Here is a 55734-nt window from a genome sequence, read left to right as displayed (position 1 = left end):
CCGGGTAATTTCCAACCAAAGCTATACTCCGACCAGCATCCGCCCAATGAGCGTCATGAGCGGTACGATTACTGAAAAACAATACGAAACTGTGTGCGGACATAAGCTTTAATCCACACTTATTCACAAAGTTATCCACAGTTTAAATATTTAAAAGGCCGTCTGAATGCTTTGAATATCAAGTTTCAGACGGCATTTTTATGTTTTTATGGAAATTTATCTTCAAATTTATCCACAAAATTTGTTTATTCAAAAATAATTTATTAAAGCGATTCATTTACGCTCAAAATTTGCTTCATTCTTTCACAAAATACTGCTTTATCCTCTAGACTGCTATGCATCAAACTGGATCTGCGCTAAATGCTTTTCACACAGGTATTCCAATCTTTTGGAAAAAATTTGCTTCTCCAAATAAATACCTTTCCTTTGAAAATACAATTCTTCTTTAACGCAGCCTTGCCCCTGTTTCTCCGTCAATAATCTGGCTGGGCGTTTTCTGCTTACCTATCAATCCGCCTACAACCCAGACTTTCCTGCCAAACTGTCTTCTGACTTCCCTTTCCGTTTTGCACGCTCGTTTGCCTGCACGATTGCATGAAGTAGAGACTAAAGGCATTTCCAAAACCTGACACAAACGTCTTGCACCTGCGTGCGCAGGAACTCTGACAGCCAATTTACTACGTCTTTTTCCCCGCAATAAGGGCAATACTTTTTTGCCGGCCGGCAATAAAAAAGTTTTCGGAGCAGGCCATGCTTCATGCAGCATGGTTTGGATATTTTCAGACGGCCTTTGCAGCAAAGGTTGCAACTGTTCCAAGCTATGCCCAATGACAATCATGCCTTTGTGTTGCGGTCGTTTTTTCAGATGGATCAGTTGATTGAGTGCTTTAGGCAAAGTAGGGACACAGCCCAAGCCATAGCAAGACTCGGTGGGATAGGCGACCAAACCACCTTTTTTAAGATGCGCCTGCAGCCTGCGTTGGGCTGCAGCCGATAAAATTCTGGGAAACATCATCATCATACCAAGGCCGTCTGAAACTGAGATTGTCGGACAATCTGTGTTCAGACGGCCTATTTCTATTCATTATTAACGGTTGATGGCTTTATCGGCAATGTCTTTACGGTATTGCATACCGTCAAAACGGATTGTTTCCAATGCCTCATAAGCCTTACTCTTAGCTTGTGCAACATCATCGCCCAAACCGACTACACACAACACACGGCCGCCGTTGGTTACAACTTCGCCTTTTTCATTCGTTGCAGTACCGGCATGGAAAACTTTACCGATTTGATTAGCCTGATCCAAGCCGAAGATCACATCGCCTTTTTTCGGAGAGTCAGGATAATTTTGTGCGGCTAACACTACACCTACCGCAGGCTGCGGATTCCATTCGGCGGTAACACTATCCAGTTTGCCGTCGATTGCCGCTTCAACCAAGTCCACTAAATCGCTATCCAAACGGCTCATAATCGGCTGGGTTTCAGGGTCGCCGAAACGGCAGTTGAATTCGATGGTATAAGGCGCACCTGTTTTATCAATCATCAAGCCCGCGTATAAAAAGCCGGTAAATTCATGACCTTCTGCTTTCATACCGGCCACAGTCGGCAAAATAATTTCATTCATCGCGCGCTCGTAAACATCAGGCGTTACCGCCGGAGCAGGGCTATATGCGCCCATACCGCCGGTATTAGGGCCTTTGTCGTCATCCAGCAGGCGTTTATGGTCTTGACTGGTTGCCATCGGCAAAACATGATTGCCGTCCACCATAACGATAAAGCTCGCTTCCTCGCCTTGCAGGAAATCTTCAATCACAACACGCGCGCCTGCATTGCCCATTTTGTTGCCCAACAACATATCATCAATAGCGGCATGGGCCTCATCCAAAGTCATGGCGACAATCACGCCTTTACCGGCAGCCAAACCATCCGCTTTAATAACAATCGGTGCACCTTTTCGATTGACGTAATCATGTGCCGCATCGGCATTTTCAAAGGTTTGGTATTGCGCGGTTGGAATCTTATATTTTGCCATAAATGCTTTAGCAAAATCTTTTGAACTCTCCAGCTGGGCTGCGTATTGAGTCGGGCCAAAAATCTTCAATCCGGCAGCACGGAAGTCATTCACCACACCGGCAGCCAAAGGAGCTTCAGGGCCGACTACGGTAAAGGCAATATTTTCATTACGGCAAAAATCAATCAAATCTTGATGCGCCGTCAACGCTATATTCTGCAGTTTAGGCTCAATTGCCGTTCCGGCATTACCAGGTGCAACAAAGACAGTTTCTACTTTAGACGACTGCGCCAATTTCCAAGCCAGTGCATGTTCACGTCCACCATTACCAATAACGAGCAATTTCATACCGTCTCCTTGAAGAATAGATGTTGTAAATAAAATTCAATCGATGGAATATTATTCCATCTTGCATAGCTGTTTCAAATTAAGAATAATATCGCACCAAGACAACCATACTCTAATTTCAAACAACGAAAGGAAAATCATGCAAAAACGTATTGACGAAATTCAAAGCAAATACCGCGAATGGTGCGAATTACTGCCGCAACTGGAAGCAGATATCGCCCGCTGGAAACATGCCGCAAGCCTCATGCAAGACATGGATGACTTCTATACCAACGAATACCAAGCATGCCATCAGGCCATTGAAGAAGGGGCAGATGTTGATTTGCGAACACAGGGCGAATACAGCATTATGAGCGAAGATGCCCTATGGAATGCACTGGGAGAATTTCATCAACTGGCTTGGGAACACCTGCGCTCAAGCGTAAATGCTTTAGACAGATACCAAGGCTAAAACATCAAAGGCCGTCTGAAACTTTTGATTTCTCAAATATGTTCAGACGACCTTTTATTCAAACGGCTTCTCAGTATCTACTTCAATTTGGCGCGTATTTTTCCAAGCAGCAATACAAGCTTCATAATCGGCCAATGCTATTTTCACTGTCAACTTACAATCCAGCTGTAAATCCTGTTCCACAATATCGGCCTGATATTGTTTGGCAATCCGTATAGCCTCATTCAAAACAGGATATTCACACTTCAACCAAACTGTCTTTTCGATGTTCTTTTCAACAACTTCAGCTATCGCCAATGCCTGAGCTGTTGATTCCTTATAAGCATGAATCAGACCGGGAACACCCAATAGCGTACCGCCAAAATAACGTACAACCACAACCAACACATCCGTTACGCCGACAGAATCAATCTGCCCCAAAATAGGGCGGCCTGCGCTTCCGGACGGTTCTCCATCATCGTTTGCGCGAAACTGCATTCCATCCACACCCAATCGATAGGCATAGCACCAATGTCGCGCCTTGTGATGTTCTTCCTTTAATGGGTCGAGATACTTCTTCACATCAGCCAAAGTGCGAATCGGATAGGCATATGCAATAAAACGGCTGCCTTTATCTTTAAATTCAGCCTGTGTCGGTGTGGTAATGGTTTTATAGGTCGTAATCATGCCAAAATATTTTCAGACGGCCTTTGTTATAAAAGGCCGTCTGAACGTTTCACGTGAAACATTAGTTTTTCAGTGCTTCAGTCAATTGAGGCACAACTTCAAACAAATCACCAACCAAGCCATAATCTGCTACATTGAAAATCGGAGCGTCAGCATCTTTGTTGATAGCAACGATCACTTTACTGTCCTGCATACCGGCAACGTGTTGGATAGCACCGGAAATACCGATAGCAAAGTACAGTTGCGGCGCAACCACTTTACCGGTTTGACCGACTTGAGCATCGTTTGGCGCATACTCGGCATCCACTGCCGCACGGGAAGCACCAATCGCCGCACCCAAAGCATCCGCCAAAGGAGTTAACACTTCATTAAATTTTTCAGCACTGCCCAATGCACGGCCACCGGAAACAATCACTTTTGCCTGAGTCAATTCAGGACGGTCAGACTGAGAAAGTTGACGGTTTACAAAACGGCTCAGGTTTTGAGCAGGCGCTGCCTCAACATTGACCACTTCTGCATTACCGCCTTGTTCGGCAGCATCAAATGCGGTTGCACGGAAAGTCAGCACCAATTTTTCAGAATTGGATTGAACAGTTTCAAACGCGTTACCGGCATAAATCGGACGGACAAATGTCGAGTTATCCACAACTTCGGTTAAATCGGAAACTTGTGGCACATCCAATAGGGCTGCTACTCGGGGCAATAGATTTTTACCAAACGCAGTTGCAGTCGCAGCCACATAGCGGTAATCCGCAGCCAGTTTAACAACCAAAGGCGCCAATTCTTCTGCCAAACCTTCAGCGTAATAGGGCGCATCGGCTACCAAAACTTTCGCTACACCTGCAACCTGTTTTGCCTCTTCAACGACTGCAGCAGCATTACTGCCGGCAATCAATAAATCTACATTACCCAATTGAGCGGCAGCCGTCACCGCATGCAAAGTGGCAGGATTCAAATGTTGGTTATTATGTTCCGCAATAATCAATACGCTCATTTCATACTCCTTAGATCACTTTGGCTTCGTTTTTCAGCTTTTCAACCAACTCGGCAACATCAGCCACTTTCACACCGGCTTGACGTGCTTTAGGTTCGGCAAATTTCACGGTATTTAAACGCGGAGAAATATCCACAGCCAAATCGGCAGGACTTAATTTTTCCAAAGGCTTTTTCTTTGCAGCCATGATATTAGGAAGTTTGACAAAGCGTGGTTCGTTCAAACGCAAATCCGCACTAATGACCGCAGGCAGCTTCAACGCAACAGTTTCTTCGCCGCCGTCAATTTCACGGGTTACCAATGCTTCTTCGCCTTCAATTTGCACTTTTGATGCAAAAGTACCTTGAGCCGCATTCAACAACGCAGCCAGCATTTGGGCAACTTGGTTGGCGTCATCGTCAATTGCCTGTTTACCCAGCAGTAAAATTTGCGGATTTTCTTTATCCGCAACAGCTTTCAGTAATTTTGCGACAGCCAAAGGCTCCAACTTCGCATCAGTCTCAACATGAACCGCACGGTCGGCACCCATCGCCAAAGCAGTACGCAATGTCTCTTCGCATTTTTTCTCGCCAAGAGAAACAGCAACAATCTCGCTTACTTTTCCGGCTTCTTTCAAACGGACAGCTTCTTCTACCGCGATTTCATCAAACGGGTTCATCGACATTTTGACATTACCGATATCCACATCGGAACCATCGGCTTTCACACGAACTTTGACGTTGTAGTCCACTACGCGCTTTACTGCGACCAGTGCTTTCATTCAATTCTCCTAAAAAGAATGTCCATCAAATCAAGCATACTGCTTTTGATACATTCTTTATATAAAATCCAATTCGGTTTTCACCAACATGACAAAACCAAACTTATATAAATCTTGGCAAATAGAGCGGAATTATATCATTTCTAAAGCATTTACTCAGAAAATAAATCCAACTCCCCAGCAATTATTTACCGTATGCTGCAACACAATCCATCAAGGTTTGATAGACCTCGTCAACATTGGGAATTTGAGCAATACCGCCTAAATTTTTCGCATAAGCCGAAACTTGAACGCCGGTCTTAGCCGGATCTGTATCTGTATAAATTCCTACGACAGGCTTTTCCAACGCATTGGCAAGATGCAGCAATCCGGTATCTACGCCAATAATACCCTCTGCATTTTTCAATAAAAATGCAGCCTGTAATAAATTCATTTTGTCGCAAACCGAAGCGAACAGTAAATTGCTTGCAATCTGTTCGGCTCGTATTTTTTCGGTTTCATTTCCCCACGGCAGATATATATTGCATCGTTGTTTTTCATTCAACTTCTTCAATAATGCACGCCAGTGTTCTACCGGCCATAATTTACTGTCGCGACTGGTTGCATGCAAAGCAACATAATAAGGGGATTGCACATTTTTCAGACGGCCTGATTCAGGAATCGATAAACCAAACACCTGCGTTTCAGGCATTGTATAACCAAATACTTGGGCGAATAACTCACGGTTTCGCCAGACCGCATTTTTACCTTTTGGCACGGCAAACGTTTTGCTGTACACAAGAGCCGCCAAACTTTCACGCGCGCTGTGTTTATCCAAACCGTAAATAGGGGATTTCGCCATTTTGGCAAAACATGCGCTTTTAATCAGTCCTTGACTATCTAAAACAAAATCAAAAGATTCAGCCTGTAAATCCGTTTTCAGACGGCCTATTTCACGCCACGTTTCAGCCTGAAAAAGGTGCTTGCGCCATTGCCGCCATTTCATTACATGAACTTTTTTGACAAAAGGATGTAAGCGCGCAATATCTGCAAACCCTGCCTCACACAGCCAATGGAGCTCTACCTCAGGACATTGTCGCGCCAAATCTTCAACTGCGGACAACGTATGAATTAAATCGCCCATACTGGACAAGCGGACAAGTAAAATCTTCATATTTTGAAAGATGTTTCACGTGAAACAATAGGATTTAAAATATATTTTATTGATTATTAATGTATTTTTTTATTTCTTCGGCGTTTTCTAAAACAACTGCTCCGGCGGAACGCATTTCCTGCCATGCGGATTCAACCGTTTCCGGAGCAATGCCGCGACAAGCCGCCTGATTGACGATGACTTTCCAAGCCCCGCCTTTAAGCAACTGTAAAACTGTTGTCTTCACACAATAATCCGTTGCCAAACCGCCGACAATAACTGTATCTGCATTTTGACAGCGCAACCATTCGATCAAACCTGTACTGAGCTTTTCTTCAATATCGTGAAAACATGCGCCGTAAGGATGCAATTCAGGATCAACGCCTTTCCAAACGCAATAATCGTATTCTTTGGCTGAAGGCAGGCCATCCAACAATTCATAGCCATATGTTCCCACCATCGCATGCGCCACCCAAGTCAAATCCGCATCGGGCAAACCCGTCGGCTTCAACATATCAACAGGATTATCCACAAGCCATTTTGCCGCGGCATGATGCGCATCTTTCGTCATCACGCGCAAATCCGCCAATGCAGCTTGAGCATTGAGTTCATCCGCAATCAGATGACCTTCGGCAACAGGCAATTCTTTCGGGCACAAAGGCGTAAACGTTTTTTGTGCATCTACATCGATAGAAACAATCATGGATTAATATAACCTATTGATTTTATTTTAAATGATTTAAATTTTGTATTTATTGCCAATGTTCGGACATTTGGAATAAATGCTTTGTATTATAACAAATTACGACCGCAAAAGGTGGGAAAACATCTGTGATATGATGACAGTTTGTACAGAATATTTATCCACAAATTATGTCCTATTCGATTACGCCTATTGCAACCGTTCATTCCCCCTACAAGCAAAAATTCGGCATTGCCCGCCAACCCGGTTTGGTTCCTGCGGCAGAAATTTGCATTGAACTCTCTCCTGAATTTACCGCAGACAGCGTTCGGGGATTGGAAGATTTCGACTATGTGTGGATAAGTTTTATTTTCCACGCCGTATTGGATGAAGGTTGGGCACAAATGGTGCGTCCGCCACGGCTTGGAGGCAAACAAAAAATGGGCGTATTTGCCACGCGCAGCCCGCACCGCCCCAATCATCTCGGCTTATCTCTGCTGAAACTCGAACGCATCGAAACAGGCAAACCTGTCCACATTTATTGCAGCGGCGCAGACCTGTTGGACGGTACTCCGGTAGTGGATATCAAACCCTACATCCCGTTTGTCGAATCCAAACCAGACGCATCATCGGGCTTTGTCAGCGGCAAACCTGAAGAATTGAGCGTAGTCTGGGCAGAAAGTACGCTTGCGGAACATTTATCCACAGAAGAAAAACATCTTATTGAGCAAAGCATTGCCCAAGATCCCCGTCCTGCTTACCAAGATATTCCCGAACGGATTTATGTAATGAATATTGCGGATTATGAAGTGCAGTTTAGGATAGAAAACAAATGTGCCACAGTGATTAAACTATCCATAATCTGATTACAAATTGAATCTTTCTACAAACAAAAGGCCGTCTGAAATGTTCAGACGGCCTTTGAGTTATCCACAGATTGATTGATTCAGCCTGTTATCCTTTAGATTTTGCTGGCAAAGAATTCCAAGGTACGAACCAATTGGCAAGTGTAAGACATTTCATTGTCGTACCAAGCAACGGTTTTTACCAATTGTTTGTCGCCTACGGTCATCACGCGGGTTTGAGTGGCATCGAAGAGTGAGCCGTATTCAATACCGATGACGTCGGAAGAAACGATTTGATCTTCAGTGTAGCCGTAAGACTCGCTGGCGGCAGCTTTCATCGCTGCATTGATTTCTTCTTTGGTAACAGGGCGTTCGAGAATAGAAACCAGTTCGGTCAAAGAGCCGGTAGCAACAGGAACGCGTTGGGCAGAACCATCAAGTTTACCGTTCAATTCAGGGATAACCAAGCCAATGGCTTTAGCGGCACCAGTGCTGTTCGGTACGATATTCAAGGCAGCGGCACGGGCGCGGCGGAAGTCGCCTTTGCGGTGTGGCGCGTCAAGGGTGTTTTGGTCGCCGGTATAGGCATGGATGGTAGTCATCAAGCCTTCGACAATACCGAATTCTTTTTGTAATACCGCAGCCATAGGAGCCAGGCAGTTAGTCGTACAAGAAGCGGCGGAGATGACGGTTTCGCTACCATCCAAAATATTTTGGTTTACGCCGTATACAACGGTTTTCACATCATTGCCGCCAGGTGCAGAAATCACAACTTTGCGCGCACCGGCACGGATATGGGCTTCCGCTTTGGTTTTATTGGTAAAGAAACCGGTACATTCGAGGACGACGTCCACACCCAGCTCGCCCCAAGGCAATTCTTCAGGATTAGGATTGGCAAATACTTTGATTTCTTTGCCGTTAACAACAATAGCGTCGTCTTTCAATTCGGCAGAGCCTTCAAAGCGGCCTTGAGTACTGTCGTATTTGAAGAGGTGCAACAGCATGTCTGCAGGAGTCAAGTCGTTAACAGCAACGACTTCGATACCTTGGGCTTTTTCAATTTGACGCAATGCCAGACGACCGATACGGCCAAAACCATTAATCGCTACTTTAATACTCATTTTGCTACTCCTAATTAGATGGAATGGGAAAAATTTTTCAGTAAAGCCATTGTATCCTGAAATAAAATTACTTTCTAGGATTATAGATAATTACTTTTAAGTTGTTTGATTTAAATAAAGAAAACATGAAATTCTTGTTTGTAGGAAAATATCAGGCAAATCGAATCAGTCCTTAATTTTGATATTTTATTTCATAAAAACCTTTTTCCAATCTTAAAAGTTTCATAAGTTTATGGAAATCATAAACTTAGTTCTATTTCCTCCGTATTTTGCCATTTTTGTGTTGATAATTCAGTGTTTTCTTCAAATCATAATATTTTAATTTTTAAAATGATGATTTTGATGAAGAACCAAACCATCTGTGGATAACGGAATAACTTTCTTTAAAACCAATTTGATAGTCGCTTTTTATCTTTGAGGCCAACCCCAACTGAATGCCGAAATAAAAAAGGATAGAATCTTAGTTCTTCTATTTTTCTGTGGATAAAACCCAAATTACCCACTTCAATTTCACATGCTATTGTGGATAATTAAAATTTTGAAATTCACACCCGCAAAACATCCATATTGGCAAATACTATTAAAAATGATGGCTTGTTTTTTCCTTTTTAACGTATCATTTGCCCATCAGACTTTTTAAAAGGAAGCAATTATGTTGCAACGGACTTTAGCCAAATTAGTAAGCGTTACCGGCGTTGGCCTGCATTCGGGCGAAAGGGTCGCTCTGACTTTGCATCCTGCCAAAGAAAACAGCGGTATTTCGTTCCGCCGTACTGATTTAAGCGGGGAAATGGGCGAAATAATCAAATTGAATCCTTATTTAATCAATGATACCCGCCTCTCTTCAACCATCGTTACCGATAAAGGCGTGCGCATCGGCACGATTGAACATATTATGTCGGCACTGTCTGCCTACGGCATCGACAATGCCTTGATTGAATTGAACGCGCCTGAAATTCCGATTATGGACGGCTCCAGCCTGCCGTTTATTTACCTTTTACAAGATGCAGGCGTGGTGGATCAAAAAGCCCAAAAACGTTTTTTGAGAATCCTCAAACCCATTGAAATCAAAGAAACCGGAAAATGGGTACGCTTTACGCCTTATGACGGCTTTAAAGTTACTTTAACCATCGAATTTGATCATCCCGTATTCAACCGCAGTGCACCTACTTTCGAGATTGATTTTGCAGGAAAATCCTATATCGATGAGATTGCCCGCGCCCGTACCTTCGGCTTTATGCACGAAGTGGAAATGATGCGCGCCCATAATCTCGGACTGGGCGGCAATTTGAACAACGCCATCGTGATTGACGACATGGATGTTTTGAATCCGGAAGGTTTGCGTTATCCCGATGAATTTGTCCGCCACAAAATCCTGGATGCGATTGGCGATTTGTACATTGTCGGCCATCCGATTATCGGTGCATTTGAAGGTTACAAATCAGGTCATGCTATCAATAATGCACTGTTGCGTGCCGTTTTGGCAGATGAAAGCGCTTACGAATGGGTTGAGTTTGCCAATGACGAAGACTTGCCCAGCGCTTTTCACGAGCTGCCGGCAGCCTGATAGAAAATAGATAAAGCAGTCCAATGAAAAGGCCGTCTGAACCTTTCAGACGGCCTAAATCATGTTGTTTTCCACAAGTAATTATCCACATATTCATATCTTTTATCTTATTGAAAAATAAAAATATTAAAATTTAATGTTATTCTTATACACATCTTATCCATATATTTTCCCAAACTAAAAAGGCCGTCTGAAACGAAGCTGTTCAGACGGTCTTTACATGTCAAACCGACAATATCAATCGCCCATGACCTTGCCTTCACGGCGCGGGTCGGCGCCGCCGAGTAAACCTTCTTTGCCGATCACAATGCCTTGCACGCCGGAATTCAAATCGCGGATTTGAACTTTATAGCCCAATTTTTCCAACGCAGCTGCTTTATCCGCCGCAGCGGTTTTATCCTCGATCTCATACTGGCTGCCGCGATTAAGCATATTCGGCAGAGAGATTGCCGCCTGAATGTCCATGCCCCAGTCGATATGCGCCACCAGCGTTTTGGCAACGAAACCGATGATGCGGCTGCCACCCGGCGAACCGACTGCCATATAAGGTTTTCCGTCTTTCATCACAATGGTCGGCGCCATCGAAGAACGCGGACGTTTTCCACCAGCAACGCTATTTGCCACCGTTTTACCATCCTCTCCGACAGGATTGAAGGCAAAATCGGTTAATTCGTTGTTGAGCAGATAACCGTTTGCCATCAGCCCCGAACCGAACGCGTTTTCAATCGAAGTCGTCATCGATACAACGTTACCGTCTTTATCCACAACCACCAAATGGCTGGTGGACGGCAGCTCGACCGCCATGCCCTGCGCGTATGCTTTGCCAAACTTGCCTGCCTGAATAGTTTCCAATGCCTTGTCAGCCTTGCGGATTTCTTCGGCACGCGGTTTCAAATAAGCTTGAGAAATCATGGCACGGGTCGGAACGTTTACAAACTTGGGATCGCCGACATAATAATCACGGTCGGCAAAAGCAATCCGCGACGCATCGCCTATCCAGCGCCAACTGTGGATATTTTCCGATCCCAACGCTTTCATATCCTGATTCTGCAATACGCCCAAAATCTGCCCCAAAGCGATTGCGCCGGAACTTGGCGCGCCCATGCCGCAAACTTCATATTCACGATACGGCGCACAAACCGGCTTACGCTCGATAACTTGATAGTTTTTCAAATCCGCCATGCTGATTTTGCCAGGATTATCCACAGCACTGGTAACGGCACGAACAATATTCTGCGCCTGCATTCCCTGATAAAACGGCGCACTGCCTTTTTCCGCCAATAGACGTACGGAACGCGCAAATTCAGGGTTTTTCAACACCGTTCCCGCAGCCAAAGGTTTGCCGTCAGGCAGGAAGTAAGCGGCGGTTTGCGGATAACGTTGCAAGGGTTCCAAATTTTGCTCGATGGATTTCGCCATACGCGGAGAAACAGCAAAACCTTGTTCCGCCAAAGCAATCGGTTTGTCAAACAGGCTTGCCCACGGCAATTTGCCGTAACGCTTGTGGACATCTTCCAGCAGCTTCGGAATCCCCGGCACGCCGACCGAACGGCCGCCGACCACTGCGTTCATAAAGCCCATCGGCTTGCCGTTTTCATCCAAGAAAAGCGCCGGCGTTGCCGCTTTCGGCGCCGTTTCGCGGGCATCAAACGTCGTCAGTTTTTTCGCCTTATTGTCCCAATACACCAAAAACGCGCCGCCGCCCAAACCAGAAGACTGCGGTTCGGTCAGACCTAAGGTCGTCTGCATGGCGATCATCGCATCTATCGCGCTGCCGCCGCGTTTCAAAACCTCGTATCCCGCCTCGGTTGCCAACGGATTGGCAGACGCCGCCATATAATGTTTGGCGCGGATTAACTTCTGCTCGGTCAGCCCCGTCCCTCGTTCCGGCGCATGGTTATCCACAGATACGGAGGGCAGGGCAACTTGAGGCTTTTGAACCGGCTGTTGCGCACAAGCGGCCAAAACTAAAATAGATAACAACTTAATACTAAAGGAAAATTTCATATTCAATCCATAAATTTAAATATTTTCAGACGGCCTTTTCCCAACTTGAACAAGAGGAAATATGAAAATATTCAGAAATAAAAAACCATTTGACTATTTCCCTACTCAATCAGTTCCGATTGGAGAAGTATAAAACAAGCTAAGATTGTGCACAGGCAAAAAGTTACCCACAGAACAAAGCGGCAGAAAATTTTTATCCACATATGCAAACAAGGCCGACCATACTTTATCCTCATCAAAAAATATCAGCTAAGTATTTGAAAAATTTTTTTAATCAAAGTTATCAACAAGCTGTGGCAGCACTCAATATCATCTTCTATTTATTATTTAAAATCTTATTTATAGTTTGTTTTCCCAAAGGCAAAGGCCGTCTGAAACGTAAAGGCATCTTTTCAAAAAATTAAAAAGTTAAGGATTGTTAAAAACGTGTAAATCAGCTAGAGTTACGCTTGATAAAATTAATCAATAACGGAGTTTCACGAAATGAAAGGCGACATTGGCGTAATCGGCCTTGCCGTAATGGGGCAAAACCTGATTCTCAACATGAACGATAACGGCTTTAAAGTTGTCGCATACAACCGTACGACCAGCAAAGTAGATGATTTTTTAAACGGCGCAGCCAAAAATACCAATATTATTGGTGCATATTCACTGCAAGATCTAGTTGATAAATTAGAAAAACCGCGCAAAATCATGATGATGGTTCGCGCCGGTTCTGTTGTTGACGATTTTATCGAACAACTCGTTCCACTTTTGGACGAAGGCGACATCATTATTGACGGCGGCAACGCCAACTATCCTGATTCCACCCGCCGCACACACGAGCTGGCGGCAAAAGGCATCCGCTTTATCGGTGCCGGCGTTTCCGGTGGCGAAGAAGGCGCGCGTCACGGCCCGTCCATCATGCCCGGTGGCGACGAAGCCGCATGGCCTGCCGTTAAGCCGATTTTCCAAGCCATCTCCGCCAAAACACCTCAAGGCGAGCCTTGCTGCGACTGGGTCGGCCGTGACGGTGCGGGCCACTTCGTCAAAATGGTGCACAACGGCATCGAATACGGCGACATGCAGTTGATTTGCGAAGCGTACCAATTCATGAAAGACGGTTTGGGCCTGTCTTATGACGAAATGCACCAAATCTTCAACGAGTGGAACAAAACCGAACTGGATTCTTATCTGGTCGAAATTACCGCCGCGATTTTGGGTTACAGAGATGAAAACGGCGAACCTTTGGTCGAAAAAATCCTCGATACCGCAGGTCAAAAAGGTACAGGTAAATGGACCGGCATCAATGCCCTCGATTTGGGTATCCCGTTGACCCTGATTTCCGAAGCCGTATTTGCACGTTGCGTGTCCGCGTTTAAAGACCAACGCACCCAAGCAAACAGCCTGTTTGGCAAAACCATTACCCCGATTGAAGGCGACAAAGCCGCATGGGTCGAAGCCCTACGCCAAGCCCTGTTGGCATCCAAAATCATTTCTTATGCACAAGGCTTTATGCTGATCCGCGAAGCCAGCGAAAACAACGATTGGGCATTGAATTACGGCAATACTGCCCTCTTGTGGCGCGAAGGCTGCATTATCCGCAGCGCGTTCTTGGGCAACATCCGCGACGCATACGAGGCCAATCCTGATTTGGTCTTCTTGGGTTCCGATCCTTATTTCAAAGGCGTATTGGAAATTTGTCTGCCTGCATGGCGTAAAGTGGTGGCCAAAGCGATTGAGTGCGGTATTCCGATGCCTTGCATGGCTTCCGCAATTACCTTCCTTGACGGCTACACTTCCGAGCGTCTGCCCGCCAACCTGCTGCAAGCCCAACGCGACTACTTCGGCGCGCACACTTACGAGCGTACCGACAAACCGCGCGGCGAGTTTTTCCATACCAACTGGACAGGCAAGGGCGGCGATACCGCTTCAACCACATACGATATTTAATTTGCCCGGGCAAACAAAAGGCCGTCTGAGTATTTCAGACGGCCTTTTTATAGGGTTATCCACAATGAAGAATGAAATGATTTAATCTACTTGATAGATAACTTTATGAAATAAATAAAGATAAATAAAGGCCGTCTGAATATTTCAGACGGCCTTTAAAATTGTTCACAACCTTATCAACAGGTTTTCCATAGATTAAACCAGATTTTGCGGATTGCCGGCCACGAAGCGGTTGATGTTATCCAAAAGGATGTCAAACAGGCGGTTTGCGGCTTCTTGGCTTGCCCATGCAATGTGTGGCGTGACGATGAGGTTGGGCAGTCGGGCTTTCAGCAGAGGGTTGCCGTCGCGCGGCGGCTCTTGTGTCAACACGTCAAAACCTGCACCGCCGATTTGGCCGTATTTCAACGCCGCAACCAAAGCGGCTTCATCGACCAAGCCGCCGCGCCCGCAGTTGATGAGGATGGCGCCGGGTTTCATTTGTTGCAATTCGGCTTCGCCTATCATGTTTGCCGTTTGCGGTGTGAGTGGACAATTAAGCGACACGACATCGGCGGAGCGGATGGCTTCGTCAAAGGAAACATAGCCGTCGCGGACGCTTTGGGCATTTTTATGTTCGGCGAACACGACATTCATTTTGAAAGCCTGAGCATAAGTTGCCAGTGTTTTACCGATATTGCCGCGACCGAAAATCGCCAGCGTTTTGCCGTTCAAATCGCGCATCGGTGCGCCGAGGTAGCAGAAAAACGGCGAGTTTTCCCACAAGCCTGCCGCAACGTCGCGCTGGTAGGCAGGCAGGTTGCGCATCAGGGTAATCATCATCATAAACGCGTGTTCCGCCACGGATTCATTGCCGTAAGCGCGGATATTGCACACTGCCGTAACATTTTGTTTGGCGGCCTCAACGTCCACATTGTTGACGCCCGTCGCGGCTAGCGCAATCAGTTTGAGCTGCGGGTTGGCGGCGATGTGTTCGGCGGAAATCACGACTTTGTTGGTAATGATGATGTCCGCACCCCGTATGCGCGCCAGCGTTTCGTGCGCTTCGGTTGTGCCGTAGCTGCTTAATGTGTGTGGAAAATCAAATTCAAACGGGCGATTGACGAGGGTATCGCGGTCGAGGACGACAATTTGGAGCGGATTCATAAAATTCCTATCAAAAATAAAATATCGATTTATAAAATCTAAATCAGGATAAAGGATTTAAAATATACGTGTTAGTTGATAATAATTATTATGTAGCTATTAAAACATCAATGTATCAGGAAAACAGCATGATTAAAACCATTACATTTGCTATTTTGCATTTCAGCGTCGCATTTAGTGTCGCCTATATTCTGACCGGCAGTATCGGCGTTTCCAGCGCGGTGGCTTTGGTCGAACCCATCGTCAATACCGTCGTCTTTTATTTTCATGAAAAAGCGTGGAACCGCTACGAGAAAAACAAATCCGAAAAGCAAAAATTGTGGGTGCCTCTGCATCAGTGCGGCTAAAGTTTCAGACGGCCTTTTGCTTGGTTAAAACCGATTATGGTTTTTCGGTTCGTCCATTGCCATCAAAATGCCAAACCCTAAAATAGAGTAAGACTTTACGAAGGCTTCATTAAGGTAAAAATGCTAAAATACGCTATTCTTGCAAACCCATTCAGACGGCCTCAATGCTCACCGATTTAGAAAAAAACGCCATCCGCGACCATTACCAAAACATTGGCAAAAACCTGCCCGGTTTCCGTCCGCGCGCTTCGCAGCGGGAAATGATTGCGGCGATTGCCAACGCTTTTTCGCGGACGTTGACGCGTGAAGAAGGCGAAGAAGCGCCCAAACGCGAGGGTGAGAGCATTGCCGTGATCGAAGGGCCGACCGGTGTGGGTAAATCGTTGGCCTACCTTTTGGCCGGCGGCATCATGGCGCAAACGCGCGGCAAATGGTTGATCGTCAGCAGTGCGACGGTGGCTTTGCAGGAGCAGTTGGTTGACCGCGATTTGCCGTTTCTGGTCGAAAAAAGCGGTTTGGAGCTGACCTTTGCGCTTGCCAAGGGACGCGGCCGTTATCTTTGCCCCTACAAACTCTATCAACTGACGCAAAACAATGCCCAGCAAAACCTGCTTGGTTTTGAAGCGCCGGAAGTGTTGTGGGACAGCAAACCCAAGCCTGAAGAATTGAACCTGCTGCGCGACATTGCCGATGAATTTTCCGCCCGCCGCTTTAATGGCGACCGCGACACTTGGCCGGAAAAAATCGATGACACGATTTGGCTCAAAGTGACCAACGACCGCCACGGCTGCCTGAAATCCGCCTGTCCCAACCGTCCGGAATGCCCGTTTTACCTGGCACGCGATGTCTTGGAAACCGTCGATGTCGTCGTTGCCAATCACGATCTTCTGCTTGCCGACATCAGTATGGGCGGCGGCGTGATTCTGCCTGCGCCTGAAAACAGTTTCTATTGCATAGACGAAGCGCACCACCTGTCCAAAAAAGCCCTCAGCCGCTTTGCCGCCGAACATTCATGGAATATTGCCGTTTGGACGCTGGAAAAACTGCCGCAGCTTACCGGCAAAATTGCCGCGCTGACCGATAAAGCCGAACTTGCCAACCTTGCTGACGAAGCTGCCACATCCTTGCTCGATAGCCTGCATGAATGGCAGTTCCATTTGGCGGAAGAGCCGTCTTTAAGTCTGGGGTCGTCTGAAAACGACAGGCGGAAACACAACGAACCGACTTGGCTGTGGGAAGACGGCAAAATCCCCGAAGGCCTGGAAACCACAGTTTCCAATACGGCCATTGCTGCGCGCAGCCTGCTCAAACACGTTATCGGCCTGAACGATGCGCTTTCCGCCGCGCGCCGCGAAAAAGAGCAGGATGGCGCGCTCCTCGACCGTCTGACCAGCGAGTTCGGCCTTTTTATCGCCCGTATCGAACAAATCAGCGCGGTTTGGGATTTGCTCTCCACCGTTCCCATTGAAGGCGAAGAGCCGTTGGCGAAATGGATAACCCGCCGTGCCGACGACAAAAACGACTACATTTTCAACGCCAGCCCCATCAGCAGCGCATCCCACCTTGCCAACAGCCTGTGGCGGCACGCGGCAGGCGCAGTGTTGACTTCGGCCACCCTGCAATCGCTCGGCAGCTTCAACCTGATTTTGCGCCAAACAGGCCTATTATGGTTGCCCGAAACCACCACGCTTGCATTGGAAAGCCCGTTTAATTTCGATGCGCAAGGCGAGCTGTATATTCCGCCGGTTCAAGCCAGCCCCAAAGACCCTGATGCGCATACGGCCGCCATTGTCGAATGGTTGCCGAAGCTGGTTTCGCCGGTTGAAGCCATCGGTACGCTGGTGTTGTTTTCCTCGCGCAAGCAAATGCAGGATGTCGCCTTACGACTGCCTGACGAATACTTACCGCTTCTGCTTGTGCAGGGCGAGTTGCCCAAGGCCGTTCTTTTACAAAGGCACCATCAAGCTATTGCCGAAGGTAAAGCCAGCATTATTTTCGGCCTCGACAGTTTTGCCGAAGGCCTCGACCTGCCCGGTACGGCCTGCGTGCAAGTCATTATTGCCAAGCTGCCGTTTGCGATGCCGGACAATCCCATCGAGAAAACCCAAAACCGTTGGATTGAACAACGCGGCGGCAATCCTTTTATCGAAATTACGGTGCCCGAAGCCAGCATCAAACTGATCCAAGCTGTCGGCCGCCTTATCCGTACCGAACAGGATTACGGCCGCGTGACCATCCTCGACAACCGCGTCAAAACGCAACGCTACGGCCAACAATTATTGGCTTGTCTGCCGCCGTTTAAGCGGATAGGGTAGTTGTGGATAATTCAAAGGCAGAGGCCGTCTGAAATCAAATGTTCAGACGGCCTTTTATTCTTTTCAAACTATAAATCCAATTTCATGACGGATACGGTTTCCCCGTTGTGCCAAGTCTGCGTGATTTCTTTCCAGCCGAACTTTTCATACACGGCTTGCACATCCGGCGTATAGAGAAACAGATGCGGCAAACCCAGTTCGCGTGCTTTATCCAGACAAAACGAAACCAGCTGCCTGCCTACGCCCAAACCGCGAAATTGCGGCAAAACGAACACATCGCCCAGCCAATATTCGTGTTCGGGAAAACACGCCATATCAAACCGCTTTAATGCTGCCGAACCCATCAGCCGCCCTTCATTATTCACAGCCGCAAACGCCAGCGGCAAGTTATCCCCATCAAGGCACTGCGCGTAATACGCACGGATTTTGTCCAGAGACGACCACGGCGCAAAATCGTGCCACTCCTCAAACAGCGCGAGGGCTAAAGGCTCGACAAATTCAGGCTTCAGACGGCATATGTTCATATCGGGTCCTTTTGTTGTACCGCGTAGGGATTATTTTTGCAGTATAGGCCGTCTGAAAGGTTAACACATCTTAAAAAATCAGCGTAAAACACGATAAACCCGCCGCCAGTCCCATTCAAATCACTTATAATTCTGCCGTACCGCACACAAACAAAAGAAGAACATCATGGCCAAGAAATTTCCCATTTTCCCGAAAAATCCCGAGCGTATCTGCTGGGGTTGCGACAAATACTGCAAAGAGGACGATTTGCAATGCGGCAACGGTTGCGAGCGTATCCAACATCCCATCGAGTTGGACGGCCGCGACTGGTATAAAAAAGGCGACTGGAGCAATTTGTTGAGCGAAGAGCAGCAAATTGAACTTGGACTGAAAGAAGCGCCCAAGCCGGCCAAACCGCATATCAAACTGCCTTTGAAAAATAAAACAGCTTAAACGGTATGCCGTAAATAAACGAAATAAAAAGGCCGTCTGAAACCTGAAAAACAGGATTTCAGACGGCCTTTGTGCTGTCGGATTATGCCTTCACATAATGCACAAACGCGTATTCGATGCCTTTGGCGGAAACATGGTTTTCCCGAGAAGCTTCTTGCCATGTTTCTGTGGAAAACTCAGGAAAAAACGCATCGCCGTCCACATCCAAACCGACTTCGGTCAAACGCAAATCCGTGGCAATCGGCAGGGCTTGTGCATAAATTTGCGCGCCGCCCATGATGATGACTTCTTCAACCCCCTGACACAAAGCCAGCGCATCTTCCAAAGAGGCCGCCGTTTGCGCGCCTTCGGCCTGATAATCTTGGCGGGTGATGACGATATTTTGACGGCCGGGCAGCGGTTTGCGCGGCAGCGACTCCCATGTTTTGCGGCCCATAATGACGGGTTTGCCGTTAGTGTAGGATTTGAAAAAGGCAAAATCCTCGGGCAAATGCCAAGGCATGGTGTTGTTGATGCCGATACAGCGGCGGGCGGCATAGGCGGCGATAAGGGTGATTTTAGGCATAATGAAATCCGTTTGCAAAATAGAATGATTATAGCGGAAGGGAGGCGGGAAGGACTGAATGCCCGATATTATAAAAATGTTTCAACATTTATAAAATCAATATTCAAAATACTTAATTTTGACAAAAATCATTTATTGTTCATTTTTTTAGGTATATGATAAATATCATATCAAATAAAAAAGGAAAGGAAAAAATGATGAGAACCCTCTGTATTTCTGCTTTGACTGCCTCCCTGTCTTTGATGTTGACTGCCTGCGGCGGCGCAACAAGCGGCTTGTCGAATGCCGTGACCGAGCCGCTCAATCCGCATCCGAAAGGCGTGTTGTCCGTTGAATTGAACGAATCCGTCCCTGAAAACGGTACGTTGGAGCTGACCGCCAACGGTAAAACGCAAACCCTGCAAAAAGGCGGCAAACTCGATACCGGCTTTTTGAAAACCGATAAAGTATCTTCTTACGACTACGCCCAAAAAATCAAGGTAAACGGTCAAGTCATCACTTTGGAAACGGGCGATTTCCAAGTGTATAAACAAAATTATTCCACTGTTGCCGCGCGTTACGCCAAACAAAAAGCCGATGACGCAGGCAAGCTGCAAAACCTCGATACATACATATTTACCGTCGGCGAAGTCCAAGGCGATGAAACAGCGTATCGCAATTTACCCAAACAAGGCAGCTATCAGTATTCGGGGATCGCGTTTAACGGCGACGACCGCAGCGGCCGTCTGAAATACACTGTCGATTTCGATAAAAAACAAGGTTACGGCAAAATCAGCAGCATGGCTTCCCACAATAATGTCGACCTGCTTGCCGCAGGCATTGCCAATAACAACGGAAAAGCCGCCATCAGCGGTAAAACCAGTTTGAACGGTATCGAAAACGGCCGTTACGATTTGAAACTCTTCGGCCCGCAGGCTGAAGAAATTGCCGGTAAGGCGCAAATCAAAGTTGGCGATTCCACCAAAGAAATCGGTTTGGCCGGTAAAAAAGAATAGGAAACAAGGCCGTCTGAAAGGTTCAGACGGCCTTTTTGTGACAAAAAAAGCAACGGCCCAAACCGTTGCTTTTTTCATGCCAACCTAAATTACAGGCTGCCCAAGATAATGCGCAATACGCGGCGCAACGGCTCGGCAGCGCCCCACAAGAGTTGGTCGCCGACAGTGAATGCGCTGATGTATTCGCCGCCCATGCCCAGTTTGCGGATGCGTCCGACAGGGACGGACAGCGTGCCGGTGACTTTGGCGGGTGTCAGCTCGTGGATGCTGGCTTCTTTTTCGTTGGGGATGACTTTCACCCAATCGTTCGCGCCTGCCAAAATCGCTTCAATTTCAGAAACGGGTAGATCTTTTTTCAGCTTCAGGGTGAGGGCTTGGCTGTGGCAGCGCATAGAGCCGATGCGTACGCACAAGCCGTCAATCACGGTCGGATTGTCGCTGCGGCCGAGGATTTTGTTGGTTTCCACGCCGCCTTTCCATTCTTCTTTGGACTGGCCGTTGCCCAAGTCCACGTCAATCCACGGAATCAGGCTGCCGGCGAGCGGTACACCGAAGTTGGCTTTCGGATAATCTTCGCTGCGCAGGAAATCGGACACTTTGCGGTCGATGTCGAGAATCGCGCTGGAAGGATCGGCAAGCTCGTCTGCCACTTTGGCGTGAATCGCGCCCATGCCGTTGATGAGTTCGCGCATGTTTTTCGCACCCGCGCCGGAAGCGGCTTGATAGGTCATGCTGGTTGCCCATTCGACCAAATCGTTTTGGAACAAACCGCCCAAAGCCATCAACATCAGGGAAACGGTACAGTTGCCGCCGATGTAGTTTTTCACGCCGTTTTTGAGGCCGTTGTCGATGACGTTGCGGTTGACAGGGTCGAGGACGATAATCGCGTCGTCTTTCATGCGCAGGGAAGAAGCCGCGTCAACCCAGTAGCCGTTCCAGCCACTGTCGCGCAGGGGTTGGAAGACGGATTTGGTGTAATCGCCACCCTGACAAGTAACGATGATGTCCATTTTTGCCAATTCGGCAACATCGTTGGCATCCAACAATGTTTTGGCTGCCTGACCGAAATCAGGGGCATCGCCGCCGACGTTGGAAGTGGTAAAGAAAAATGCTTCGGGAATGTGGGCGAAGTCGTTTTCTTCTTTCATACGCTGCATCAAAACAGAGCCGACCATACCGCGCCAGCCGACAAAACCTACTTTCATGTGTTACTCCTTACAAAGAAAATCCGGATAAGTTTATAGTGCATTAACAAAAATCGGAACGGCATCGCCTGCCGTTTTGTTCAGACTTTTGTTAACCCACTATAAAAAAGGGGAAAACAAACGTTTTAACGCCGTCTGCGGAAAATGTAAAGGTTTTTATCGAAATTTTTTAGAATGATGGAAAAATAGGTTAAGATGGCAATGAAATTGCATCTCATTAAATAGCACAGAGGAAGATTAAATGAGCGAAATCAATTTGTCGGATTTGCCTAAAACAGAAATAGTAGATGTCCATATTGCTTCGCCGGGGGCGAGGGTTGCGGCATATTTGTTGAATAATCTGTTTACTTTTTTGATATGGTTGCCATTCATCGTGATGGTAGTTTTCACTTTAGATGAAAGCAAAAAATTAGTTTCGGAATCTTCTCTTTTTAATACCCCTGAATATTTTGCCATAACATTTTTTATTTCTTTGGCTGTTTATTTGGTTTTTGGTATTGTCCAACTGTATTACATGAGCCGGGACGGTCAGTCTTTAGGTAAAAAAATTATGGGCATCCGGGTGTTAAAAAATGACGGAAGCAATCCGGGCTTTGAAGGAACGGTTTTAATCCGCGAAGTTGTCTGGGCGCTTGCTGTTGGTGTTGTGGTAACTATTGTATCGTTGGCAATAAGTGACACGGGTGGAAACCTGATTTCTCTGCTTATAGCCTTCATTAACTTCATCATGCTCTTCTCCGTCAAACGCGACCGCCGCACGCTCTACGATATGCTGGCCGATACGGTTGTCGTCAAATTGCCGCCGCGCCGATAAATGGCTTTTTTGTGTTAAAATCAGCACTTTCCAACATAGGCCGTCTGAAAAATAGCTTTCAGACGGCCTTTCGACACGCTATTGATTCCATGAAAAAACATCTGTACCGCATCACGCTCGTCAGTATTGCCGCAGCCATTCTTGCCGCCTGTCCGAGCAAAAGCATTAAAAACCTCCCCGAAACCGACACCAGCGTTATCAAAGGCCCTGACCGCCCCACCGGTACGCCCGATCCCATCGGTACGACAGTGAGCGGGGGAGGAGCAAACTACACCGTTGTTTCCTACAACGAACTGCCGCACTGGAGCACCCAACACTTCGCCAAAAGCCTGCAATCTTTCCGCTTAGGCTGTGAAAAACTTAAAAACCGCCAAGGCTGGCAGGACGTTTGTATCCAAGCCATGCAAACGCCGGCGCACCATTTCCAAGCCAAACACTTCTTTGAACGCTATTTCACCGCATGGCGTGTCGATAACGGCGGCAATCCTGCCGGCACCATTACCGGCTATTACGAACCGGTCCTGCACGGCGACGACAAATCCACGAGCCAATCCCGTTTCCCTATTTACGGCATTCCGAACGATTTTGTTTCCGTTCCGTTGGCTGCAAACTTGAGGGGCAGCAAAGCCACCGTCCGCATCCGCCAAACCGGCCCAAACAGCGGCGTCATCGACAACAGCGGCACATATACGGCCGACTTGTCCAGATTCCCGATTACAGCACGCAGCACTGCGCTGAAAGGCCGTTTTGAAGGCAGCCGTTTCGTTCCTTACTACACCCGCAGCCAAATCAACGGCGGCGCGCTTAACGGCAAAGCGCCGATTTTGGGTTATGCAGATGATCCGGTCGAACTTTTCTTTATGCACATTCAAGGTTCAGGCCGTCTGAAAACCCCGTCCGGCAAATACATCCGCGTCGGATTTGCCGATAAAAACGAACATCCGTATGTTTCCATCGGCCGCTATATGGCGGACAAAGGCTATCTGCCGCTGGGTCAGACCAGTATGCAGGGCATCAAGGCCTATATGAAGCAAAACCCCGGCCGCCTTGCCGAAGTTTTGGGACAAAACCCAAGCTACGTCTTCTTCCGCGAGCTGACCGGCAGCAGTGATTCCGGCCCGGTAGGCGCATTGGGTACGCCGTTGATGGGCGAATACGCCGGTGCCATCGACCGTCACTACATCACGCTTGGCGCACCATTATTTGTCGCCACTGCCCACCCGACCACCAAAAAAGCCCTCAACCGCCTGATTATGGCGCAAGACACCGGCAGCGCGATTAAAGGCGCGGTCCGTGTGGATTATTTCTGGGGCTATGGCGACGAAGCAGGCGAAGTGGCCGGCAAAATGAAAACCACCGGCTATGTATGGCAGCTTCTGCCTAACGGCATGAAACCGGAATACCGTCCATAAAAAGTGGTTTAAAAAAGGCCGTCTGAAACCAAGATTCAGGTTTCAGACGGCCTTTTTATTTCATAAAAATGCGGCAGGTTTTAAAAACCTGCCGCGGTATGGGGACATACAGCTCGGACGGTAAGCCGGGTTCTGTCGCGGACAGTCATTCCTCTAGGCACATCATTGCTGGTGTGCTCAAGCAACCTACCCGAACGCTCGGCGAGCAGCGTCATCGCGTTCTGTTTGGTCTTGCTCCGAATGGGGTTTAGCCTGCTGCGCTTTGTTACCAAATGCACGGTGCGCTCTTACCGCACCTTTTCACCCTTACCTGTTTTGCCCGAAGGCAATCATCGGCGGTATTGCTTTCTGTTCCACTTTCCGTCGCGTTACCGCGCCCGGCCGTTAGCCGGCATTCTGCTCTGTGGAGCCCGGACTTTCCTCCCCGTATGCCTTACGCGATACGCGGCGACTGTCTGTCCGACCTGTATGAGGTGCGGATTATAACACAGCCGCCATAGGGTTCAGACGGCCTAAATATTTATTTTTTCTTTTTAAATGCTATTTCGGTCAAACCCAACTCCTGTGCTTTTTTGCGGACTGCGGATTCGGGCATTTCGCGTGCCAGGCGGCTGGTGCAGTATTCGGTCATGGTGGTGGCGCAGGCTTTGAAGTTGCCGGTAAAGTCGCTGGCGGCACTCAAAAACGGGATGAGGCGGCCGGCCATGATTTCTTCGGCCGGTGCGTCTGTTTGGGCGGATACGCGTCCGGACTCGACCGCCGAGAAAATTTGTTCGGTAAAGCGTCGGGCGAAGTTTTCTTCTGTTTGGCAGTCTTGGAATGCGGTGTTTTCGTGTTGGCAGACAAAGGTAACTTCGCCTTGAGTTTCTTGCAGCGGTTCGGCCAAATCGAGTTTGAGGGTTTGCTTGTCGGTTTGCAGCCAGGCGGTGCGGCCTTGGGCTTTGATGATTTTGCCGTAAACGCCGATGGCATCGTTTTTGGGGATGTTTTTCTGTTCGGCAAGTTGTTGGGCCGAGAATAAGGGGGCTTGTTCGGCAAATGCGCCGCCGGTTTCGTGTTTGAAGTAGGCGGCGAGGTCTTGTTTGATGAGGGCTTGGGTCAGTAGTTTTTCGCCTTCGGTCAGGCGGTGTGCAAAGCCGTGTGTTTTGGGGGCGGATGCGGCATCCGTGGTCTTGGTGTCCGGTGTGCAGGCGCTCAGGAGTAAAAGCAGGGGAAGGATGTATTTCATGGTTGGTCTCTCAACAGGCCGTCTGAACCTATGGTTTCAAACGGTCAGCGTTGTTTATCGATAACGATAAACCCGGCGGGGATAAACGGGATAGGCCGGGTAATTGCGGACGGGTTCGCTGTCTTGATAGATGACGGTCGTCCCGGGCGGGGCGTTGATGGTCACGGTTTTGTTGACGGTGGTTTGCGAGTGGATGGGCAGGTCTAAGACGGCGGTGCGCCCGTACGGAGTCTCGGTATAGACGCACGCGCTTAGAAAGAGGGTGATGCTCAGGGCCAATGCCTTCATGTTTCAGACGGCCTTATTTGAGCAGGTTTTTCAAGGCCAGGCGCACGCCTTCGCCGACTTCCGTGCCCTTGGGAATGCCTTTGGTGGCGGCTTTGGCTTCGCGTTCGTTGTAGCCGAGGGCAAGCAGGGTGTTGATGATGTCTTGACTTTCATCGGCAACGGCATCAGGGGCAAACAGACCGTCTGAAACGGTATGGGATACGAGTTTGCCGCGCAGTTCTAACACCATGCGTTCGGCGGTTTTCTTGCCGATACCGGGGGCGGAGGAGAGGCGTTTCACGTCTTCTTCGGCGATGGCTTGCGCCAGCTCGTCGGCATTCATGGTCGACAAAATGCCCAATGCGGTTTTAGCACCGATGCCGCTGACTTTGACCAGTTGGCGGAAGGTGGCGCGTTCCTCGGCTGAGGCGAAACCAAACAGCAAATGTGCGTCTTCGCGGACGACAAGCTGGGTGTAGAGATGGACGGTTTCGCCAACGGAGGGCAGGTTGTAGAAAGTCTGCATGGAAACGTCGGCTTCATAACCGACGCCGTTGACATCGATAACGACCTGCGGCGGATTTTTCTCAATCAATTTGCCTGTGAGCCTGCTGATCATGGTGTTCCCCTGTGATTAAAAAAGGCCGTCTGAAACCTTGCAATTGGGTTTCAGACGGCCTTGTATTGTATCAAACTTCAGCGGTAACGCGGACGAAATCAGATGGCGGATGCCAGATTCAGATGACGGGCGCGTTCGCCTGCTTCGGCGGCACGTTCTTGGCTGCTGAACGGACCCATTTTGACAACGTATTCGTAGTTGCGTTTTTCAAGCATGATTTTGCTGTCGGATGGCAGGCTTTGTGCGGCTTGGTTCAAATAAGCCTGTGCTTCGCGTTGGGTACCGAAGGATTTCAAATCAACAAAAAATTCTTTGTTGTTTGGGGAAATAATGGTTTGAGCGGCGGTTTGGCCGGGGATGATCTGCTCAACTTTGACGTTGGCCGTGCCTTGGTTGATGAAACCCAATTGTTGGGCGGCGGCTTTGGAAACATCGATGACGCGGTTGCCGTGGAAAGGGCCGCGGTCGTTGACACGGACGATGACGCTTTTGCCGTTTTGCATATTGGTCACGCGTGCGTAGCTGGGAATAGGGAGGGTTTTGTGGGCGGCGGAGAGGGCGTTCATATTGTAACGCTCGCCGCTGGAAGTTTTACGGCCGTGGAATTGGTTGCCGTACCATGAGGCTTTGCCGGTTTGGCTGAAAGAAGAAACTTGGGTCAGCGGCGTGTAGCGTTTGCCGGCAACTTTGTAACTGCGGTTGGCAGAAGGATGCAGTTTTTCGACTCGGACCACGCTGTCGGCGACGGCGGCATTGATGGAAAGGACGCCGATGGTGGCGGCGGCTAAGGAAAGGAGGGTTTTTTTGGTAAAAGTCAAAACGGGTTCCGTTCTTGAGTTGATAACGCAGCGGTTTCAGACGGCCTGTTATACGCCGCCGGCAAAACCGTTTTGCCGCCATGCTTCAAATAAAATCACGGCGACAGTATTGGAAAGATTCATGCTCCTGCTGCCGGGCATCATCGGCAGGCGGATTTTTTGTCCGGCAGGCAGGCTGTCGAGAACTTCGGCAGGCAGGCCGCGCGTTTCGGGACCAAACAGCAATACGTCGCCTTCGCGGAAGGAAACTTCGTCGGGGCGGGTAGAGCCTTTGGTGGTCAGCGCGAAAATACGGCGGCCTTCAAGGGCCTTGAGGCAGTCTTCGAAATTCTCATGTACCGTCAGTTTGGCAAACTCGTGATAATCCAAACCCGCGCGTTTCATTTTGGACGAATCCAGCGGAAACCCAAGCGGCTTGACCAAGTGCAAATCGGCACCGGTATTGGCGCACAGGCGGATGATATTGCCCGTATTGGGCGGGATTTCGGGTTGGTACAAAACTATGGTAAACATATAAATCAATCACTTATAGAGTGGCATAATGCCGAAATGTTCCATGGGTGTCAAAAACTTTAAGCTATTTTTTCATTGGCGGCCGTGCCAAAGACCAACAACAAATCCGGCCTGCGCCTGATTTTTTCAGCGTTTTCGCCAATTCGTTTAAAGTCGAGCCGGTGGTGAAGACATCATCAATTAACAGAATATTACACGCCTTCGGCAATTCGGCTTTGATTTTAAATGCATTCTTGATATTTCGCCGACGTTCGTCGCTTTTCAGCGTACTTTGCGGCTCGCCATGCCGTCTGAAAACCGCGTGGCGCGGCAGCAGCGTCCAGCCGTAGCGTTTTGCCAAAATATCCGTCAACGCCTCGCTTTGGTTGAATCCGCGCTTGAGCCGCCGCTCTTTGCTCAAAGGCATGGGCAGGACGAAATCGAAGTGTTCCGTTGCCAGCCAGTCCGGTGCGTTTTGGCACATTAAATCCGCCAATGGTCGGCTCATGCCCAAATCAGCCAAGTGTTTCAGCTCGCGTATCATGCTGCTGACGGGCGGTTCGTAATACAGCGAGGCCCACATTCTATCAAATGCGGGCGGCTTTTTCTGACAACTGCCGCACACTGTCCCGCCCGCGATATGGCGGAAACACAAAGGGCAGCTTTGTGCCGCGTCGATAAAATATTCCGTCAAATCGTTTGCGCAGCCTCGGCAAAGGCCGTCTGAAACGGAATCGTGGCATAATACGCAACGTCGCGCATTGAGCTGTTTCAAACTGCGCCACCAAGAAAGAACATTCATGCCACACTCCGCCAAAAAAGTTTATCTGATACACGGTTGGGCGGCGAACCGCCATGTATTCGACGATTTGATACCGCGCTTGCCTGCCGATTGGGACGTCCGCGCGCTTGATTTGCCCGGACACGGCGATGCGCCTTTTACCGAGCCGTTTGATATTGCCGCCGTTGCCGAAACCTTTGCCGGACAAATCGACACGCCGGCACACATTCTCGGCTGGTCGCTGGGCGGACTGGTTGCTCTGTATCTGACCGCGCTTTATCCCGACAAAATCAAATCGCTCTGCCTGACGGCAAGTTTTGCCCGATTGACTGCCGACACGGATTATCCCGAAGGCTTGGCGCAACCTGCCTTGGGCAAGATGGTCGGCGCATTCCAGCAGGATTATGCCAAACATATTAAACAGTTTCTACAACTGCAACTGTTGCACACGCCGCATTCCGGCGAAATCTTAAACCGGGTACTGCCCGATTTGGCGAGCTGCGGCACGCCTTCCGCCTTACAGGCCGCGCTTGAAGCGGTCAACCATGCCGACGCGCGTCCGCTGTTGCCGCTTATTCAAACGTCGTCATTGCTGGTGTTTGGACAGAAAGACGCCATTACGCCGCCGCGCATGGGCGAATATTTACACCGCCATTTGAGCAACAGCGAGCTGGTCCTTATCGACAAAGCCGCACACGCGCCCTTTTTAAGCCATGCCGACGAATTTGCCGAAACCTACCGCAATTTTGTCGAAAAGGCCGTCTGAAACAGCCTTCAACCATAAAAACAGAATATTGTCGGGCAAAGCCCGCTGACACGACCCACCATGACCGAACAAGACAAACGCTGGCAAATTCACCGCCATCTCGCCCAAGACACCGACGAGCGCCTGCAGCTGGTCCGCAATGCACCCAAACGTATCATGCTGATTGGTGCCGATGCCGACATCAGCCGCAGCCTGCTGGCCGCGCGTTATCCCGACGCCGTGTTTGAAGAATACGATCCGAATGCCGACTTTTTGAAAACCGCCGCCGCCGCGCGCAAAGGCGGTTTCTGGCAGAAGCTGACCGGCAAAACCATTCCGCAGCATTGCCAAGCCCTGACCGCGCCGCTGCCTGAAGCTGCCGCCGATATGTTGTGGGCCAACCTCAGCCTCAGCCGCGCCGACGATATTTTGCCGGTATTGAAAAACTGGGCCGCTGCTTTGAAAACCGACGGATTATTGTTTTTCACGCACTTTGGCCGCGACAGCCTGAGCGAGCTGACAGGCCGTCTGAACCATGAAGGCATCGAATGCGAAGCGCCCACGCTGATTGATATGCACGACTTGGGCGATATGCTCGCCGACAACGGCTTTTACGATCCGGTAACCGACACGGCCAAGCTTGAGTTGAGCTATAAAAAAGCCGGGACGTTTTGGCAGGACATGGAAACCTTGGGATTGTGGAATGCATTGAAGTTCAGCAGTCCGCAAGCGGCAAAGGAATGTGTGGATAAGATTTTTGCCAACGAAGGCCGTCTGAACATCACGCTTGAAACCGTGTACGGCCATGCCGTGAAGAAATTGGTGTTGCCTCAAGGGGAGAATGTGGTGCAGTTTTTCCCGAAACGGCAGGGCTAGTTTGGCGGTTGTGGCGGTAGGGTTTACACCGCGATTGCGTATTTTCGAATGCGGTTTGGCGTTTGTATTGATTGCCTGCGCTGTTTAATATGTATGAAAAAGGCCGTCTGAAAAGTTTTCAGACGGCCTTTTGTTTGATTCCAAATTAAGCCTGTTTGGCAGCCCATTCGGCCGGAGTGGCGGCAACGGAAATCGACAGTGCGTGCAATTCGTTGCTTTCGAGTTGTGGCTTGAGGCCATCTTTAATCAGGCGGTGGCGGGCGAGGCGGGCTTTGCCTTCAAATGAGGAGGAAACGATGACGGCGAAGAAGTGATGGCCGTCGCCTTCGACTTCGACGTGTTCGCAAGGGGTAACGCCTTCAATCAGGGTTTTGACTTGTTCGGGTAAAAGCATGGGGGTTCCTTGGGAAATGGTTTGCTTGTAAAAGAGGGCATTATACCGAATCTTGATAAAACAGGCCGTCTGAAAAACCAAACTTCGGGTTTCAGACGGCCTCGGTCTTTGGGAGCGTCAAATGCTTATTCGTACACTTTCAGCAGCTCGACTTCAAAAATCAAAGTTGCGTGCGGAGGAATCACACCGCCGGCACCGTGTGCGCCGTAGCCCATTTCGGAAGGAATGGTCAGCTTGCGTTTGCCGCCTTCTTTCATGCCGCCGAAGCCTTCGTCCCAACCTTTAATCACTTGGCCGACGCCCAGAGTGATGGTCAGCGGTTGACGGCGGTCGAGGCTGGAGTCGAATTTGGTACCGTCTTCCAACCAGCCGGTGTAATGTACGGTGATTTCTTTGCCTTTGACGGCTTCTTTGCCGTGGCCTTCTTGCAAGTCTTCAATAATCAGGCTCATGATGTTCCTTTCGGATGTATGGTGAAAATCGGCTCAAGATTACCATATTGTGCGCAATCGTGAAACAAAGCCGCCCATATGGCCGGTAGCAAAAAGGCCGTCTGAAACGGATTTTCAGACGGCCTTTGTTTTATGCTAACCCTTATTTGTTGTCAGGTTGGGATTTGACATCGTGGGAGACGGGCAGCTCAGGCATGGTTCGGGCAGACTCTGGAACATTGCCGGAGAGGGCTTTCAAGAAGGCAACGATGTTTTCAGTGTCTTCCGGAGCCAAGGTTTTACCCAATTGCGCTTTTGCCATGATGTTGACGGCTTTATCCAGTTCCCAAACGCTGCCGTTGTGGAAGTATGGGTAGGTGCGTTCGACGTTTCTCAAGCCGGGAACGCGGAAGAAGAATTCGTCTTCGGCTTTTTTGGTTACGTCCGCACGGCCTTTGTCGTGTTTAGGATCGTCGATGTGTTTCCAGTAAGGACCGTCCACCAAGCCGAATTTTTGGAACATGGTACCGCCCAAGTTGACGCCGTTGTGACAAGCGATACAGCCGTTGTCCATAAATGCGCGTACGCCTTTGCGTTCTTGTTCGTTCAGGGCCGATACGTTGCCTTTCAGGTAGTCGTCCCAACGGGTCGGGGTCAGCAGGGTACGTTCAAACGCGCCCAATGCGGTGGTGATGTTTTTTAAGGAAACCGCACCGTCTTCAGGGAATGCGGCTTTGAATTTTTCTTGGTATTCAGGGATACCGGCGATTTTGGCGGCGGCATCGGCTTCGGTAACGTTGGCCATTTCAACCGGGTTGAGCAATGGGCCGCCGGCTTGTTCTTCCACATCGGCTGCACGGCCGTCCCAGAATTGGCTGCCCAACAAGGCGGCATTCAGGGCAGTTGGGGAGTTACGGCCGCCGAATTGGCTTTTGTGGCCCGCGCTGGTCGGCATGTTGTCTACGCCGGCAGTTGCCAAGTTGTGGCAAGAGTTACAGCTGACGGTGTTGCCTTTGGACAGGCGGTTTTCGTACCAAAGTTGTTGGCCGAGTTTGACCTGTTCTTCGGTAAACGGACGGACTTTTTGCATTTCGGCTAAGTCAGGCAAAGGTTTGAACGTAGCTTGCGCGCGTTCCAACAGGGCTTTATCTTCGGCAGAAATATCGGCGGAATTTTGAGGGGCCGAAACGGCGGTGGTGCTTGCGGCAGCATCGGCAGCGCTCGCGGCAGAAGCCGCTTGAGGGGTTTCGGTTGTTTGAGCCGTTTTCTCGCCGCAGGCGGTCAGCGCGGCAGAAACGGCCAAAGCCAAAGCGATTTGGTGGAGTTTTAAACGTGGCATAGGAGGGTTCCTTTGTTATGCGTTTGTTATGTAATGGATTGCTGATTGCACCAGCAAAATGCCAACTATAAAAGATAAGGCGGTTTTAATTTTTGTTGTAAATCAACCTTTTAAATTTGATAAATTTTGAAAATATCACTGATAGGGAAATTTATACTATGGAACTTTTTTATTATTTATTTACAATTAGTTACTGTTTTTAAGGCCGTCTGAAAAAATAAAATTCAGACGGCCTTTTAATTTTTATTGATTACGTCCGTTATCTTCTTTTAAAAAATCTTAAGAAATATGGGGTTATTAAAAAATGAAAATAATTTGCGTTATTAAACATAAAGCGTTATAAATGCGTTAATAAATGAACGTTTCACTTTAGAGTTTTTTATGCTGATTGCTTTATTGATTATGCTGCGCGAGGGCATCGAAGCCGCCCTGATCGTCGGTATTGTTGCCAGTTTTTTGAAACAGTCGGGACACAGCGAGCTGATGCCGAAGGTTTGGCTGGGCGTGTTTTTGGCTTCGGTCATGTGTTTGGGCATCGGTTACGGCATCCATTCGGCAACGGGCGAGATTCCGCAGAAGGAACAGGAATTAGTGGTCGGCGTCATCGGCCTGGTGGCCGTGGCCATGCTGACGTACATGATTTTGTGGATGAAAAAGGCCGCGCGTTCGATGAAACAGCATCTTCAGGATTCTGTTCAGTCGGCCTTGAACCGCGGCAGCGGCCAGGGTTGGGCCTTGGTCGGCATGGCGTTTTTGGCCGTGGCGCGCGAAGGTTTGGAGAGCGTGTTTTTCTTGCTGGCCGTGTTCCAGCAAAGCCCGACGTGGTCTATGCCGATAGGCGCGGTGTTGGGGCTGTTGGTGGCAGTTGTCATCGGTACGCTGATTTATCAGGGCGGTATGCGCCTGAACTTGGCGAAGTTTTTCCGTTGGACGGGCGCGTTTCTGATTGTGGTGGCGGCCGGTCTGCTGGCCGGTTCGTTTCGCGCGCTGCATGAGGCCGGCGTATGGAATGTGATGCAGGATATTGCTTTCGACACATCGAAATATTTGCATGAAGACAGCCCTTTAGGCGTGCTGCTCGGCGGTTTCTTCGGCTATACCGACCACCCAACCGAAGGCGAAGTCCTGATTTGGCTGCTGTATCTGGTTCCCGTCATGATTTGGTTTTTGCGCGGCAGCGCGCCGGCAAAAACGTTAACTAAATTAACTAAATAAGAAGGAAGTAAAATGAAAAAATTCAATCTGACTGCTTTGTCTGTAATGCTGGCTCTGGGTTTGACTGCGTGTCAGCCGCCTGAAGCCGAAAAAGCCGCGCCTGCCGCTTCAGGTGCATCCGCTGCCGCCAATGCCGACGGTTCGGTCAATATCGGTGTGAACGATACTGCCTGCGAACCGATGGAATTGACCGTCCCCAGCGGCCAAGTCGTGTTCAACATCAAAAACGACAGCGGCCGCAAGCTGGAATGGGAAATCCTGAAAGGCGTGATGGTGGTGGACGAGCGTGAAAACATCGCCCCGGGTTTATCCGACAAAATGACCGTTACCCTACTGCCGGGCGAATACGAAATGACTTGCGGCCTGTTGACCAATCCGCGCGGTAAGCTGATTGTTACCGACAGCGGCTTCAAAGACACTGCCAACGAAGCCGATTTGGAAAAACTGGCGCAACCTTTGGCCGACTATAAAGCTTACGTTCAAGGCGAGGTTAAAGAGCTGGTGGCGAAAACCAAAACCTTTACCGAAGCCGTTAAAGCCGGCGACATTGAAAAGGCCAAATCCCTGTTTGCCGCCACCCGCGTCCATTACGAACGCATCGAACCGATTGCCGAGCTTTTCAGCGAACTCGACCCCGTCATCGATGCGCGTGAAGACGACTTCAAAGACGGCGCGAAAGATGCCGGGTTTACTGGGTTCCACCGTATCGAACACGCCCTTTGGGTAGAAAAAGACGTATCCGGCGTGAAGGAAATTGCAGCGAAACTGATGACCGATGTCGAAGCACTGCAAAAAGAAATCGACGCATTGGCGTTTCCTCCGGGTAAGGTGGTCGGCGGCGCGTCCGAACTGATTGAAGAAGTGGCCGGCAGCAAAATCAGCGGCGAAGAAGACCGTTACAGCCATACCGACTTGAGCGACTTCCAAGCTAATGTGGAAGGCTCCAAAAAAATCGTTGATTTGTTCCGTCCGCTGATCGAAGCCAAAGACAAAGCGTTGTTGGAAAAAACCGATGCCAACTTCAAACAGGTTGAAGACATTTTGGCGAAATACAAAACCCCGAACGGTTTCGAGCTGTACGACAAATTGAGCGAAGAAGACCGCAAAGCCCTGCAGGCGCCGATTAATGCCTTGGCAGAAGATTTGGCCAAACTGCGCGGCATTTTGGGTTTGAAATAAGATAACGCGTTTTCAGGCGGCCTTTGGATATTGAAAGGCCGTCTGAATCTTATTGTCTCCCACACAAAATATGCTTGAAAACCAACCTTACTTCACACGATTGCAATCTTTCCGTTCCCTGCCAAGGAGCAGACCATGAGCCAAAACAAACAACCGGCACAACCCGAAAAACGAACCCTTTTCAAAACTGCCCTTGCCGCCGGCGCTATCGGCGTTGCCGGTTATTTTGCCGGTAAAAAACAAGGCGAAGCCGCCGCCGATACCCAAAACAACCAACATTCCGAGCTGGCCTATCCGTGTTACGGCGAGCATCAGGCAGGCATCGTCACGCCACACCAGCTCTTCGGCATCATGTGTGCCTTTGACGTTACCGCCAAAGACGCCAAACAACTTGAAAACCTGTTCCGCACCCTGACCGCCCGCATCGAATTCCTTACCCAAGGCGGCGAATACCAAGACGGCGACGACAAGCTCCCGCCTGCGGGCAGCGGCATCCTCGGCAAACAATTCCGCCCCGACGGATTGACGGTTACCGTCGGCGTCGGCAGCAGCCTCTTTGACGATCGCTTCGGCCTCAAAGACAAAAAGCCGAAACACCTGCAGGAAATGCGCGACTTTCCTAACGACAAACTCCAAAAATCTTGGTGCGACGGCGACCTCAGCCTGCAAATTTGCGCGTTTTCCCCCGAAACCTGCCAAGCCGCCCTGCGCGACATCATCAAAAACACCGCCCAGTTTGCCGTGATCCGTTGGAGCATAGACGGTTGGCTCCCTAAAGCCGAACCCGGCGCCATTGCCGCGCGCAACCTTTTAGGTTTCCGCGACGGCTCCGGCAATCCCAAAGTCGAAGATCCCAAAGTCGCCGATCAAGTCCTGTGGACGGGCGTTGCCGCCAACAGCTTGGACGAACCGGCATGGGCGAAAAACGGCAGCTATCAGGCCGTCCGCCTCATCCGCCACTTTGTCGAGTTTTGGGACCGCACCCCGATGCAGGAACAAACCGATATTTTCGGCCGGCGCAAATACAGCGGCGCGCCCATGGACGGTAAAAAAGAGGGCGACACCGCCGATTTTGCCAAAGACCCCGACGGCAAAATCACGCCCAAAGACAGCCATATGCGCCTTGCCAATCCGCGCGATCCGGAGTTTATGAAAAAACACCTGCTCTACCGCCGCGCCTTCAACTACTCGCGCGGCCTCGCCGCCAACGGCCAGCTCGATGTCGGCTTGGTGTTCATCTGCTATCAGGCCAACCTTGCCGACGGCTTCATCTTCGTGCAAAACCTGCTCAACGGCGAGCCGCTGGAGGAATACATCAGCCCGTTTGGCGGCGGCTATTTCTTCGTCCTGCCGGGTGTCGAAAAAGGCAGCTTCCTCGGCAAAGAGCTTTTGGGCGTATAAATCCGCCGATGGTTTGAATAGATAAAAAGGCCGTCTGAAACCTGATTTCCAGATTTCAGACGGCCTGAGTTTTTTCTATCAAACCAAATGTTCTGCCAAGAAAGCCAATGCGTATTCGACGGCTTGCGCCCTTACTGCTTCGCGGTCGCCTGTGAAAAGCGCGGTTTGCTCAAACGAGCCTTCGGGCGTGGTCAGGCCGAACCAGACTGTGCCGACCGGTTTGGCCGCGCTGCCGCCGCTTGGGCCGGCGATGCCTGAAATACTCAAGGCGTAATCGGCTTGCGCGACGGCCTTTGCGCCGCGTGCCATTTCATAGACGGTCTCGCGGCTGACCGCTCCGTGTTTCAGCAAAGTATCGGGCATGACGCCGAGGCGGTCTTGTTTGGCTTGGTTGCTGTATGTGACGAAGCTTTGATGAAACCACTGCGAGCTGCCGGGAATGGAAGTCAGCGCACCTGCAAGCAGGCCGCCGGTGCAGGACTCGGCGCAGGTAACGGTTTGACGGCGGCTGGTCAGGTGTTCGGCGATGGTTTGCAGATGGGACATGGCGGCTCCTTATGGAAAAGGGTGGAATGGGGCGGGCGTTTGACCCGCCGGGTTTCAGACGGCCTGAAAGCTGAAATCAGGCTTTCGGCTGAATGAGGTGGACATCACATTGTGGGAATGGGATGTTGATGTTGGCGGCACGCAGGTTTTCAACCACTTGCTCGTTCAGGGCGAATCGGAACGGGCCAAGATTTTCTTCTTGTGTCCACGCCCAAAGGGTAATTTCGATGGCGCTGTCGCCAAGGTTGGTAATGTATACGACGGCAGGTCGTTCTTCGGTTTGAACACACAATGGATGCTCGGTTGCCGCTCTCAATACGGCGGCTTTGGCGGCTTTCAAGTCGCAGGCGTAGTCGACGCCGACAACGACTTGGGCGCGGCACAGGGGCAGGGAGGAGCGGTTGGTGATGCTGTTGGTCATGACCACGCTGTTGGGCAGGACGACTTCTTCGTTGTCCGGCGTACTCAAAGAGGTCTGCACCATTTTGATTTCGCGGACGATACCTTCAAAACCGTTGACACGGATAAAGTCGCCGACTTTAAATGGGCGGAACAGGATAATCAGCGCGCCGGCGGCGAAGTTGGACAGTTGGTCTTTCAAAGACAAAGCCACGGCCAAGCCTGCGCCGCCGATCAAGGCGGTAACGGAAGTGGTCGGGATGCCGAGTTTGCCCAGTGCGGCGATGATGACGAGGATCAGCAGGCCGATGTTGGCGACGTTGCCGAGGAAGCTGACCAGTGTTTTATCGACTTTGGCGCGTGTCAGCGCAGCTTTCATCAGTGTTACTAAGCGCGTGGCGATCCAGCGGCCGATAAAGAAGATGGCCAAGGCGGCCAGCAGGTTCATGCCGAAAGACATGCCGGTTTGGGCGAGTTGTTCCCAGCCGGAGAAGGAGGAGAGGACTTGAAGATCGAAATTCATAATTGTGTGTGCGTGTGAAGTTGTTTAAAAGGTTATTGTAAAACAAGGCCGTCTGAAAAACTAATGATTTGTTTTTTCAGACGGCCTTGATGTGTTTTTAAGTTTTTCGGTTTAACGTAAAACAGTTTTGCTCCAACGGCTCACCCATTGTTTTTGTTTGGTGTTGATGTCGGCGCGATTGGGGGAATCGCTGTGTTTTGGGGTTTGGGCAAACTCGAATACTTTGGGCAGCGGCGTGTTTTTGGCAGCCGGATAGACCCACATTTCGGCAGGCAGGGCTTTTTGCACTTCGCCGCTTTGCAGCCAGCTCACCAGTTTGGCCGCCAGCTCGGGTTGTTTTGCGCCTTTCAAAACGGCCGCGCCTTCAACTTGGCGGAATGTGCCGCCTTTGAGGAAGAGGTTGCCGGTGGGTGGGGTGCTGTATTTGCCTTTGGAGTAGTGGACTTCGGCCGCCGGGCTGGTGGCATAGCTGACCACGAGGGGATAGGCACCGCCGTTTTGGGTAAAGTCGGTGTAGTAGGCTTCGCTCCAGCCTTTGGCGACTTTCACGCCGTTTTGGCGCATTTGGGCCCACCATTTGAATGCGCCTTCTTCACCCATGCCGCCGATGTTGGCCAAGAGGAAGGAGAGGCCGGGCGAAGATGTGGCGGGAGACGGGGTTACCAGAAGGTTTTTATATTCCGGTTTGGTCAGGTCTTGCAGGGTTTGCGGCAGGGGCAGTTTTTTCTGTTCAAACCATTTTTTGTCGTAGTTGATGGCGACATAGGCGTAATCGACGGCCAGCGCATCGGGCAGGGAAGCGGTCACAGGCGCGGATTTGGGTTGGCTGGCGGCGAGGATGCCGGCGGCTTTGGCTTTGCCGATGTTGGCGTTGTCCAAACCGTAAACCGCATCGGCAATCGGGTTGGCTTTGCTCAAAATCAGCTTGTTGAGCATTTCGTTGCCGCTGCCTGCCTTGATGACGGACACTTTGGCATCGTTGGCTTTTTCAAATTGCGCGATGACAGATTGGGGTAGGCTGAAGGATTTGTGCACGGCCAGACGCACTTCGGTTTGGGCGTACAGGTTTGCCGAAGCCAGCAACAGGGCCAAGGCGGACAATTTCAGTTTCATTCTCTTTCCTTTGTACGGGTAAAATACGAAATATCATAACAAAATCTGCATATCAAGGCACGATATGAATTATTCCCCCGTTTGGCTGTTTGACCTCGACAATACTTTGCACAATGCCGAAGCCGGCATTTTCTACATCATCAACCGCGCCATGACCGAATACATGGCAGGCCGTCTGAAGCTTTCCGAAGAAGCCGCCTCCCACCTGCGCCAAGATTATTGGCACCGATACGGCGCGACGCTTGCCGGTTTGCAAATCCACCATCCCGAAGTCGATATCGATGAATTTTTGCGTGAAAGTCACCCCCTTAAGCAAATTTTGGCAAAGGTGGAGGGTATGGATGGAACTGATGACGTTTTAGGCCGTCTGAAAGGGCGAAAAGCCGTATTTTCCAACGGGCCTTCGTTTTATGTCCGCGCATTGGTTGAAGCCTTGGGCTTGGAAGCGCATTTTGACGGCTTGTTCGGCACGGACGACTTCGGCCTGCTCTACAAACCCAATCCGCAGGCCTATCTCAACGTCTGCCGCCTGTTGGGCATCAAACCCGAACAGTGCATTATGGTGGACGACAGCGCCGACAATCTGCACCAAGCCAAAGCCTTGGGCATGAAGACCGTTTGGTACGGCGAAAAAGCCCATCCGTTGCCATTTGCCGACGGCATAGCGAAAGATATGCAGGGCTTGCTTGAATTTTGCACAAAACTGCCGTGAAGTTTTGAAAAAACAAGTACAATACACGGTATTGCCTACATTTAAAAACAAGGACAACATCATGCGTAAACTCGCTTTAATCCTGACCGCCGCCGCCGTTTTGGCCGGTTGCTCTTGGGAAACCTACACCAATGAATCCGGCCGTACCGCCGTACGCCAAAAATATGCTACCGGCACACCTATCGTTTATCAGGACGGTACTTATTCTAAAAACATGAATTACAACCAGTTCCGCCCAGAGCGCCGCGCCGTCCAATCCAATCAAGCGGATCATGCTGAACACGGCGAACGCGGCCAACATTGGCAAAAACCGCAATTTGCCAACCAACAGCCAGCAACCGAATAACAATATCCCCAAGGCCGTCTGAAACGGAGTGAAAAATAACCAACACTTGTTGCCCCACTTTTCAGACGGCCTCAAACAACGACAACGGAAACCGTATCATGGCTCAGACAGCTTTAAATATCGTCATCCTCGCCGCCGGCAAAGGCACGCGCATGTACTCCAAAATGCCCAAAGTGCTGCACCGCATCGGCGGCCTTCCCATGGTTGAGCGCGTTATCGACACCGCTGCCTCCCTGAATCCCCAAAACATCTGCGTCGTCATCGGCCACGGCAAAGAGCAAGTCTTGGACACCGTCAAACGCGATGTCGTTTGGGTTGAACAAACCGAACAGCTCGGTACCGGCCACGCCGTCAAAACCGCCCTGCCGCACCTGTCTGCCGAAGGCCGCACGCTGGTGTTGTACGGCGACGTTCCCCTGATTGACGCAGCCACCCTCGAAACCCTGCTCGAAGCCGCAGGCAGCGAAGTCGGCCTGTTGACCGACGTGCCTAACGATCCGACAGGTTTGGGCCGTATCATCCGCGACAGCAACGGCAGCGTAACCGCCATTGTCGAAGAAAAAGATGCTGATGCCGCCCAAAAAGCCGTAAAAGAAATCAATACCGGCATTTTGGTTTTGCCCAACGCCAAACTCGAAACTTGGTTGAACAGCCTTTCCAGCAACAATGCCCAAGGCGAATACTACCTGACCGACCTCATCGCCAAAGCCGTTGCCGACGGTATTAAAGTTCATCCCGTCCAAGTCCGCGCCTCCCATCTGGCCGCCGGCGTGAACAACAAACTCCAACTGGCCGAACTCGAGCGTATTTTCCAAACCGAACAGGCGCAAGAATTGCTCAAAGCAGGCGTCACCCTGCGCGATCCAGCACGTTTTGATTTACGGGGCCGTCTGAAACACGGACAAGATGTCGTGATTGACGTCAACGTCGTCATCGAAGGCGAAGTCGAACTCGGCGACAACGTCGAAATCGGTGCCAACTGCGTGATCAAAAACGCCAAAATCGGTGCCAACACCAAAATCGCGCCATTCTCCCATTTTGAAGGTTGCGAAGTGGGCGAAAACAACCAAATCGGCCCATACGCCCGTTTGCGTCCGCAAGCCAAACTGGCCGACGACGTACACATCGGCAACTTCGTCGAAGTCAAAAATGCCTCCATCGGCAATGGTACCAAAGCCAACCACCTCACCTACATCGGTGATGCCGAGATCGGCAGCAAAACCAACTTCGGCGCCGGCACGATTATTGCTAACTACGACGGCGTGAACAAACACAAAACCGTCATTGGCGACGAAGTGCGCATCGGTTCAAACTGCGTACTGGTTGCCCCCGTTACCCTCGGCAACAAAGTGACGACAGGCGCGGGCAGCGCGATTACCCGCAACTGCGAAGACGGCAAACTCGTTCTCGCCCGTTCGCGCCAAACCGTCATCGAAGGCTGGGTGCGTCCGGAAAAAGGCGATAAGAAGTAAGGCCGGTCTTTTATTTGTTTTCAGACGGCCTTGAGAAACATAAAAGGCCGTCTGAAACCTAGATTTGCCATTTCAATGAATATAAAACGGCGTTTTCCGACTGCCGCTTTCGGGAGCCGGAGCAGCAGTCATTTTCTCAAACTTTTGATACTAAGGAACTTAATATGTGCGGTATCGTAGGTGCTATTCGCGCCAATCACAATGTAGTCGATTTTCTGACCGACGGTCTCAAACGCCTTGAATACCGAGGCTACGATTCGTCGGGTATCGCCGTCAACATGGACGGCAAAATCAAACGCGTCCGCCGTGTCGGCCGCGTGCAGCTGATGGAAGATGCGGCACGCGAAAAAGGCGTGTTCGGCCATATCGGCATCGGCCACACCCGTTGGGCAACCCACGGCGGTGTAACCGAGCCTAATGCCCACCCTCATATTTCCGGCGGCATGATCGCGGTTGTCCACAACGGCATCATCGAAAACTTTGAAGCCGAACGTGAACGCCTGAAAGCGTTGGGTTACACCTTCGAATCGCAAACCGATACTGAAGTCATCGCCCACAGCGTCAACCACGAATACACACAAAACGGCGGCAAACTGTTTGAAGCCGTCCAAGCTGCGACTGCCCGTTTCCATGGTGCATACGCCATTGCCGTTATCGCACAAGACAACCCTGAACAAATGGTTGTTGCGCGCATGGGCTGCCCGCTGTTGGTAGCCTTGGGCGACCAAGAAACCTTTATCGCTTCCGACGTATCCGCCGTGATCGCCTTTACCCGCCGCATCGCTTACTTGGAAGACGGCGACATCGCCCTGTTGAACGCAAACGGTATCGAAAAATTGCTCGATAAAACCGGTGCGCAAACCGAACGCGCGGTTAAAGTATCCGAATTGTCTCTGGCTTCTTTGGAGTTGGGCCCATACAGCCACTTCATGCAAAAAGAAATCCACGAGCAACCCCGCGCCATCGCCGATACCGCCGAAGTCTTCCTTGATGGCGGCTTCGAACCTGAAAACTTCGGCGCCAACGCCCGCGAAGTGTTCGACGATATCCACAGCATCAAAATTCTTGCTTGCGGTACGTCCTACTATGCCGCGCTGACCGCCAAATACTGGTTCGAATCCATCGCCAAAGTGCCGACCGACGTGGAAATCGCCAGCGAATACCGCTACCGCGACGTGATTGCCGATCCGAAACAATTGGTCATCACCATTTCCCAATCCGGCGAAACTTTGGACACCATGGAAGCCCTAAAATACGCGCAATCCTTGGGACACAAACACAGCCTGTCTATTTGTAACGTGATGGAATCCGCCCTGCCGCGTGAAAGCGAATTGGTACTGTACACACGCGCCGGCGCAGAAATCGGCGTTGCCTCTACCAAAGCATTCACGACCCAACTGGTTGTCCTGTTCGGCTTGGCCGTTACCTTGGGCAAACAACGTGGTCTGGTTTCCGATGAACAGGCGCGTGAATACGTTGAAGAATTGCGTCAACTGCCGGGCAGCATTCAGCACGTTCTCAACCTTGAGCCACAAATCGCCGCTTGGGCGCAAAAATTTGCCAAGAAAACCAGCGCACTCTTCTTGGGTCGCGGTATCCACTTCCCAATCGCCCTTGAAGGCGCATTGAAGCTGAAAGAGATTACCTATATCCACGCCGAAGCTTATCCTGCGGGTGAGCTGAAACACGGTCCGTTGGCCTTGGTGGACGAGAACATGCCTGTTGTCGTGATTGCCCCGAACGACAGCCTGTTGGACAAAGTGAAAGCCAATATGCAGGAAGTCGGCGCACGCGGCGGCGAACTCTTCGTCTTCGCCGACCTCGACAGCAACTTCAACGCCACCGAAGGCGTGCACGTTATCCGCGCCCCACGCCACGTCGGCGTACTCTCGCCGATTGTGCACACCATCCCCGTGCAACTCCTGTCTTACCACGCCGCCCTTGCACGCGGTACAGATGTGGACAAACCGCGCAACTTGGCTAAATCAGTAACGGTTGAATAAGTAATTGACCGGTTAAAAAAGGCCGTCTGAAACCTGAGATTTGGGTTTCAGACGGCCTTTTCATTTTAAGAATCCGATTTATTTTTCGTATTCAGAAATGTATTGTGCAACAGCAGCTTCAGGATTGCTGGCCTGAATGACTTTAGGCGCTTCTTGATAGCCACGTTTTCTCAGATTTCCTTCACGCAATTTGTTGCCTTGTAAGCCAAGTACAATGCCTACACCGAAGCCAAGTGCGCTGACAAGGCTTCCCATGGCCTGATTGTCACCGGCGATTAAATTCAAAATTATAAATACAACAAAGATTCCGATACCCAAGCCCCATATTTTTTTCACGCATGCCCAGATGCCGCCAAAGAAAAATGCAGGCCAAGACCAACCTTGTTTGACAGCTTCATATTGACCTGTCGGATTTTTGAATATTTTGTAAGTTTTCATAAAATATATTCCTTTTACGATCAAAAATTGAAAAAACAAGTGATTGTATCACGATAACATAAACGATTTGAATAATTAAGAAAACAGGCTGTCTGAAAAATCTTTCAGACGGCCTGTTGTTTTAAAGCGTTTTATTCTGCACCGACAACGACGGTGTTGAGGTCTTTGAATTTGATGCGGCGTTGCCATGCGTCGCGGACTTGTTCGACGGTCAGGCTGTTGATGGCTTTGGGATAGGCTTCCAAGTAGTCGTTGGGCAGGTCGTAGAGGCCGATCAGGCTCAGGTAGTTGAGCAGTTTGTCGTTGGAGTCATAGCGCAGGGGGAAGCCGCCGACGATATTGGCTTTGGCCTGTTTCAGCTCGGCTTCGGTCGGGCCTTCGGCGATAAACTGCTCGATGACGGCTTGGGTGTCGGCCAGTGAGGCTTTGGTGTTTTTCTTTTGGGTGGAGTAGGAAACCGCAAACGTACCTTCTTCTGTCGCCGGGGCGAGGCTGCTGTATACGCCGTAGGTGTAGCCGTGTTGGTCGCGCAAAACTTTCATGAGGCGGCTGTCGAAACCGCCGCCACCGAGGATGTAGTTGCCGGCAACGAGGGCGTAGTAGTCGGGGTCATGGCGTTTGATGAGGGAGGTGCCGAGCAGGACTTGTGCCTGTGTGCCGGCAAAGGGGATGTCGCGGCGTTGAGCGGTTTGTTTGGAAACGGGAGGGATGGCGTGGGTTGCAGTGGCTTTGACCGGCAGGTCTTTGAGGACGAGCTCGACCAGTTGCTCTGCCTGTTTGCGGTTGAGGTCGCCGACGATGGCGACGATGGCGTTGTCTTTGCCGTAGTGGGTGCGGTGGAAGGCGCGGATGTCGTCCAGACTAACTTGTTTGAGGCTGTCGACGGTTATGTTTGCGCCGCTGCCGTAGGGGTGGTTCGGATAGATGAGCTTGGTCAGTTCGCGCGTGGCGGTGTAGTCGGGGGTGGTTTCCTGTTGTTGCAAGCCGGTAATGGATTGGATTTGACGGCGGCGGAAAACGGCTTCGTCAAAGCGCGGACGGGTCAGCGAGTGGTTGAGCAAGTTGGCGGCTTTGTCGCGGATGTCGGCTTTGCTGAGGCTGCGGAAGCCTGCGGATGCGCTTTCGGCATTGCTGTCGCTGCTGATTTGTGCGCCGATGTTGTCGGCTTCGGCATTGAAGGCTTCTTCGTCCAGTTCTTGGGTGCCGTCGGTCAGAAGGGCGGCGGTAAATTCGGCAACTTGGCTTTTGCCGTCCAGATTGGCGACGCTGCCTGCGCCCTTGAAGCTGACTTCAAGGTCGATGATGGGGTTTTCGTGGCGTTCGACAAGGAGGATTTGGGTGCCGTCGTGGTTGCGCCAGCGCTGGATGTCGGTGGCGGCTTGGACGCTTAAGGGCAGGAGTAGGGCAAGGGCGAGCAGGGTGGGTTTCATGTTGTGGCTTTCTGTTAAGGCCGTCTGAAAGGGTATGGGCTTTCAGACGGCCTGATGTTTATCGGCGTTTGGCAGCTTTTTTGCTTGGCGCGGCGGCAGGTTTTTGCGGCTCGATGATGACGGTGCTCATGCGATCGTCGGTCAACATCTGGGCGGCGGCCTGTACTTCTTGCGCGCTGACTGCCTGCAAGCGGCGGTGGATTTCTTGTTCGTCGGTATATTGGAAACCGCGCGCTTCGAGGCGGCCCATCATGGAGGCTTGGGAAGACATGGAGTCTTTGGCGTAGATTTCGCTGACCGCTGCCTGGGTTTTGACGCGCTGCAATTCTTCTTCGGAAACGCCGTTGTCGGCAATGTCTTTGATTTCTTGGCGCAGCTGGGCAATCAGAGTATCGGTTTTCACGCCTTCGGCAGGCATAGCCATGACGCTGAACAGCGGCATTTCACGGCTGATGATGTCGTAATGCGTTCCTGCGTTCAATGCGGTTTGCTTGCCGCGCACGAGGTTTTTATCAAAACGGCTGGACGCGTTGCCTGCCAAAATATCGGAAAGGATGTCGAGGGCGAAAGGCATCGTGTCATCGAGTTTTTGGAGTTTCGGCACACGGAAGTTGATGGCAATCAGCGGCTGGTGTGTAACCGGAGAAGTGGCTTTGACCGTAACAGGCTTGCGCAAATAGGGTTCGGTATGGAGTTTGTTGCGCGGCGGCTGGGCTTTGGCCGGAATATCGCCAAAGAGTTTGGCGGCCGTCTGAAGCGTTTGTTTGGCATCGACATCGCCGACAATGACCAATACGGCATTGTTGGGCGCGTAATATTGTTTGTACCACGCGCGCAAGTCGTCGGCTTTTAGGGTGTGCAAATCTTTCATGTAGCCGATGACGGAGGCGCGCATGGACGGTTGGGTAAAGGCGGCAAGATAGGCTTGTTCCCACATTTTGCCGTCGGCTGTGTCTTCCGTGCGCAGGCGGCGTTCTTCACGGATGACGTTCATCTCGTTGAGGAATTCTTTGTCGCTGAAGTTGAGGTTGTGCATGCGGTCGGCTTCGAGCTTCAGAATCTCGGGCAGGTTGGCGGCGGCGACGTTTTCGTAATACACCGTTTCATTTCGGTTGGTATAGGCATTGTTTTGTCCGCCCAGCTCGGACACGCGGCGGTTGAATTCACCGGAGGGAACGTCTTTCGTGCCTTTAAACATCATGTGTTCCAAAGCGTGGCTCAGGCCGCTTTTGCCCGGTTTTTCATCCACGCTGCCGATTTTGTACCAAATCTGCGAAACGGCCACAGGCGCGCGGTGGTCTTCTTTGACGATGATTTTCAGACCGTTGGGCAGGGTTTCAGAAAGCGTCTGTGCCCATGAGGCGGCAGGCAGCGCGAAGGCAAGCATTAAAGCAATTCGGCGTAACATGGTTCAATCCGTAAAATGAAAATCAATCGCCAAAGTATAGCGGAAAATCTGCAAAGATTGGCCGAATGTTTCAGACGGCCTGCGGCTTTATCTGCTGATTCACATCAAGCGCGGCCGTTGCCAATCTTTACCGTCGCGCCTCATTCGCGGATAATCCCAAACATTCCCGTTTCCAACCATCACAAAGGAATCATCATGGCATTTTTGAAACTGACCGAACAAAATGTTCAAGGCAAAACCGTTCTGATCCGCGCCGATATGAACGTACCGTTCAAAGACGGCAACATCAGCGACGACACCCGTATCCGCGCTTCGCTCGCATCCATTAAATACTGCTTGGACAACGGCGCGTCTGTGATCGTGATGACCCACCTCGGCCGTCCGACCGAAGGCGAATTCCATCCTGAAGACGATGTGGCGCCTGTTGCCGCGCATTTGGGCAAACTGTTGGGCAAAGACGTGAAAGTATTGAACGACTGGCGTGAAAACAAACCGACTTTGAACGCCGGTGATGTCGTGATGCTGCAAAACGTGCGCATCAACAAAGGCGAGAAGAAAAACGACTTGGAGCTGGGCAAAGCCTACGCTTCTTTGTGCGACGTGTTCGTCAACGACGCATTCGGTACCGCCCACCGCGCCCAAGCTTCGACTGAAGCCGTTGCCCAAGCCGCACCGGTTGCCTGCGCCGGCGTGTTGATGGCGGGCGAACTTGACGCTTTGGGCAAAGCCCTGAAACAACCGGCTCATCCGATGGTTGCCATCGTTGCCGGCAGCAAAGTGTCTACCAAACTGACCATCCTCGAATCTTTGGCCGACAAAGTTGATCAACTGATCGTCGGCGGCGGTATTGCCAACACATTCTTGCTGGCAGAAGGCAAAGCCATCGGCAAATCTTTGGCCGAACACGATTTGGTGGAAGAATCCAAAAAAATCATGGCGAAAATGGCGGCCAAAGGCGGCTCTGTTCCGCTGCCGACCGATGTGGTTGTTGCTAAAGCCTTTGCCGCTGATGCGGAAGCTGTGGTGAAAGACATTGCCGACGTTGCCGAAGACGACATGATTTTGGACATCGGCCCGAAATCCGCCGCTGCTTTGGCCGAGCTGCTCAAAGCTGCCGGTACGGTGGTATGGAACGGCCCGGTCGGCGTGTTTGAGTTTGACCAATTTGCCGGCGGTACCAAAGTATTGGCCGAAGCGATTGCCCAAAGCGATGCGTTCTCGATTGCCGGCGGCGGCGACACTTTGGCGGCGATTGCCAAATTCGGCGTGACCGACCAAATCAGCTACATCTCCACCGGCGGCGGCGCGTTCCTCGAATTCTTGGAAGGCAAAGAGTTGCCTGCCGTAGCCGCTTTGGAAAAACGCGGCGCATAATCGGTTTTAATCTCGATGGCTGAATAAAGGCCGTCTGAAATCTGGAAATCAGGTTTCAGACGGCCTTATTTATTTTGTTGAAATGTGTTATCGGTTTAGGCGGTTTGCGTATCCGACTGTCTGTGCAATGCCTGATAACACGGCGCAAGTTGGCGGATGATGAGGTCGAGCTGGTGTTTGAGGATTTGGTTTTGTTGGGACTGCTCTTTGTCGGTCTGTTCCAAATCGGCAAACTCCTGTCGGATGGCTTCGATGCTTGCATCGAAGGTGGTCGGTTCGGTCTGCGGCATTTGTTTGAGGAGTTCGGCGATGTGGTGGGTCAGGCGGGCATATGGGGCGAAGGTATCGCTGCCGTCGTGATGAACCTGGTCGCGGTATGCGCCGAGCGCGGAAATGTGGCCGGTCAGTGCATAGCTGGTTTTGAGCAGGGTAAAACCGTCTTGCAGGCGGTCTTGGTATTTTTTCGGGTTGCTGCTTATGTCGGATAAGGTGCTGCTGAGGGCGGCGGTGCTTTCGTGGGCTTGGCGGCGGGTGAGGCGGTAGTCGACATCATCGCGGCTGCCGTTTTGCAGCTGGTCGAGGATGGCATCGAGATAGCGGCCGTTAGCAGTGATGGTTTGGGCGGCGGTGTGGCTGAGGGTGAGGTAACGCCAATCGGGCCAGAGGTAGGTGGCGGCGGCCCATGCGATAACGGAACCGACGATGGTGTCGATGATGCGGATGGGCATGGCGTGGTACACATCCAAACCGGCAAGCGAAAGGCTGGTCAGGGCTTGGATGGTGATGAAGAAGGTGGAGAAGCTGTATTTGTAGCTTCGGGTCATGAAGAACAGGGTGGTGCTGGCGATGACAATCCAAAGCTTGGTTTCAACGGACGGGGTGAAGTAGGGGACGAGCGAACCAACAATCACGCCGAGAATCGTGCCGGCGATACGTTGGTACACGCGGCTTTTGGTGGCGGTGTAGTTGGGTTGGCAGACGAAAAGGGCGGTCAGCAGAATCCAGTAGCCGAGGTTGAGATGGAGGATTTCGACGATGATGCAGGCCGCGGCCACGACGATGGAGAGGCGGGTGGCATGACGGAAGACGCCGGATTCGAAATTGAGCTGGCTGAGGACGGTTTCGCCGATATTGCGGAACTTGGTGTTTTCAAGGGCGGCGATGCGGGTGTCGGTGTTGTCGTTTTCGGCAAGGGACGCATCGTTTTGCAGTTGCCGCAGTTGGTAATCGACGCTGCTGAGGTTGTCGAGCAGGCGGCGGATATTGTGGAGGTTGGCATTGTCGGCGTGGGTCTCGGCAAAATGGCCGAGGGACTGGCGGCAGCCTTCCATGGCGCGGCCGAGGCGTTTGCTGTATGCGTAGGGTTTGTTGTTGCGCAGGGTGGCGGCAATGTTGCGGCATGCCTGACCCTGCATTTCGAGCAGGCGGCGGATGCGGAAGATGAGGTCGGTGTTTTTGAGCTGCTCGGCCATTTCGCTGTAATCGACGTGGGCGGAGCTGATGCGTTCGTGCATGTCTTGCGCGCTGAGGTAGTAGCGCAGCATTTTGGCGGTACGCGGATGGCGGTGTTGGCCGCGCAATCGGTAGAAAAGTGCGCCGCGGCATTGGTTGAAGGCGGTAATCACGCCGGTGTTGCTCATGGCCAAGTCGATTTGGCGGTTGCCCAACCATGCGGCTTCGTCGGGGTCGAAAAAGTCGGCTTTGGCATCGAAGTAGTTGCTGAGTGCGTCGTAGGCGTTGGCAACGGTTTCTTGGACGGGGCGGTGGGGCAGGATGATTTGGAAGATCAGGGTGTTGACGCTGTATAGGACAGTGCCCAACAGAATCATGACGGGGTTGGTCAGCCAGTAGGTCTCGGGTGTGTAGGTCAGCGTGGTGTAGGTGGCGACGGCGAGCGCACCGAAAGCGAAGGTGCGGTATTTGAGGCCGACGGTGCCGAGGATGGTGAAGCCGAAAGTCATCAGGGTCATGGCCAAGATGAAGGGAACGCCTGTGCCGATGGTGCTTTGGGCAAGCAGTGAGGAGAGGGTGAACAGGGCAACGGTGATGACGATGTTTTTCAGACGGCCTGTGAGGCGGTTGTCCAAGTCGACCAAACCGCCGGCAATAATGCCGAGTACGAAGGGCATGACGAGCTTAGGCGTGTTGAAGTGCCAAACGAGGGTGGCGGCGATGAACACGCTGGCGAAGACGGGCAGGGAGGCAATGATCAGAGGTTTGAGCGGCGGAGTGTTCATGATGGTGTTGTTTATTATTCGTTATGAGGTGAATGATTGGATTTTAACAGGATTTTCAGTCGGTTTCAGAATGTTTGAAATAGGATAAGGCCGTCTGAACGGATACGGGGAAATACTTGATTTCGTTTCCACATTTGTTCAGACGGCCTTTTTTGGCTTGCGCCATCAGGTCATCAGGTTGAGGTCGCTGATGCGGTCGTAGAGACGCTCGGTATTGTTGCCCTCGTCGTGCATTTGAATGCGCAGGCGCAAATCGTTGGCGGAAACTGCTTGGCGCAGGGCTTCGCTGAGTTCGATTTGGCCCTGTGCGTAGAGGTTGAAGAGGTTTTGGTCGAACGTCTGCATGCCGTTGCTGCCGGAGCGTGCCATCAGGTCGCGGATTTCCAGCAATTCGCCTTTGAAAATCAGGTCCTGCATGGCCGGAGTGTTGAGCAGGAGGTCGGTAACGGCCGTGCGTTGGCGGTTTTTCTTGATGGTGAGGCGTTGGCCGATGATGCCGACGAGGTTTAACGCCAAATCCATCAAAACTTGTTGGCGGCGGTCTTCCGGATAGAAGTTGATAATGCGCTCGATGGTTTGGGAGGCCGTACTGGCATGGATGGTGAAAACGCACAGATGGCCGGTTTGAGCCAGTTGAAGGGCGTATTCCATGCTTTCTTCGCTGCGGACTTCGCCGATACAGACGACATCGGGTGCTTGACGCATGGCGCTTTGAACGGCAATTTTCCAGTTGTCGGTATCGATGCCGATTTCGCGCTGGGTGAAGATGCTGCGGCAAGGTTTGTAGATAAACTCGATGGGATCTTCGATGGTGACGATATGGCCGGGCAGCTTTTGGTTGCGGTAGTTGAGCATGGAGGCCATGGTGGTGGACTTACCCGAACCGGTCGGGCCGGCGAGGATCAGCAGGCCGCGTGGCGCGAGTGCAAGCTCTTGGAGCTTTTCGGGCAAACCGAGGGTTTTCATCTCGGGAATGTCTTGGCTGACGCGGCGCAATACCATGCCGACGCGGCCTTGCTCGTGGTAGGCGTTGACGCGGTAGCGTGTGTTGCTGCGCGATTGGACGGAATAGTTGATTTCCCAGTCGCGGTTGAAGGCTTCGAGTTGGTCGGGGTTCATGGTGGATTCGGCGATGGCGGCGGTGTCCGCGCCGGTCAGCGCTTTGTGGGGCATGGGCGTGAGGGTGCCGCCGACTTTAATGGCAGGAGGAAAGCCTGCGCTGATGAAGATGTCGGACGCGTTGCGTTTTTCGGCCTCTTCACACATGCGGTCGAGCAGGGGATGAAGATGTGTGCCGATTTCGGCCGGGGTGGGGATGTGCGGTGCTTGGTTTTTTTGTGAGTAGGCTTGCACCATTTCGCTTAACAGGTCGTGCAGAGGGGCGAGGTCGCTCATGATGATTCTCTTTAAAACGGGTATTCGGTCAGGCTCAAAGGCCGTCTGAAAACGGGATGATGGGGTTCAGACGGCCTGGGTATGGTTTAGAAAACAGAGAGGTTTTCGATGTTTTGCGCCTTGCTGCGTGCCAGCTCGGGGCTGATGGTGCCTTGGCGGACAAGGGTTTGCAGGGCTTGATCGAGGGTTTGCATACCGTGGGCCTGACCGGTTTGGAGGGCGGCGTTGATTTGGGCGATTTTGTTCTCGCGGATGAGGTTGCGCACGGCCGGTGTGGAAATCAGGATTTCGTGTGCGGCGACGCGGCCGTTGCCGTCGCGGGTTTTCAGCAGGGTTTGGGAAATGATGGCGCGCAAGGATTCGGACAACATGGAGCGCACGATTTCTTTTTCGCCTGCAGGGAATACGTCGACAATACGGTCGATGGTTTTGGCGGCGCCTGTTGTGTGCAGCGTGCCGAAAACCAAGTGGCCGGTCTCGGCGGCGGTCAGGGCGAGGGAGATGGTTTCAGGGTCGCGCATCTCACCGATCAAAATCACGTCTGGGTCTTCGCGCAGGGCGGAACGTAGGGCGTTGGTGAAGCTGTGGGTGTGCTGATGCAGCTCGCGCTGGTTGATGAGCGCTTTTTTGCTTTGATGGACGAACTCAATCGGGTCTTCGATGGTCAGAATGTGGGCCGGTTGGGTTTCGTTGATGTAGTTGACCATCGCCGCCAGCGTGGTGGATTTACCCGAACCGGTCGGGCCGGTTACCAAGACCAAACCGCGCGGATTTTCGGCAATTTTTTGGAAAATGCGCGGCGCACGCAATTCTTCCAGCGTCAGGACGGTGCTCGGAATGGTACGGAATACGGCGGCCGGGCCGCGTTCGGTCATAAAGGCGTTGACGCGGAAACGGGCAACATTAGGCAGCTCAAATGAGAAATCGACTTCAAAATCCTGTTGATAGAGCTTGCGCTGGTGGTCGTTCATGACCGAGGTAATCATGGTGCCGACTTCTTCCGAGCTCATCTCGGGCAGGTTGATGCGGCGGATGTCGCCGTGTACGCGTATCATGGGGGAAATGCCCGAACTCAAATGGAGGTCGGAGGCTTTGTTTTTCACGCCGAACGCGAGTAAGTCGGTAATCTGCATAATGTGGCCTTGTTTTGGTTTAGAATAATAAAATCGCTTTATTTTAAATAGATAAATCCGTTCGACCAAGTAAAATTTTCAAAATGCCGAGTGATGAACGGGTTAAAGGAGAAAACCATGTCGGTATTGCAACAAAACTATCAGGACGTATGCCGGGCGGTTGAACAGGCGGCTGAGGCTGCAGGACGGTCTGCGGATGCGGTGAAGCTGGTGGCGGTCAGCAAGACGTTTCCAGCAGACGATATTCGCGAAGTGTATGCGGCCGGTCAGCGCGATTTCGGCGAGAACTATATTCAGGAATGGTTTGAAAAAACGGAAACGCTGGCCGATTTGCCGGATATTGTTTGGCACGTTATCGGCGATGTGCAGTCTAATAAAACCAAATTTGTGGCCGAACGCGCACATTGGGTGCATACGATAGGCCGTCTGAAAACGGCGCAGCGCTTGAGTGAACAAAGGCCGTCTGAAATGCCGCCGTTGCAGGTGTGCATTGAAGTGAACATTGCCGCGGAAGAAGCAAAACACGGCGTAGCGCCCACTGAAGCGGTTGCGCTGGCCCTTGAAGTGGCCAAGTTGCCGAATATTAAAGTGCGCGGATTGATGTGTGTGGCCAAGGCCGACAGCAGCGATGATGAGTTGCGCAGCCAGTTTCATACCATGCAGCGGCTGTTGGCTGAGTTGAACGCGGCAGGCGTCGAAGCAGATGTTTTGTCTATGGGGATGTCCGGAGATATGCCAATCGCGGTAGAATGCGGCGCAACCCATGTCCGCATCGGCAGCGCGATTTTCGGCAAGCGGCATTATCCTCAATAAAAGTAATAGGCCGTCTGAACAGGGCAGACAGCAGTTTCAGACGGCTTGATCGATATCACAAAGGAGTGACATATATATGAATATCTATTTTCTCGGCGGCGGCAATATGGCGACTGCCATTGCAGGCGGTTTGGTCAAACAAGACGGCTATCGTGTCCACATTGTCGAACGCGGCGCCGAAAGACGGGAGCAACTGGTACAAGAATTGGGCGTAGCCACTTCTGAAAACCTGCCCGAATTGAGTGCGGACGATGTCCTCATTCTCGCTGTTAAACCGCAAGACATGCAGGCAGCCTGTCAAAACATCCGTTTGAATGGCGCGCTGGTGTTGTCCGTAGCGGCAGGTTTGTCCATCGATACCCTCAGCCAGTATCTGGGCGGCACACGCCGTATCGTGCGCATCATGCCCAATACGCCGGCCAAAATCGGTTTAGGCGTATCCGGTATGTTTGCCGATGCAGGCGTTTCAGAAGCTGACCGTACAGCCGCCGACGGCATCATGCGCTCTGTCGGTACAACCGTTTGGCTGAACGAGGAAGATCAACTCCACAATATTACCGGCATCAGCGGCAGCGGCCCCGCCTATGTTTTCTATCTTTTGGGCGCGCTCCAAAATGCGGCTTTGGCACAAGGTTTCAACGAACAAGACGCACGCGAACTGAGCCTTGCTACATTTAAAGGCGCAGTGGCTTTGGCCGAACAGACCGGCGAAGCATTTGCACAATTACAGCAAAACGTGACTTCCAAAGGTGGCACGACACACGAAGCCATCGAAACCTTCAAAGCCCGTCACGTTGCCGAAGCCATCGAACAGGGCGTAGAAGCCTGCGTCAAACGTTCGCAAGAAATGGCGCAACAATATAAGGCCGTCTGAACATGCGCGGCGACTTGCTCTTATTATTGGCAGACGCTATTGCCATCCTGTGTATCACGCGCTTTTTGCTCCGATACGCAGGATTGGCAGCAGAACACCCCCTGCTCAAATTCAGCATACAGGCAACAGGCTGGCTGACCAAACCTTGGCAAAAAGCATTCCCATCCGGCGAGAAAACCGATTGGTACTGCCTGCCCGCAGGTTTTCTGGTGTACTACCTTGCCTGTACCGCCATTATTTTCATCTCGCCGGCGCTGTCCATCAGCAATAAGCTGATTTTGGCAAACTTCTGGTTTGCCGCACTCCATATGCTGAAAGCCGCGGCCTATACATTACTTATTGGTCTGATTATTAGAATGGTGAGCAGCATACAGGGCCGCTATTCCCCGTTGGCTTATGCCATCGAACGAATTCTGCAGCCATTGCTCAAACCATTTTCCTTCTTACGCGCAGGACGATACGATTTTTCAGGCAGTCTGTTGGCACTCTTATTATGGTTGTGGCTGGCCCGATGGTTTCCCCAACTTATCCAGCAAACCAACCTATGTTTGCTTCAATAGGCCGTCTGAAAGCGCAGCAGGTATTAACGACCAAAAATACAACGTCCTAAAAAGCGTATTAATATATTTAGGCGTAAGGTAGTGCAAAAAAGTGCAAATCGAAATATAAAGAACAAATGAATAGGTAAAACATGATATGATTCGCCCAATTTCCAAAACGGAAATTCAAGAAAACCCAATAAAAGCAAACCCGTAGCATCCAAATCATTAACAACAAACCGAAAGCAGACACCATGGCAAAGCTGACAGAACAAGATATTTTAAACTGGGATGGTCCTGAAGAGGACTACATGAACAGCGACCAATTGGCCTTCTTCCGCGAACTACTGGTTAAAATGCAAGAAGAACTGATTGAAAATGCAAACACCACTACCGGCCATCTTCAAGAGCACGAATCCGCTCCCGATCCAGCCGACCGAGCTACTCAAGAAGAAGAATACGCTTTAGAACTGCGCACCCGCGATCGCGAGCGTAAACTTCTCAATAAAGTGCAAGCGACTCTCCGCAGTATTGACGAAGGCGATTACGGTTTCTGTGCCGATACCGGCGAACCCATCGGCCTCAAGCGCCTGCTGGCACGTCCGACCGCGACATTGTCCGTAGAAGCGCAAGAGCGACGCGAACGAATGAAAAAACAGTTCGCCGACTAAAATATAGATATAGAAACCTCAAAAGGCCGTCTGAAAGAGCATTTCAGACGGCCTTTAGTTTGTGTTTTTTTTGTATGTATGGATTGTGTAGGAAGGTTGCTGGAGTTTTTTATAAAATAAAAACCCTGTTAAAACAGGGAAGTGATTAAATTTCAGAAAATAATTTTGTGAAATGTGTTGACTGGTTTTGTAGGTAGGCGTATAGTTCGGTTCTTCGCTGCTGACGCGGTGAAGAAAACGAAGCAGACAGT

The 55734-nt window shown here is 50.9% G+C and carries 56 protein-coding genes, 1 other RNA gene and 1 pseudogene (1 of these 58 only partly in view); 25 read left to right on the top strand and 33 right to left on the bottom strand.

What is annotated here, in order from left to right; translation table 11 throughout:
• Positions 1 to 112: the final stretch of a surface-adhesin E family protein gene (locus ACTHSA_RS07970; RefSeq protein ID WP_004519182.1), read on the top strand. The gene continues 329 nt to the left of window position 1, outside the view; only the last 112 of its 441 coding nucleotides appear in the window; its start codon lies beyond the left edge, outside the window; its stop codon occupies positions 110 to 112.
• 333 nt (positions 113 to 445) lie between these two features.
• Here ACTHSA_RS07970 and ACTHSA_RS07965 read toward each other — a convergent pair whose 3' ends face one another.
• Both ACTHSA_RS07965 and purD read right to left on the bottom strand, forming a co-directional pair.
• The gene (locus ACTHSA_RS07965) at positions 446 to 1015 is read right to left on the bottom strand and encodes an L-threonylcarbamoyladenylate synthase (protein ID WP_440378869.1); all 570 of its coding nucleotides are present in this window, start codon (positions 1013 to 1015) and stop codon (positions 446 to 448) included.
• Positions 1016 to 1087: 72 nt separating this feature from the next.
• Complete coding sequence (purD, locus tag ACTHSA_RS07960) at positions 1088 to 2359, bottom strand: phosphoribosylamine--glycine ligase (RefSeq protein WP_004519185.1); 1272 nt, start codon at positions 2357 to 2359, stop codon at positions 1088 to 1090.
• Between the two features lie 139 nt (positions 2360 to 2498).
• Here purD and ACTHSA_RS07955 point away from each other — a divergent pair, with 139 nt between their 5' ends.
• Positions 2499 to 2810: a DUF4298 domain-containing protein gene (locus tag ACTHSA_RS07955; protein ID WP_003747758.1), complete on the top strand. Its 312-nt coding sequence runs from the start codon at positions 2499 to 2501 to the stop codon at positions 2808 to 2810.
• 54 nt (positions 2811 to 2864) lie between these two features.
• Here ACTHSA_RS07955 and ACTHSA_RS07950 read toward each other — a convergent pair whose 3' ends face one another.
• From ACTHSA_RS07950 to ACTHSA_RS07930, 5 genes are all read right to left on the bottom strand, one after another.
• Positions 2865 to 3476, bottom strand: a complete 612-nt coding sequence (locus ACTHSA_RS07950) for an IMPACT family protein (RefSeq protein WP_004519187.1) — start codon at positions 3474 to 3476, stop codon at positions 2865 to 2867.
• Positions 3477 to 3537: 61 nt separating this feature from the next.
• The gene (locus ACTHSA_RS07945) at positions 3538 to 4470 is read right to left on the bottom strand and encodes an electron transfer flavoprotein subunit alpha/FixB family protein (protein ID WP_108699920.1); all 933 of its coding nucleotides are present in this window, start codon (positions 4468 to 4470) and stop codon (positions 3538 to 3540) included.
• Positions 4471 to 4480: 10 nt separating this feature from the next.
• Positions 4481 to 5230 carry an electron transfer flavoprotein subunit beta/FixA family protein gene (locus ACTHSA_RS07940; RefSeq protein WP_003686610.1) on the bottom strand — a complete coding sequence of 250 codons (750 nt, stop codon included), beginning with the start codon at positions 5228 to 5230 and terminating at the stop codon, positions 4481 to 4483.
• A 184-nt stretch (positions 5231 to 5414) separates the two neighbouring features.
• On the bottom strand, positions 5415 to 6383 hold the full coding sequence (waaC, locus tag ACTHSA_RS07935; protein ID WP_070624874.1) for a lipopolysaccharide heptosyltransferase I: 969 nt from the start codon (positions 6381 to 6383) through the stop codon (positions 5415 to 5417).
• Positions 6384 to 6429: 46 nt separating this feature from the next.
• Complete coding sequence (locus ACTHSA_RS07930) at positions 6430 to 7065, bottom strand: nicotinamidase (RefSeq protein ID WP_070624873.1); 636 nt, start codon at positions 7063 to 7065, stop codon at positions 6430 to 6432.
• A 170-nt stretch (positions 7066 to 7235) separates the two neighbouring features.
• Here ACTHSA_RS07930 and tsaA point away from each other — a divergent pair, with 170 nt between their 5' ends.
• Positions 7236 to 7910, top strand: a complete 675-nt coding sequence (tsaA, locus tag ACTHSA_RS07925) for a tRNA (N6-threonylcarbamoyladenosine(37)-N6)-methyltransferase TrmO (protein WP_070624872.1) — start codon at positions 7236 to 7238, stop codon at positions 7908 to 7910.
• A 95-nt stretch (positions 7911 to 8005) separates the two neighbouring features.
• Here the strand turns inward: tsaA and gap are convergent, their stop codons facing one another.
• Positions 8006 to 9010 carry a type I glyceraldehyde-3-phosphate dehydrogenase gene (gene gap / locus ACTHSA_RS07920; protein WP_070624870.1) on the bottom strand — a complete coding sequence of 335 codons (1005 nt, stop codon included), beginning with the start codon at positions 9008 to 9010 and terminating at the stop codon, positions 8006 to 8008.
• Between the two features lie 652 nt (positions 9011 to 9662).
• Here gap and lpxC point away from each other — a divergent pair.
• The gene (gene lpxC, locus ACTHSA_RS07915; protein ID WP_070504107.1) at positions 9663 to 10577 is read left to right on the top strand and encodes a UDP-3-O-acyl-N-acetylglucosamine deacetylase; all 915 of its coding nucleotides are present in this window, start codon (positions 9663 to 9665) and stop codon (positions 10575 to 10577) included.
• 237 nt (positions 10578 to 10814) lie between these two features.
• Here the strand turns inward: lpxC and ggt are convergent, their stop codons facing one another.
• Entirely contained in the window at positions 10815 to 12584 is a 1770-nt protein-coding gene (gene ggt / locus ACTHSA_RS07910) for a gamma-glutamyltransferase (protein ID WP_440378863.1), read from the bottom strand.
• Positions 12585 to 13067: 483 nt separating this feature from the next.
• Between ggt and gnd the strand changes: the two genes are divergently transcribed.
• Complete coding sequence (gene gnd / locus ACTHSA_RS07905; RefSeq protein ID WP_440367599.1) at positions 13068 to 14516, top strand: decarboxylating NADP(+)-dependent phosphogluconate dehydrogenase; 1449 nt, start codon at positions 13068 to 13070, stop codon at positions 14514 to 14516.
• Positions 14517 to 14711: 195 nt separating this feature from the next.
• On the opposite strand, the gene ACTHSA_RS07900 is transcribed toward gnd, so the two are convergent.
• Positions 14712 to 15662, bottom strand: coding sequence for a D-2-hydroxyacid dehydrogenase (locus ACTHSA_RS07900; protein WP_440378862.1), 951 nt, complete (start codon positions 15660 to 15662; stop codon positions 14712 to 14714).
• Between the two features lie 128 nt (positions 15663 to 15790).
• On the opposite strand from ACTHSA_RS07900, the gene ACTHSA_RS07895 reads away from it, so the two are divergent.
• The gene (locus ACTHSA_RS07895) at positions 15791 to 16009 is read left to right on the top strand and encodes a DUF2061 domain-containing protein (protein ID WP_070826381.1); all 219 of its coding nucleotides are present in this window, start codon (positions 15791 to 15793) and stop codon (positions 16007 to 16009) included.
• Positions 16010 to 16173: 164 nt separating this feature from the next.
• On the top strand, positions 16174 to 18324 hold the full coding sequence (gene dinG / locus ACTHSA_RS07890; RefSeq protein WP_049335670.1) for an ATP-dependent DNA helicase DinG: 2151 nt from the start codon (positions 16174 to 16176) through the stop codon (positions 18322 to 18324).
• Positions 18325 to 18392: 68 nt separating this feature from the next.
• Here dinG and ACTHSA_RS07885 read toward each other — a convergent pair whose 3' ends face one another.
• Positions 18393 to 18848: a GNAT family N-acetyltransferase gene (locus tag ACTHSA_RS07885; RefSeq protein ID WP_049335668.1), complete on the bottom strand. Its 456-nt coding sequence runs from the start codon at positions 18846 to 18848 to the stop codon at positions 18393 to 18395.
• 166 nt (positions 18849 to 19014) lie between these two features.
• On the opposite strand from ACTHSA_RS07885, the gene ACTHSA_RS07880 reads away from it, so the two are divergent.
• Entirely contained in the window at positions 19015 to 19281 is a 267-nt protein-coding gene (locus ACTHSA_RS07880; RefSeq protein ID WP_003686685.1) for a DUF3079 domain-containing protein, read from the top strand.
• An 82-nt stretch (positions 19282 to 19363) separates the two neighbouring features.
• On the opposite strand, the gene ACTHSA_RS07875 is transcribed toward ACTHSA_RS07880, so the two are convergent.
• Entirely contained in the window at positions 19364 to 19846 is a 483-nt protein-coding gene (locus ACTHSA_RS07875; protein ID WP_070624868.1) for a dihydrofolate reductase, read from the bottom strand.
• 197 nt (positions 19847 to 20043) lie between these two features.
• On the opposite strand from ACTHSA_RS07875, the gene ACTHSA_RS07870 reads away from it, so the two are divergent.
• The gene (locus ACTHSA_RS07870; RefSeq protein ID WP_049335665.1) at positions 20044 to 20841 is read left to right on the top strand and encodes a factor H-binding protein; all 798 of its coding nucleotides are present in this window, start codon (positions 20044 to 20046) and stop codon (positions 20839 to 20841) included.
• A gap of 89 nt (positions 20842 to 20930) precedes the next feature.
• Here the strand turns inward: ACTHSA_RS07870 and asd are convergent, their stop codons facing one another.
• On the bottom strand, positions 20931 to 22046 hold the full coding sequence (asd, locus tag ACTHSA_RS07865; protein ID WP_049335663.1) for an aspartate-semialdehyde dehydrogenase: 1116 nt from the start codon (positions 22044 to 22046) through the stop codon (positions 20931 to 20933).
• 241 nt (positions 22047 to 22287) lie between these two features.
• On the opposite strand from asd, the gene ACTHSA_RS07860 reads away from it, so the two are divergent.
• Together ACTHSA_RS07860 and mltA are read left to right on the top strand one after the other, a co-directional pair.
• On the top strand, positions 22288 to 22860 hold the full coding sequence (locus ACTHSA_RS07860) for an RDD family protein (RefSeq protein ID WP_004519205.1): 573 nt from the start codon (positions 22288 to 22290) through the stop codon (positions 22858 to 22860).
• 89 nt (positions 22861 to 22949) lie between these two features.
• On the top strand, positions 22950 to 24272 hold the full coding sequence (gene mltA, locus ACTHSA_RS07855) for a murein transglycosylase A (RefSeq protein WP_440378861.1): 1323 nt from the start codon (positions 22950 to 22952) through the stop codon (positions 24270 to 24272).
• 105 nt (positions 24273 to 24377) lie between these two features.
• Here mltA and rnpB read toward each other — a convergent pair.
• The 7 genes from rnpB to ACTHSA_RS07820 form a co-directional block, all read right to left on the bottom strand.
• Positions 24378 to 24739: RNase P RNA component class A (rnpB, locus tag ACTHSA_RS07850), an RNA gene on the bottom strand.
• Between the two features lie 53 nt (positions 24740 to 24792).
• A complete protein-coding gene (locus tag ACTHSA_RS07845) occupies positions 24793 to 25500 on the bottom strand; it encodes a hypothetical protein (RefSeq protein WP_440378860.1) in 708 nt (235 codons plus the stop codon).
• A gap of 54 nt (positions 25501 to 25554) precedes the next feature.
• The gene (locus ACTHSA_RS07840) at positions 25555 to 25788 is read right to left on the bottom strand and encodes a hypothetical protein (protein WP_004519208.1); all 234 of its coding nucleotides are present in this window, start codon (positions 25786 to 25788) and stop codon (positions 25555 to 25557) included.
• A gap of 13 nt (positions 25789 to 25801) precedes the next feature.
• Positions 25802 to 26386: a Holliday junction branch migration protein RuvA gene (ruvA, locus tag ACTHSA_RS07835; protein WP_004519209.1), complete on the bottom strand. Its 585-nt coding sequence runs from the start codon at positions 26384 to 26386 to the stop codon at positions 25802 to 25804.
• A 98-nt stretch (positions 26387 to 26484) separates the two neighbouring features.
• On the bottom strand, positions 26485 to 27204 hold the full coding sequence (locus ACTHSA_RS07830) for a septal ring lytic transglycosylase RlpA family protein (protein WP_070624865.1): 720 nt from the start codon (positions 27202 to 27204) through the stop codon (positions 26485 to 26487).
• Positions 27205 to 27252: 48 nt separating this feature from the next.
• Positions 27253 to 27717, bottom strand: coding sequence for a tRNA (uridine(34)/cytosine(34)/5-carboxymethylaminomethyluridine(34)-2'-O)-methyltransferase TrmL (trmL, locus tag ACTHSA_RS07825; protein ID WP_049335654.1), 465 nt, complete (start codon positions 27715 to 27717; stop codon positions 27253 to 27255).
• Positions 27718 to 27781: 64 nt separating this feature from the next.
• Positions 27782 to 28498, bottom strand: coding sequence for a ComF family protein (locus ACTHSA_RS07820; RefSeq protein WP_107737211.1), 717 nt, complete (start codon positions 28496 to 28498; stop codon positions 27782 to 27784).
• Between ACTHSA_RS07820 and bioH the strand changes: the two genes are divergently transcribed.
• Together bioH and ACTHSA_RS07810 are read left to right on the top strand one after the other, a co-directional pair.
• Complete coding sequence (gene bioH / locus ACTHSA_RS07815) at positions 28497 to 29243, top strand: pimeloyl-ACP methyl ester esterase BioH (protein ID WP_440378859.1); 747 nt, start codon at positions 28497 to 28499, stop codon at positions 29241 to 29243. The genes ACTHSA_RS07820 and bioH overlap by 2 nt on opposite strands.
• A gap of 60 nt (positions 29244 to 29303) precedes the next feature.
• Positions 29304 to 30098, top strand: coding sequence for a methyltransferase (locus tag ACTHSA_RS07810; protein WP_440378858.1), 795 nt, complete (start codon positions 29304 to 29306; stop codon positions 30096 to 30098).
• 145 nt (positions 30099 to 30243) lie between these two features.
• Here ACTHSA_RS07810 and ACTHSA_RS07805 read toward each other — a convergent pair whose 3' ends face one another.
• From ACTHSA_RS07805 to ACTHSA_RS07795, 3 genes are all read right to left on the bottom strand, one after another.
• On the bottom strand, positions 30244 to 30492 hold the full coding sequence (locus tag ACTHSA_RS07805; RefSeq protein ID WP_003686612.1) for a BolA family protein: 249 nt from the start codon (positions 30490 to 30492) through the stop codon (positions 30244 to 30246).
• A 125-nt stretch (positions 30493 to 30617) separates the two neighbouring features.
• A complete protein-coding gene (locus tag ACTHSA_RS07800) occupies positions 30618 to 30947 on the bottom strand; it encodes an FKBP-type peptidyl-prolyl cis-trans isomerase (RefSeq protein ID WP_094192864.1) in 330 nt (109 codons plus the stop codon).
• A 139-nt stretch (positions 30948 to 31086) separates the two neighbouring features.
• Positions 31087 to 32262, bottom strand: a complete 1176-nt coding sequence (locus ACTHSA_RS07795) for a cytochrome-c peroxidase (RefSeq protein WP_440378857.1) — start codon at positions 32260 to 32262, stop codon at positions 31087 to 31089.
• Between the two features lie 381 nt (positions 32263 to 32643).
• On the opposite strand from ACTHSA_RS07795, the gene efeU reads away from it, so the two are divergent.
• The 3 genes from efeU to efeB all read left to right on the top strand — a co-directional run bounded on the left by efeU (position 32644) and on the right by efeB (position 36057).
• Positions 32644 to 33477 (top strand): iron uptake transporter permease EfeU, encoded by an 834-nt coding sequence (gene efeU / locus ACTHSA_RS07790; RefSeq protein ID WP_440378856.1) that lies wholly within the window; start codon positions 32644 to 32646, stop codon positions 33475 to 33477.
• A gap of 12 nt (positions 33478 to 33489) precedes the next feature.
• Entirely contained in the window at positions 33490 to 34656 is a 1167-nt protein-coding gene (gene efeO, locus ACTHSA_RS07785) for an iron uptake system protein EfeO (RefSeq protein ID WP_004519217.1), read from the top strand.
• 135 nt (positions 34657 to 34791) lie between these two features.
• The gene (efeB, locus tag ACTHSA_RS07780) at positions 34792 to 36057 is read left to right on the top strand and encodes an iron uptake transporter deferrochelatase/peroxidase subunit (protein ID WP_004519218.1); all 1266 of its coding nucleotides are present in this window, start codon (positions 34792 to 34794) and stop codon (positions 36055 to 36057) included.
• A 78-nt stretch (positions 36058 to 36135) separates the two neighbouring features.
• Here efeB and ACTHSA_RS07775 read toward each other — a convergent pair whose 3' ends face one another.
• From ACTHSA_RS07775 to ACTHSA_RS07765, 3 genes are all read right to left on the bottom strand, one after another.
• Complete coding sequence (locus ACTHSA_RS07775; RefSeq protein ID WP_039861904.1) at positions 36136 to 36603, bottom strand: CinA family protein; 468 nt, start codon at positions 36601 to 36603, stop codon at positions 36136 to 36138.
• Positions 36604 to 36679: 76 nt separating this feature from the next.
• Positions 36680 to 37525, bottom strand: a complete 846-nt coding sequence (locus tag ACTHSA_RS07770; protein ID WP_070624847.1) for a mechanosensitive ion channel family protein — start codon at positions 37523 to 37525, stop codon at positions 36680 to 36682.
• 111 nt (positions 37526 to 37636) lie between these two features.
• A complete protein-coding gene (locus ACTHSA_RS07765) occupies positions 37637 to 38638 on the bottom strand; it encodes a thiamine ABC transporter substrate-binding protein (protein WP_070624845.1) in 1002 nt (333 codons plus the stop codon).
• A 64-nt stretch (positions 38639 to 38702) separates the two neighbouring features.
• Between ACTHSA_RS07765 and ACTHSA_RS07760 the strand changes: the two genes are divergently transcribed.
• From ACTHSA_RS07760 to glmS, 4 genes are all read left to right on the top strand, one after another.
• Positions 38703 to 39350: a pyrimidine 5'-nucleotidase gene (locus ACTHSA_RS07760; RefSeq protein ID WP_070624843.1), complete on the top strand. Its 648-nt coding sequence runs from the start codon at positions 38703 to 38705 to the stop codon at positions 39348 to 39350.
• A 61-nt stretch (positions 39351 to 39411) separates the two neighbouring features.
• Positions 39412 to 39696, top strand: a complete 285-nt coding sequence (locus ACTHSA_RS07755; RefSeq protein WP_003686634.1) for a membrane lipoprotein lipid attachment site-containing protein — start codon at positions 39412 to 39414, stop codon at positions 39694 to 39696.
• 98 nt (positions 39697 to 39794) lie between these two features.
• Positions 39795 to 41168, top strand: a complete 1374-nt coding sequence (gene glmU / locus ACTHSA_RS07750) for a bifunctional UDP-N-acetylglucosamine diphosphorylase/glucosamine-1-phosphate N-acetyltransferase GlmU (protein ID WP_070624841.1) — start codon at positions 39795 to 39797, stop codon at positions 41166 to 41168.
• A 164-nt stretch (positions 41169 to 41332) separates the two neighbouring features.
• Positions 41333 to 43171: a glutamine--fructose-6-phosphate transaminase (isomerizing) gene (gene glmS, locus ACTHSA_RS07745; RefSeq protein WP_070624839.1), complete on the top strand. Its 1839-nt coding sequence runs from the start codon at positions 41333 to 41335 to the stop codon at positions 43169 to 43171.
• A 78-nt stretch (positions 43172 to 43249) separates the two neighbouring features.
• Here glmS and ACTHSA_RS07740 read toward each other — a convergent pair whose 3' ends face one another.
• The 3 genes from ACTHSA_RS07740 to ACTHSA_RS07730 all read right to left on the bottom strand — a co-directional run bounded on the left by ACTHSA_RS07740 (position 43250) and on the right by ACTHSA_RS07730 (position 46447).
• Complete coding sequence (locus tag ACTHSA_RS07740; RefSeq protein WP_004519228.1) at positions 43250 to 43609, bottom strand: DUF2628 domain-containing protein; 360 nt, start codon at positions 43607 to 43609, stop codon at positions 43250 to 43252.
• A gap of 131 nt (positions 43610 to 43740) precedes the next feature.
• Positions 43741 to 45039 (bottom strand): M16 family metallopeptidase, encoded by a 1299-nt coding sequence (locus ACTHSA_RS07735; RefSeq protein WP_039861906.1) that lies wholly within the window; start codon positions 45037 to 45039, stop codon positions 43741 to 43743.
• Between the two features lie 58 nt (positions 45040 to 45097).
• Positions 45098 to 46447: a M16 family metallopeptidase gene (locus ACTHSA_RS07730; RefSeq protein WP_070587823.1), complete on the bottom strand. Its 1350-nt coding sequence runs from the start codon at positions 46445 to 46447 to the stop codon at positions 45098 to 45100.
• 195 nt (positions 46448 to 46642) lie between these two features.
• Between ACTHSA_RS07730 and ACTHSA_RS07725 the strand changes: the two genes are divergently transcribed.
• Entirely contained in the window at positions 46643 to 47821 is a 1179-nt protein-coding gene (locus ACTHSA_RS07725; protein WP_036493913.1) for a phosphoglycerate kinase, read from the top strand.
• Positions 47822 to 47916: 95 nt separating this feature from the next.
• Here ACTHSA_RS07725 and yccS read toward each other — a convergent pair whose 3' ends face one another.
• From yccS to ACTHSA_RS07710, 3 genes are all read right to left on the bottom strand, one after another.
• A complete protein-coding gene (gene yccS, locus ACTHSA_RS07720; RefSeq protein WP_440378855.1) occupies positions 47917 to 50058 on the bottom strand; it encodes a YccS family putative transporter in 2142 nt (713 codons plus the stop codon).
• Positions 50059 to 50223: 165 nt separating this feature from the next.
• Positions 50224 to 51453: a PilT/PilU family type 4a pilus ATPase gene (locus ACTHSA_RS07715; protein ID WP_039861910.1), complete on the bottom strand. Its 1230-nt coding sequence runs from the start codon at positions 51451 to 51453 to the stop codon at positions 50224 to 50226.
• A gap of 86 nt (positions 51454 to 51539) precedes the next feature.
• The gene (locus tag ACTHSA_RS07710) at positions 51540 to 52586 is read right to left on the bottom strand and encodes a type IV pilus twitching motility protein PilT (RefSeq protein ID WP_004519239.1); all 1047 of its coding nucleotides are present in this window, start codon (positions 52584 to 52586) and stop codon (positions 51540 to 51542) included.
• Between the two features lie 117 nt (positions 52587 to 52703).
• Here ACTHSA_RS07710 and ACTHSA_RS07705 point away from each other — a divergent pair, with 117 nt between their 5' ends.
• From ACTHSA_RS07705 to dksA, 4 genes are all read left to right on the top strand, one after another.
• The gene (locus tag ACTHSA_RS07705; RefSeq protein ID WP_070624835.1) at positions 52704 to 53399 is read left to right on the top strand and encodes a YggS family pyridoxal phosphate-dependent enzyme; all 696 of its coding nucleotides are present in this window, start codon (positions 52704 to 52706) and stop codon (positions 53397 to 53399) included.
• A gap of 76 nt (positions 53400 to 53475) precedes the next feature.
• On the top strand, positions 53476 to 54273 hold the full coding sequence (proC, locus tag ACTHSA_RS07700) for a pyrroline-5-carboxylate reductase (RefSeq protein ID WP_004519241.1): 798 nt from the start codon (positions 53476 to 53478) through the stop codon (positions 54271 to 54273).
• A gap of 2 nt (positions 54274 to 54275) precedes the next feature.
• Positions 54276 to 54833, top strand: a complete 558-nt coding sequence (locus ACTHSA_RS07695) for a YggT family protein (RefSeq protein ID WP_004519242.1) — start codon at positions 54276 to 54278, stop codon at positions 54831 to 54833.
• Between the two features lie 233 nt (positions 54834 to 55066).
• Positions 55067 to 55483, top strand: a complete 417-nt coding sequence (gene dksA, locus ACTHSA_RS07690) for an RNA polymerase-binding protein DksA (RefSeq protein WP_004519243.1) — start codon at positions 55067 to 55069, stop codon at positions 55481 to 55483.
• Between the two features lie 54 nt (positions 55484 to 55537).
• On the opposite strand, the pseudogene ACTHSA_RS07685 reads toward dksA, so the two are convergent.
• A pseudogene (locus ACTHSA_RS07685) lies at positions 55538 to 55734 on the bottom strand (hypothetical protein); the annotation flags it as partial.

It is taken from the genome of Neisseria sp. P0008.S002, from assembly GCF_051962805.1.
Lineage (GTDB): Bacteria > Pseudomonadota > Gammaproteobacteria > Burkholderiales > Neisseriaceae > Neisseria > Neisseria perflava.
Note: the sequence above shows the minus strand (reverse complement) of the source record. Positions and strands in the feature narration are given on the sequence as shown.

Bases quoted from the DNA above. Each gene is read 5' to 3' on its own strand.
- dinG (WP_049335670.1), top strand. From the start codon at position 16,174: ATGCTCACCGATTTAGAAAAAAACGCCATCCGCGACCATTACCAAAAC.
- glmS (WP_070624839.1), top strand. From the start codon at position 41,333: ATGTGCGGTATCGTAGGTGCTATTCGCGCCAATCACAATGTAGTCGAT.
- purD (WP_004519185.1), bottom strand. From the start codon at position 2,359: ATGAAATTGCTCGTTATTGGTAATGGTGGACGTGAACATGCACTGGCT.
- ACTHSA_RS07795 (WP_440378857.1), bottom strand. From the start codon at position 32,262: ATGCCACGTTTAAAACTCCACCAAATCGCTTTGGCTTTGGCCGTTTCT.
- ACTHSA_RS07950 (WP_004519187.1), bottom strand. From the start codon at position 3,476: ATGATTACGACCTATAAAACCATTACCACACCGACACAGGCTGAATTT.
- ACTHSA_RS07840 (WP_004519208.1), bottom strand. From the start codon at position 25,788: ATGAAGGCATTGGCCCTGAGCATCACCCTCTTTCTAAGCGCGTGCGTC.
- trmL (WP_049335654.1), bottom strand. From the start codon at position 27,717: ATGTTTACCATAGTTTTGTACCAACCCGAAATCCCGCCCAATACGGGC.
- ACTHSA_RS07860 (WP_004519205.1), top strand. From the start codon at position 22,288: ATGAGCGAAATCAATTTGTCGGATTTGCCTAAAACAGAAATAGTAGAT.
- efeU (WP_440378856.1), top strand. From the start codon at position 32,644: ATGCTGATTGCTTTATTGATTATGCTGCGCGAGGGCATCGAAGCCGCC.
- ACTHSA_RS07870 (WP_049335665.1), top strand. From the start codon at position 20,044: ATGAGAACCCTCTGTATTTCTGCTTTGACTGCCTCCCTGTCTTTGATG.
- ACTHSA_RS07820 (WP_107737211.1), bottom strand. From the start codon at position 28,498: ATGAATGTTCTTTCTTGGTGGCGCAGTTTGAAACAGCTCAATGCGCGA.
- ACTHSA_RS07810 (WP_440378858.1), top strand. From the start codon at position 29,304: ATGACCGAACAAGACAAACGCTGGCAAATTCACCGCCATCTCGCCCAA.
- efeB (WP_004519218.1), top strand. From the start codon at position 34,792: ATGAGCCAAAACAAACAACCGGCACAACCCGAAAAACGAACCCTTTTC.
- ACTHSA_RS07955 (WP_003747758.1), top strand. From the start codon at position 2,499: ATGCAAAAACGTATTGACGAAATTCAAAGCAAATACCGCGAATGGTGC.
- glmU (WP_070624841.1), top strand. From the start codon at position 39,795: ATGGCTCAGACAGCTTTAAATATCGTCATCCTCGCCGCCGGCAAAGGC.
- ACTHSA_RS07695 (WP_004519242.1), top strand. From the start codon at position 54,276: ATGCGCGGCGACTTGCTCTTATTATTGGCAGACGCTATTGCCATCCTG.
- ACTHSA_RS07730 (WP_070587823.1), bottom strand. From the start codon at position 46,447: ATGTTACGCCGAATTGCTTTAATGCTTGCCTTCGCGCTGCCTGCCGCC.
- dksA (WP_004519243.1), top strand. From the start codon at position 55,067: ATGGCAAAGCTGACAGAACAAGATATTTTAAACTGGGATGGTCCTGAA.
- ACTHSA_RS07875 (WP_070624868.1), bottom strand. From the start codon at position 19,846: ATGCCTAAAATCACCCTTATCGCCGCCTATGCCGCCCGCCGCTGTATC.
- ACTHSA_RS07965 (WP_440378869.1), bottom strand. From the start codon at position 1,015: ATGATGTTTCCCAGAATTTTATCGGCTGCAGCCCAACGCAGGCTGCAG.
- ACTHSA_RS07735 (WP_039861906.1), bottom strand. From the start codon at position 45,039: ATGAAACCCACCCTGCTCGCCCTTGCCCTACTCCTGCCCTTAAGCGTC.
- ACTHSA_RS07845 (WP_440378860.1), bottom strand. From the start codon at position 25,500: ATGAAATACATCCTTCCCCTGCTTTTACTCCTGAGCGCCTGCACACCG.
- gap (WP_070624870.1), bottom strand. From the start codon at position 9,010: ATGAGTATTAAAGTAGCGATTAATGGTTTTGGCCGTATCGGTCGTCTG.
- ACTHSA_RS07885 (WP_049335668.1), bottom strand. From the start codon at position 18,848: ATGAACATATGCCGTCTGAAGCCTGAATTTGTCGAGCCTTTAGCCCTC.
- ACTHSA_RS07740 (WP_004519228.1), bottom strand. From the start codon at position 43,609: ATGAAAACTTACAAAATATTCAAAAATCCGACAGGTCAATATGAAGCT.
- proC (WP_004519241.1), top strand. From the start codon at position 53,476: ATGAATATCTATTTTCTCGGCGGCGGCAATATGGCGACTGCCATTGCA.
- ACTHSA_RS07755 (WP_003686634.1), top strand. From the start codon at position 39,412: ATGCGTAAACTCGCTTTAATCCTGACCGCCGCCGCCGTTTTGGCCGGT.
- ACTHSA_RS07760 (WP_070624843.1), top strand. From the start codon at position 38,703: ATGAATTATTCCCCCGTTTGGCTGTTTGACCTCGACAATACTTTGCAC.
- ACTHSA_RS07895 (WP_070826381.1), top strand. From the start codon at position 15,791: ATGATTAAAACCATTACATTTGCTATTTTGCATTTCAGCGTCGCATTT.
- lpxC (WP_070504107.1), top strand. From the start codon at position 9,663: ATGTTGCAACGGACTTTAGCCAAATTAGTAAGCGTTACCGGCGTTGGC.
- ACTHSA_RS07805 (WP_003686612.1), bottom strand. From the start codon at position 30,492: ATGCTTTTACCCGAACAAGTCAAAACCCTGATTGAAGGCGTTACCCCT.
- tsaA (WP_070624872.1), top strand. From the start codon at position 7,236: ATGTCCTATTCGATTACGCCTATTGCAACCGTTCATTCCCCCTACAAG.
- gnd (WP_440367599.1), top strand. From the start codon at position 13,068: ATGAAAGGCGACATTGGCGTAATCGGCCTTGCCGTAATGGGGCAAAAC.
- ACTHSA_RS07725 (WP_036493913.1), top strand. From the start codon at position 46,643: ATGGCATTTTTGAAACTGACCGAACAAAATGTTCAAGGCAAAACCGTT.
- ACTHSA_RS07770 (WP_070624847.1), bottom strand. From the start codon at position 37,525: ATGAATTTCGATCTTCAAGTCCTCTCCTCCTTCTCCGGCTGGGAACAA.
- ggt (WP_440378863.1), bottom strand. From the start codon at position 12,584: ATGAAATTTTCCTTTAGTATTAAGTTGTTATCTATTTTAGTTTTGGCC.
- ACTHSA_RS07930 (WP_070624873.1), bottom strand. From the start codon at position 7,065: ATGATTGTTTCTATCGATGTAGATGCACAAAAAACGTTTACGCCTTTG.
- efeO (WP_004519217.1), top strand. From the start codon at position 33,490: ATGAAAAAATTCAATCTGACTGCTTTGTCTGTAATGCTGGCTCTGGGT.
- ACTHSA_RS07880 (WP_003686685.1), top strand. From the start codon at position 19,015: ATGGCCAAGAAATTTCCCATTTTCCCGAAAAATCCCGAGCGTATCTGC.
- ACTHSA_RS07945 (WP_108699920.1), bottom strand. From the start codon at position 4,470: ATGAGCGTATTGATTATTGCGGAACATAATAACCAACATTTGAATCCT.
- waaC (WP_070624874.1), bottom strand. From the start codon at position 6,383: ATGAAGATTTTACTTGTCCGCTTGTCCAGTATGGGCGATTTAATTCAT.
- ruvA (WP_004519209.1), bottom strand. From the start codon at position 26,386: ATGATCAGCAGGCTCACAGGCAAATTGATTGAGAAAAATCCGCCGCAG.
- yccS (WP_440378855.1), bottom strand. From the start codon at position 50,058: ATGAACACTCCGCCGCTCAAACCTCTGATCATTGCCTCCCTGCCCGTC.
- ACTHSA_RS07705 (WP_070624835.1), top strand. From the start codon at position 52,704: ATGTCGGTATTGCAACAAAACTATCAGGACGTATGCCGGGCGGTTGAA.
- ACTHSA_RS07900 (WP_440378862.1), bottom strand. From the start codon at position 15,662: ATGAATCCGCTCCAAATTGTCGTCCTCGACCGCGATACCCTCGTCAAT.
- ACTHSA_RS07775 (WP_039861904.1), bottom strand. From the start codon at position 36,603: ATGTCCCATCTGCAAACCATCGCCGAACACCTGACCAGCCGCCGTCAA.
- bioH (WP_440378859.1), top strand. From the start codon at position 28,497: ATGCCACACTCCGCCAAAAAAGTTTATCTGATACACGGTTGGGCGGCG.
- ACTHSA_RS07765 (WP_070624845.1), bottom strand. From the start codon at position 38,638: ATGAAACTGAAATTGTCCGCCTTGGCCCTGTTGCTGGCTTCGGCAAAC.
- mltA (WP_440378861.1), top strand. From the start codon at position 22,950: ATGAAAAAACATCTGTACCGCATCACGCTCGTCAGTATTGCCGCAGCC.
- ACTHSA_RS07715 (WP_039861910.1), bottom strand. From the start codon at position 51,453: ATGAGCGACCTCGCCCCTCTGCACGACCTGTTAAGCGAAATGGTGCAA.
- ACTHSA_RS07710 (WP_004519239.1), bottom strand. From the start codon at position 52,586: ATGCAGATTACCGACTTACTCGCGTTCGGCGTGAAAAACAAAGCCTCC.
- ACTHSA_RS07940 (WP_003686610.1), bottom strand. From the start codon at position 5,230: ATGAAAGCACTGGTCGCAGTAAAGCGCGTAGTGGACTACAACGTCAAA.
- asd (WP_049335663.1), bottom strand. From the start codon at position 22,046: ATGAAAGTAGGTTTTGTCGGCTGGCGCGGTATGGTCGGCTCTGTTTTG.